47 protein-coding genes, 1 tRNA gene and 10 pseudogenes (1 of these 58 running past the window's edge) are annotated in these 57,671 nt (G+C 58.1%); 35 read left to right on the top strand and 23 right to left on the bottom strand.

From position 1 onward, the window contains the following. The 5 genes and pseudogenes from ACZ1HK_RS06265 to ACZ1HK_RS06285 all read right to left on the bottom strand — a co-directional run. A pseudogene (locus ACZ1HK_RS06265) lies at window positions 1-184 on the bottom strand (IS6 family transposase); the annotation flags it as partial. 98 nt (window positions 185-282) lie between these two features. After that, window positions 283-738, bottom strand: a complete 456-nt coding sequence (locus ACZ1HK_RS06270) for a beta-barrel domain-containing protein (protein ID WP_472627978.1) — start codon at window positions 736-738, stop codon at window positions 283-285. Between the two features lie 78 nt (window positions 739-816). Next, window positions 817-1,284 (bottom strand): hypothetical protein, encoded by a 468-nt coding sequence (locus ACZ1HK_RS06275; protein WP_472627979.1) that lies wholly within the window; start codon window positions 1,282-1,284, stop codon window positions 817-819. After that, the gene (locus tag ACZ1HK_RS06280; RefSeq protein ID WP_472627980.1) at window positions 1,260-1,556 is read right to left on the bottom strand and encodes a hypothetical protein; all 297 of its coding nucleotides are present in this window, start codon (window positions 1,554-1,556) and stop codon (window positions 1,260-1,262) included. Before ACZ1HK_RS06280 ends, ACZ1HK_RS06275 begins: the two co-directional genes overlap by 25 nt. A gap of 31 nt (window positions 1,557-1,587) precedes the next feature. Continuing rightward, window positions 1,588-3,333 (bottom strand): type I secretion system permease/ATPase, encoded by a 1,746-nt coding sequence (locus ACZ1HK_RS06285; protein ID WP_472627981.1) that lies wholly within the window; start codon window positions 3,331-3,333, stop codon window positions 1,588-1,590. A gap of 1,168 nt (window positions 3,334-4,501) precedes the next feature. On the opposite strand from ACZ1HK_RS06285, the gene ACZ1HK_RS06290 reads away from it, so the two are divergent. Next, window positions 4,502-5,542, top strand: coding sequence for a calcium-binding protein (locus ACZ1HK_RS06290; protein WP_472627982.1), 1,041 nt, complete (start codon window positions 4,502-4,504; stop codon window positions 5,540-5,542). 766 nt (window positions 5,543-6,308) lie between these two features. Here the strand turns inward: ACZ1HK_RS06290 and ACZ1HK_RS06295 are convergent. Continuing rightward, window positions 6,309-7,085: a calcium-binding protein gene (locus ACZ1HK_RS06295; RefSeq protein WP_472627983.1), complete on the bottom strand. Its 777-nt coding sequence runs from the start codon at window positions 7,083-7,085 to the stop codon at window positions 6,309-6,311. 2,086 nt (window positions 7,086-9,171) lie between these two features. On the opposite strand from ACZ1HK_RS06295, the gene ACZ1HK_RS06300 reads away from it, so the two are divergent. Then, window positions 9,172-9,363, top strand: a complete 192-nt coding sequence (locus ACZ1HK_RS06300) for a hypothetical protein (protein ID WP_472627984.1) — start codon at window positions 9,172-9,174, stop codon at window positions 9,361-9,363. A 124-nt stretch (window positions 9,364-9,487) separates the two neighbouring features. Here the strand turns inward: ACZ1HK_RS06300 and ACZ1HK_RS06305 are convergent, their stop codons facing one another. The 3 genes from ACZ1HK_RS06305 to ACZ1HK_RS06315 all read right to left on the bottom strand — a co-directional run bounded on the left by ACZ1HK_RS06305 (window position 9,488) and on the right by ACZ1HK_RS06315 (window position 12,886). After that, a complete protein-coding gene (locus ACZ1HK_RS06305) occupies window positions 9,488-10,525 on the bottom strand; it encodes a calcium-binding protein (protein WP_472627985.1) in 1,038 nt (345 codons plus the stop codon). Between the two features lie 189 nt (window positions 10,526-10,714). Continuing rightward, on the bottom strand, window positions 10,715-11,848 hold the full coding sequence (locus ACZ1HK_RS06310; protein ID WP_472627986.1) for a hypothetical protein: 1,134 nt from the start codon (window positions 11,846-11,848) through the stop codon (window positions 10,715-10,717). A 711-nt stretch (window positions 11,849-12,559) separates the two neighbouring features. After that, window positions 12,560-12,886, bottom strand: coding sequence for a hypothetical protein (locus tag ACZ1HK_RS06315; RefSeq protein ID WP_472627987.1), 327 nt, complete (start codon window positions 12,884-12,886; stop codon window positions 12,560-12,562). Between the two features lie 998 nt (window positions 12,887-13,884). Here ACZ1HK_RS06315 and ACZ1HK_RS06320 point away from each other — a divergent pair. Next, window positions 13,885-14,277 (top strand): thermonuclease family protein, encoded by a 393-nt coding sequence (locus ACZ1HK_RS06320; RefSeq protein WP_472627988.1) that lies wholly within the window; start codon window positions 13,885-13,887, stop codon window positions 14,275-14,277. A 426-nt stretch (window positions 14,278-14,703) separates the two neighbouring features. Here ACZ1HK_RS06320 and ACZ1HK_RS06325 read toward each other — a convergent pair whose 3' ends face one another. Continuing rightward, window positions 14,704-14,919: a hypothetical protein gene (locus tag ACZ1HK_RS06325; RefSeq protein WP_472627989.1), complete on the bottom strand. Its 216-nt coding sequence runs from the start codon at window positions 14,917-14,919 to the stop codon at window positions 14,704-14,706. A 415-nt stretch (window positions 14,920-15,334) separates the two neighbouring features. Here ACZ1HK_RS06325 and ACZ1HK_RS06330 point away from each other — a divergent pair, with 415 nt between their 5' ends. The 3 genes from ACZ1HK_RS06330 (at window position 15,335) to ACZ1HK_RS06340 (ending at window position 19,270) form a co-directional block, all read left to right on the top strand. Continuing rightward, window positions 15,335-17,377 carry an MFS transporter gene (locus ACZ1HK_RS06330; RefSeq protein ID WP_472627990.1) on the top strand — a complete coding sequence of 681 codons (2,043 nt, stop codon included), beginning with the start codon at window positions 15,335-15,337 and terminating at the stop codon, window positions 17,375-17,377. 130 nt (window positions 17,378-17,507) lie between these two features. After that, window positions 17,508-17,774, top strand: coding sequence for a PAS domain-containing protein (locus tag ACZ1HK_RS06335; RefSeq protein ID WP_472628105.1), 267 nt, complete (start codon window positions 17,508-17,510; stop codon window positions 17,772-17,774). After that, entirely contained in the window at window positions 17,771-19,270 is a 1,500-nt protein-coding gene (locus tag ACZ1HK_RS06340) for a putative bifunctional diguanylate cyclase/phosphodiesterase (protein WP_472627991.1), read from the top strand. The genes ACZ1HK_RS06335 and ACZ1HK_RS06340 overlap by 4 nt, the downstream gene beginning before the upstream one ends. 207 nt (window positions 19,271-19,477) lie before the next feature. On the opposite strand, the gene ACZ1HK_RS06345 is transcribed toward ACZ1HK_RS06340, so the two are convergent. The 3 genes from ACZ1HK_RS06345 to ACZ1HK_RS06355 form a co-directional block, all read right to left on the bottom strand. Next, window positions 19,478-20,182, bottom strand: coding sequence for an IS6 family transposase (locus ACZ1HK_RS06345; RefSeq protein ID WP_472627992.1), 705 nt, complete (start codon window positions 20,180-20,182; stop codon window positions 19,478-19,480). Between the two features lie 189 nt (window positions 20,183-20,371). Further along, on the bottom strand, window positions 20,372-21,217 hold the full coding sequence (locus ACZ1HK_RS06350; RefSeq protein WP_472627993.1) for a DUF5681 domain-containing protein: 846 nt from the start codon (window positions 21,215-21,217) through the stop codon (window positions 20,372-20,374). After that, window positions 21,214-22,284 (bottom strand): DNA-methyltransferase, encoded by a 1,071-nt coding sequence (locus tag ACZ1HK_RS06355; protein ID WP_472627994.1) that lies wholly within the window; start codon window positions 22,282-22,284, stop codon window positions 21,214-21,216. Before ACZ1HK_RS06355 ends, ACZ1HK_RS06350 begins: the two co-directional genes overlap by 4 nt. Window positions 22,285-22,658: 374 nt before the next feature. Here ACZ1HK_RS06355 and ACZ1HK_RS06360 point away from each other — a divergent pair, with 374 nt between their 5' ends. The 5 genes and pseudogenes from ACZ1HK_RS06360 (at window position 22,659) to ACZ1HK_RS06380 (ending at window position 26,065) form a co-directional block, all read left to right on the top strand. Next, on the top strand, window positions 22,659-23,882 hold the full coding sequence (locus tag ACZ1HK_RS06360) for a helix-turn-helix domain-containing protein (RefSeq protein WP_472627995.1): 1,224 nt from the start codon (window positions 22,659-22,661) through the stop codon (window positions 23,880-23,882). A gap of 120 nt (window positions 23,883-24,002) precedes the next feature. After that, window positions 24,003-24,158: a hypothetical protein gene (locus ACZ1HK_RS06365; protein WP_472628118.1), complete on the top strand. Its 156-nt coding sequence runs from the start codon at window positions 24,003-24,005 to the stop codon at window positions 24,156-24,158. A 20-nt stretch (window positions 24,159-24,178) separates the two neighbouring features. Continuing rightward, a complete protein-coding gene (locus ACZ1HK_RS06370; RefSeq protein ID WP_472628106.1) occupies window positions 24,179-24,406 on the top strand; it encodes a DUF2924 domain-containing protein in 228 nt (75 codons plus the stop codon). Continuing rightward, a pseudogene (locus ACZ1HK_RS06375) lies at window positions 24,403-24,816 on the top strand (recombinase family protein); the annotation flags it as partial. The gene ACZ1HK_RS06370 and the pseudogene ACZ1HK_RS06375, both read left to right, overlap by 4 nt. 190 nt (window positions 24,817-25,006) lie before the next feature. After that, entirely contained in the window at window positions 25,007-26,065 is a 1,059-nt protein-coding gene (locus ACZ1HK_RS06380) for a recombinase family protein (protein ID WP_472627996.1), read from the top strand. 352 nt (window positions 26,066-26,417) lie between these two features. On the opposite strand, the gene ACZ1HK_RS06385 is transcribed toward ACZ1HK_RS06380, so the two are convergent. Continuing rightward, window positions 26,418-26,507: transfer RNA gene (locus tag ACZ1HK_RS06385), tRNA-Ser, on the bottom strand. Window positions 26,508-26,716: 209 nt separating this feature from the next. Between ACZ1HK_RS06385 and ACZ1HK_RS06390 the strand changes: the two genes are divergently transcribed. The 7 genes and pseudogenes from ACZ1HK_RS06390 to ACZ1HK_RS06420 all read left to right on the top strand — a co-directional run bounded on the left by ACZ1HK_RS06390 (window position 26,717) and on the right by ACZ1HK_RS06420 (window position 33,603). Then, window positions 26,717-27,598: an SPOR domain-containing protein gene (locus tag ACZ1HK_RS06390; protein ID WP_472627951.1), complete on the top strand. Its 882-nt coding sequence runs from the start codon at window positions 26,717-26,719 to the stop codon at window positions 27,596-27,598. 6 nt (window positions 27,599-27,604) lie between these two features. Then, a complete protein-coding gene (locus ACZ1HK_RS06395; protein ID WP_472627997.1) occupies window positions 27,605-28,813 on the top strand; it encodes a D-alanyl-D-alanine carboxypeptidase family protein in 1,209 nt (402 codons plus the stop codon). A 287-nt stretch (window positions 28,814-29,100) separates the two neighbouring features. Continuing rightward, window positions 29,101-29,730, top strand: a complete 630-nt coding sequence (tmk, locus tag ACZ1HK_RS06400; protein ID WP_472627998.1) for a dTMP kinase — start codon at window positions 29,101-29,103, stop codon at window positions 29,728-29,730. 51 nt (window positions 29,731-29,781) lie between these two features. Beyond that, window positions 29,782-30,905 (top strand): annotated as a pseudogene (locus tag ACZ1HK_RS06405) (DNA polymerase III subunit delta'). Window positions 30,906-30,913: 8 nt separating this feature from the next. Beyond that, window positions 30,914-31,717 carry a TatD family hydrolase gene (locus ACZ1HK_RS06410; protein WP_472627999.1) on the top strand — a complete coding sequence of 268 codons (804 nt, stop codon included), beginning with the start codon at window positions 30,914-30,916 and terminating at the stop codon, window positions 31,715-31,717. Continuing rightward, window positions 31,718-32,515, top strand: coding sequence for an MBL fold metallo-hydrolase (locus tag ACZ1HK_RS06415; protein WP_472628000.1), 798 nt, complete (start codon window positions 31,718-31,720; stop codon window positions 32,513-32,515). A gap of 161 nt (window positions 32,516-32,676) precedes the next feature. Beyond that, window positions 32,677-33,603 carry an AEC family transporter gene (locus ACZ1HK_RS06420; RefSeq protein ID WP_472628001.1) on the top strand — a complete coding sequence of 309 codons (927 nt, stop codon included), beginning with the start codon at window positions 32,677-32,679 and terminating at the stop codon, window positions 33,601-33,603. 91 nt (window positions 33,604-33,694) lie between these two features. Here the strand turns inward: ACZ1HK_RS06420 and ACZ1HK_RS06425 are convergent. The 6 genes and pseudogenes from ACZ1HK_RS06425 to ACZ1HK_RS06450 all read right to left on the bottom strand — a co-directional run. Next, window positions 33,695-34,308: pseudogene (locus tag ACZ1HK_RS06425) on the bottom strand (ABC transporter permease); the annotation flags it as partial. A gap of 183 nt (window positions 34,309-34,491) precedes the next feature. Continuing rightward, window positions 34,492-34,665 (bottom strand): annotated as a pseudogene (locus tag ACZ1HK_RS06430) (ABC transporter permease); the annotation flags it as partial. A gap of 47 nt (window positions 34,666-34,712) precedes the next feature. Continuing rightward, window positions 34,713-36,346, bottom strand: a pseudogene (locus tag ACZ1HK_RS06435) (ABC transporter permease). Next, window positions 36,343-36,633: a DUF1330 domain-containing protein gene (locus tag ACZ1HK_RS06440; RefSeq protein WP_472627958.1), complete on the bottom strand. Its 291-nt coding sequence runs from the start codon at window positions 36,631-36,633 to the stop codon at window positions 36,343-36,345. The pseudogene ACZ1HK_RS06435 and the gene ACZ1HK_RS06440 overlap by 4 nt, the downstream one beginning before the upstream one ends. A 63-nt stretch (window positions 36,634-36,696) precedes the next feature. Next, window positions 36,697-37,812, bottom strand: coding sequence for an extracellular solute-binding protein (locus ACZ1HK_RS06445; protein ID WP_472627959.1), 1,116 nt, complete (start codon window positions 37,810-37,812; stop codon window positions 36,697-36,699). A gap of 62 nt (window positions 37,813-37,874) precedes the next feature. Continuing rightward, window positions 37,875-38,974, bottom strand: a pseudogene (locus ACZ1HK_RS06450) (ABC transporter ATP-binding protein). Window positions 38,975-39,345: 371 nt separating this feature from the next. On the opposite strand from ACZ1HK_RS06450, the gene ACZ1HK_RS06455 reads away from it, so the two are divergent. Beyond that, window positions 39,346-41,037 (top strand): ABC transporter ATP-binding protein, encoded by a 1,692-nt coding sequence (locus ACZ1HK_RS06455; protein ID WP_472628002.1) that lies wholly within the window; start codon window positions 39,346-39,348, stop codon window positions 41,035-41,037. Here ACZ1HK_RS06455 and ACZ1HK_RS06460 read toward each other — a convergent pair. Further along, a complete protein-coding gene (locus ACZ1HK_RS06460; RefSeq protein WP_472628003.1) occupies window positions 41,034-41,696 on the bottom strand; it encodes a hypothetical protein in 663 nt (220 codons plus the stop codon). The two genes, ACZ1HK_RS06455 and ACZ1HK_RS06460, sit on opposite strands and share 4 nt — an antisense overlap. Before the next feature lie 9 nt (window positions 41,697-41,705). After that, window positions 41,706-43,103 carry a selenium-binding protein SBP56-related protein gene (locus ACZ1HK_RS06465; protein ID WP_472627963.1) on the bottom strand — a complete coding sequence of 466 codons (1,398 nt, stop codon included), beginning with the start codon at window positions 43,101-43,103 and terminating at the stop codon, window positions 41,706-41,708. 825 nt (window positions 43,104-43,928) lie between these two features. Between ACZ1HK_RS06465 and ACZ1HK_RS06470 the strand changes: the two genes are divergently transcribed. The 6 genes and pseudogenes from ACZ1HK_RS06470 (at window position 43,929) to ACZ1HK_RS06495 (ending at window position 48,314) form a co-directional block, all read left to right on the top strand. Next, the gene (locus tag ACZ1HK_RS06470; RefSeq protein WP_472628107.1) at window positions 43,929-44,924 is read left to right on the top strand and encodes a DUF4153 domain-containing protein; all 996 of its coding nucleotides are present in this window, start codon (window positions 43,929-43,931) and stop codon (window positions 44,922-44,924) included. A gap of 13 nt (window positions 44,925-44,937) precedes the next feature. Beyond that, window positions 44,938-45,218: pseudogene (locus tag ACZ1HK_RS06475) on the top strand (response regulator); the annotation flags it as partial. Then, window positions 45,210-45,626: a winged helix-turn-helix domain-containing protein gene (locus tag ACZ1HK_RS06480; RefSeq protein WP_472628108.1), complete on the top strand. Its 417-nt coding sequence runs from the start codon at window positions 45,210-45,212 to the stop codon at window positions 45,624-45,626. The pseudogene ACZ1HK_RS06475 and the gene ACZ1HK_RS06480, both read left to right, overlap by 9 nt. Then, a complete protein-coding gene (locus tag ACZ1HK_RS06485) occupies window positions 45,611-47,146 on the top strand; it encodes a sensor histidine kinase (protein ID WP_472628004.1) in 1,536 nt (511 codons plus the stop codon). Before ACZ1HK_RS06480 ends, ACZ1HK_RS06485 begins: the two co-directional genes overlap by 16 nt. An 18-nt stretch (window positions 47,147-47,164) precedes the next feature. After that, window positions 47,165-47,968 carry an alcohol dehydrogenase catalytic domain-containing protein gene (locus ACZ1HK_RS06490; protein WP_472628005.1) on the top strand — a complete coding sequence of 268 codons (804 nt, stop codon included), beginning with the start codon at window positions 47,165-47,167 and terminating at the stop codon, window positions 47,966-47,968. Further along, on the top strand, window positions 47,877-48,314 hold the full coding sequence (locus tag ACZ1HK_RS06495; RefSeq protein ID WP_472628006.1) for a zinc-binding dehydrogenase: 438 nt from the start codon (window positions 47,877-47,879) through the stop codon (window positions 48,312-48,314). Before ACZ1HK_RS06490 ends, ACZ1HK_RS06495 begins: the two co-directional genes overlap by 92 nt. 85 nt (window positions 48,315-48,399) lie before the next feature. Here ACZ1HK_RS06495 and ACZ1HK_RS06500 read toward each other — a convergent pair whose 3' ends face one another. Continuing rightward, a complete protein-coding gene (locus tag ACZ1HK_RS06500; RefSeq protein ID WP_472628007.1) occupies window positions 48,400-49,254 on the bottom strand; it encodes a LysR family transcriptional regulator in 855 nt (284 codons plus the stop codon). A gap of 90 nt (window positions 49,255-49,344) precedes the next feature. Here ACZ1HK_RS06500 and ACZ1HK_RS06505 point away from each other — a divergent pair, with 90 nt between their 5' ends. From ACZ1HK_RS06505 to ACZ1HK_RS06550, 10 genes and pseudogenes are all read left to right on the top strand, one after another. Then, window positions 49,345-49,944: an amino acid synthesis family protein gene (locus ACZ1HK_RS06505; RefSeq protein ID WP_472628008.1), complete on the top strand. Its 600-nt coding sequence runs from the start codon at window positions 49,345-49,347 to the stop codon at window positions 49,942-49,944. Beyond that, the gene (locus ACZ1HK_RS06510) at window positions 49,916-50,677 is read left to right on the top strand and encodes an alpha/beta fold hydrolase (RefSeq protein WP_472628009.1); all 762 of its coding nucleotides are present in this window, start codon (window positions 49,916-49,918) and stop codon (window positions 50,675-50,677) included. The genes ACZ1HK_RS06505 and ACZ1HK_RS06510 overlap by 29 nt, the downstream gene beginning before the upstream one ends. 3 nt (window positions 50,678-50,680) lie before the next feature. After that, a pseudogene (locus ACZ1HK_RS06515) lies at window positions 50,681-51,714 on the top strand (LLM class flavin-dependent oxidoreductase). A 10-nt stretch (window positions 51,715-51,724) separates the two neighbouring features. Further along, a pseudogene (locus tag ACZ1HK_RS06520) lies at window positions 51,725-53,203 on the top strand (aldehyde dehydrogenase). Window positions 53,204-53,565: 362 nt separating this feature from the next. Next, complete coding sequence (locus ACZ1HK_RS06525) at window positions 53,566-53,967, top strand: plasmid mobilization protein (RefSeq protein WP_472628010.1); 402 nt, start codon at window positions 53,566-53,568, stop codon at window positions 53,965-53,967. Between the two features lie 51 nt (window positions 53,968-54,018). Further along, window positions 54,019-54,837: a relaxase/mobilization nuclease domain-containing protein gene (locus ACZ1HK_RS06530; RefSeq protein ID WP_472628011.1), complete on the top strand. Its 819-nt coding sequence runs from the start codon at window positions 54,019-54,021 to the stop codon at window positions 54,835-54,837. A gap of 86 nt (window positions 54,838-54,923) precedes the next feature. Beyond that, window positions 54,924-55,691 carry an AAA family ATPase gene (locus ACZ1HK_RS06535; RefSeq protein WP_472628012.1) on the top strand — a complete coding sequence of 256 codons (768 nt, stop codon included), beginning with the start codon at window positions 54,924-54,926 and terminating at the stop codon, window positions 55,689-55,691. Between the two features lies 1 nt (window position 55,692). Continuing rightward, on the top strand, window positions 55,693-55,977 hold the full coding sequence (locus ACZ1HK_RS06540) for an AAA family ATPase (RefSeq protein ID WP_472628013.1): 285 nt from the start codon (window positions 55,693-55,695) through the stop codon (window positions 55,975-55,977). A gap of 97 nt (window positions 55,978-56,074) precedes the next feature. Continuing rightward, a complete protein-coding gene (locus ACZ1HK_RS06545; protein ID WP_472628014.1) occupies window positions 56,075-56,629 on the top strand; it encodes a hypothetical protein in 555 nt (184 codons plus the stop codon). Window positions 56,630-56,965: 336 nt separating this feature from the next. Further along, window positions 56,966-57,671, top strand: the 5' end (the start) of a protein-coding gene (locus ACZ1HK_RS06550; RefSeq protein ID WP_472628015.1) for a hypothetical protein. It continues 887 nt past the right edge of the window; the window shows 706 of its 1,593 coding nt (coding positions 1-706); the start codon lies at window positions 56,966-56,968; the stop codon falls past the right edge of the window.

Raw genomic sequence — 57,671 nt, forward strand, 5'->3', positions numbered from 1 at the left:
CAAACATCGGACCGAACCTCTGCCACCAGTATCGGATGGTCTCATAGCTGACATCGATGCCACGCTCATGGAGCAAGCCCTCCACGTTTCTGAGCGAAAGTGGGAAACGGACGTAGTACATCACCGCTAGGCGGATGATCTCAGGGCTCGTCTTGAAGTATTTGAACGGGGATCGTTTGGTCACGAACCAAGCCTACAAAGGCAGCCTGCCTATCTCAACAAAGCTTCGTCTGAAAATACCACCGGGTTGTCAGGTTGACTACAGATGTAAGGACTTCGCCGTCAGGCTTCCCGCAGCGCCCGTCCAAAATACGCCGTGAACGGTTCAATCAGGTAAGTCATTGGTGTGCGTTCTTCAGTTTGGATGAATGCATCTACGGGCATGCCGGGCACAAGTACGCGATCCCCGAGACGTGCTGCCTGATCTTCTGGCAGAATAATTTCAGCGCGGTAAAAGTTGTTGCCACTGACTTCATCGACAAACGCGTCCGCTGACGTCTGACTTACTAGACCAGTAACTTCTGGCAGTTCGTTTTGGTTGAATGCTGGAAAAACCAGAGTGACCTCTTGGCCCGCGAACACCTGATCGATGTCGATCGCGGGGACACGGGCCGAAATCACCAAAGGTCGTCCTTCGGGGACCAGATAGGCAAACGGATCAGCCGGACGCAGAACCGACCCTCCGCCAAAGATCGTCAGACCATGAATTCGTCCAGCAACCGGGGCGCGAAGTTCCATACGTGAGATGCGTGTGGCCAGGTTATTGGCCCGTTCCGTTAGCTCCTGTTCGGTGACACGGATTTCGCGGAGCCTCAGTTATCGCCTGTTCGCGTCGCTCTGTTTGCAGGCCTGCAGGATGGCCAGTTCGTTTTCAATGATCCGTTCCGCAGCCTCAGCCTGTCCCGCAGCAACTTCTCCTGCCGACCCCTGGAGTTGAACAAGTTCCTGTTGCAAGCGGACCACTGGTTCACGCGTGCCGCCCCCGCTGTCCAGCAAGGCTTGCCGCCGCTCCGCCTCCTCTTCTACAAGCGCGACTTGGCCTGCAAGCGCATCTTGCTGTGCTTCCAGGGCACGGACCTGGGCATTGATTTGGGTGACACGCCCACGCAGTTGTTCCATCTCACGCGCCGTTGTCTCCGCACGCGCCTCGAAGAGGTTTTCTTGTCCGGCCAGAAGATCTGCAATTTCCGGATCGGCTTCGGCAAATATCAGGAGGTTTTGCGCAAAGGTGACCGTTTCGCTGCCATCTCGCTCGGCCTCTAGCCGCGCCCTGCGCGCCTGCACTTCGGCAAGATTGGCTCGACGATTATAAGCTCCGTCTGCAATTCTGACGGGTCGAGCCGGACCAAGACCTGCCTTGCCTCCACGCGGTCCCCTTCATCCACCAGTAGCTCCGCTACCAACCCGCCGTCAGGGTGCTGGATTGCCTGTCGATTGAGATCGACTTCAATCTGGCCAGAGGCCACGACCGCCCCGGACAGAGTTGTTGTCACAGCCCAGGTTCCAAAACCGCCCACGAGTACGAAGAGCGATAGAATGCCAAGACGCATCGGCACGGCAACGGACCGAGCCTGGTCTCATTCTCGCTCACGTCAGGCCTCCCTTGCCCGGATTGTCAGACACCAACCGCACGTCCGCCGTGTTCTTCAAAACGCGCGCCAATACTTCGTCGCGAGGACCAAAGGCCTGCGCGATCCCATCACGTAGAACCAAGAGCTTGTCGCATTGCTGAATGGCATTCGGACGATGCGCCATGATGATGACGGCGAGACCCCGCTCCTTCATGCCCTGCACTGCTTTGTTGAGGGCTTCCGAGCCCGCGCTGTCTAAGGCGGAGTTCGGCTCATCCAGAACTAGGAGGACCGGATCGCCATAGAGTGCACGGGCGAGGCCGACGCGTTGGACCTGCCCACCCGACAGCATGGGCCCGATCCCAGAGACTTGCGTCTCATACCCATCCGGAAGGGCGCGGATCATGGTATCTGCATCCGCAGCCACGGCTGCCGTCGAAATGGCCTCTGCATTAGGAGCGGCCTCAAGCCTCGCAATGTTCTGCGCAATCGTCCCGTCAAAAAGCGAGACGCTTTGTGGGAGATATCCGATCAGCTTTCCAAGCCGATCTGGTTCGTATTGGTCGAGGGTCGCCCGGTCGAGGCGGATAGACCCGCCTGACGGTTGCCAAAGACCCGTGATCGCACGGGCTAAGCTGGACTTGCCCGAGCCAGACGGACCAATCACGCCGACCGCTTCTCCAGGCTCTAACCGAAACGAAATGCCCCGCAGCGTCGGCACGCTTGCTCCGGGCGGTACGACCGATAGGCTTGCCACTTCGAGCGCTGCTTTCGGTCGCGGCAGGTCCAGCTTTGGGGACGGCACAGGCTCGTCCGCCAGAAGTCCGTTCAGTCGCCCCCACCCACGTGCGGCCTCTGAGATCATCGACCATTGGCCGATGGCAAGATCAATCGGGGCAAGTGCCCGTCCCATCAGGATGGAGCCGGCAATCATGGCCCCTGCCCTCAACTCGCCACGCAAAACCAACAGAGCTGCCAGGCCCAGGATAGCGGATTGCAGGAACAACCGAAGCGTCTTGGACAAGGTGGAGAACCCGCCCACCTTATCCGCCGCGCGCATGGAGACGTTCAGCGCACGCTTCCGCTGGCCATGCCAACGGGAGAAGGCCGCATCCTGCATGCCGAGGGAACGAATGACCTCAGCCTGCGACTGCATCTCTCCAGCCATTCGGTCCGCCATGCGACCCGTTTCAGCAGCCTCGCCAAGCGGTTTTGCCGTTGTCTGACGGTTCAGAATAGTGACGATCACCAAGAGTGCCGCACCGCCGAGCGCCAACCAACCCAGCCATGGGTGAAAGATAAAGATGACAGCGATGAAAAGCGGGGTGAACGGCAGGTCGAACACGGCCATGAAAACGGGCGATGAGGTCAGGCGCTGGACGGAGGCCAAATCCGATAGAGCAGTTTGCGCCTGCCCAGTCCGCTGTGCCCGTGACAGCGCCGCGCGGAATACCCGTGCATCGAATGACTGTTGCAACTTCGCCCCATAACGCGCAGCCACGCGAGCGCGAGCGAAGTCCAACAAACCCATCATGAAGAACAGGAAGCCGACCAAGATCGTTAGCGCGAGTAGAGTTTCCTCACTGCCAGATCCCAATACACGTTCGTACACCTGAAGCATGTACAGCGGACCGGTGAGCATCAGCACGTTTACGAATAGACTGAAAAGAAGCACTGACCACAGAAGCCACGCATTGCGTCGCCGAAGGTATTGAGTTCGTCTGTGTGGTTCGACTTTCCGGTAGTCAATATCTGAACCCATTCACACCAAGACATATGCGGCAACAGGCATCCATTAGCTCCAGGATTGCGCGTGAAAGCCACTAACGAGTCATACATAACGCGAACTTGTTTAGAGAAGGTGAAATCATCACAATCGAGTCTGCTTTGGCGGCTTTGAGACTGTGAACATGCGTGCACCACCGCTAGACTTCGCGGCCTTCGCGTAGCGCGATCCCTGTGAAATCCGCCAAGAAATCGGCCCGTTTTGTCCACGGAGATAAGTTTTTTCATCGATGGCGCAGATGTCCGTTAGCGCGAAACTCAATGAGCAAACTTGTTTGATCGCTTGGGACTCTGACCTGGTTTCTTCGAGCAGTTTTCGAACCAAAACGGCGGAGTGGCATTTCGCCTCAGCCGCAAGGGACCTAGACTGTGCATCTCAATAGAGAGACATCCCACGGAGACGAAGACGAGCCTTGCGTCACATTATTCTTGGCTAGGAGGCTCGTTAGCTCCCGCTACACTAGACCCCCACAGAGGTGGGGGCATAAGAGGCCCAAAACGAGGCGCGTTAGAGAGCAATTACCGCCGTCAACAACTTGCAAAAGACCATTCAAGACCGCCCGGCAACTTACAAACCGCCAGAAAAGCCAGACCGGTTTGATTGATCCACCCCAACGCTCCCTGATTCACAACGAGAGCTTAGTAGTTACTTAATTCTGTTTGGGTATCATTTCTCGTCCTGCACTATGGAGTTCAGTATGCAAGGTAAACAAGAAGACTTGGCAGAGAAGAGGCGCAAACTGATGGCGCTTTGGAGGATGGAGCCCCATGAAAGCGGCAACCGGTTGAACATCTGTTTCCTTGATAGCCAAGGGACCAGTGTGGATGCGGGAAAAGACTATGACCTTTCCCTTCGCTGCCAACACTCATGCTGTCATCCGCCGCTTGTTCATTTGACGAACGTTTCGACGCTTCAGATGAATTTAGGTTTGCTTGGTTGTAGTCACAACTATGCTGTAGACCTCTCCTTCTCCCCGGTTGGCGCGCGCTGTTAATGATCCAGTCATTGAATGGCAGTACAAAATGATACGACGACTTCAAAAATTCCGTAGAAAGATTGTCAAAACAGACCTTGCGCGACTTTAAATTGCGTGTCTTTGAACTCAGCATTGGCCTGCGATGCAAGCATTAGGAGCGGCGTTCCATTGCTAACTGTTTTCTCATTGCTGCTTCTCAGCTTTACGGTTTCGCTTATTTTTGTCGGAGACAATAATGATGAAACTGATGCATTGGACGCAACATACGGGGACGACGATGATAACATCATCATTAACGACGAGTTCGCATCAAATATTCTCACGTCCGCTGGTGACGACACGATCGCCATTCAATCTGAAGTGGGGTTCAATGTGTTCGCAGGAGACGGGGACGATTTAGTAACCTCTGGCCCTGGGGCGGACTATGTTTCAGGTGAGGCCGGAAACGACACAATCGGCGGATCATCTGGCAACGACACGCTATCCGGAGGCCCAGGAAACGATATTTTGTTGGGTGGACGAGGTATCGACTTTATGTCCGGTGGAACTGGACAAGACACATTAATCGGAGGTCAGTTTAATGATCGGATGTCTGGAGGCGCTGCAAGCGACCTTATTCGAGGGTTACGTGGTGCAGACCAAATGTACGGTGGAGGTGGAAATGACACGCTGCTCGGCGGCTCTGGTAACGACTTTCTAACCGGTAACAGTGGGAGCGACACCTTAGAGGGGGGCGAAAACACCGACAGAATTCTGGGTGGCAGCGGACATGATCTGATCAGTGGAGACGCCGGCGATGACACACTGCTTGGCGGAACTGGCTCTGATACCATACGCGGCGGAAGCGGCGATGACGAAATCAGGGGCGGGTACGGAAAAGACGTTGTCTACGGTGGAAATGGCAACGACACGCTATACTTACGTGACTATGATGTAGCAGTGGGTGGGGCAGGAAACGACAACTTCAGCGTCACCGTGTCGGAACTCAAAGGGTCGCAAGTTGCTGTTGTTACCGATTTTGACGTTACGAGCGACAAACTTACACTCAATTTGTTTAACCCGTCAGACGAAGATTTCGCAAGAGTTGCTTCGTTTCGTGACGCTGTTGATGGTTCGGGTATGGAAGTTTTCTTCGGAGTGGAAAAATACGCCAAGCTGCTGAATGTATCGGCGGCTGACCATCCTATTGTAGAGATTATGTTGCATTGAGCCATGCTAATTGGTCGGCGCTGGCATTTGGGGAATGCAGCTATCTCTATTCTTTTGGAAAGAATTTATCGTGTCAAATGCTGCCATTTGCTCCTAATTGATCGGGCTGTATGGCGTCTTATTTGCCCAGCACATCACCGCGGACAGGCTACGGCAAGGGGCACCGTGGAGAGGTATGTGATCGTAAGGCACTATTCAATTGATGAAGCCAGCGCGAGTTTCTAATTCGGACTCTCGGTTGTGCAAAGAGTCCTTTTTCAGTGACCAGCAGAGCGCTTCACGAAATCGTTGTCCAAACAGCGTTATCTACCATCCTTTGAGATCGTCAAGCGGGATCGCTGTAATTGATCTGTCCAGGCAAAAGACTTCACTGGCTGTCCTGATCGGTATGCATGATCTCGGCATGGCGCGTTGGCCCCAATCATCAAACCCCATATTCAAGCCACGAAAGGCTAATCCCGTAGGAGCATTTTCGGCGCTCAAAAAATGGACCAAACCGCGAAATGCGCTCACTGAAACATGCCTACTAGAAATGGGGCAGGTCAGTCGAAGTGTTCACGCGTGGCCACTTTTTCATACTTAAGGTGGGTTTCTCGAGCTACATGGCTGCCCAAGAGCAGGAGACACTGGAAGAACCTTGGTCATTCAAGAAAAAGATCTTGAGTTTTAAGCTACGCTTGCCACTCTGATATCCAACTCAACGGTTTGAGAAACTCCCTCCAAAAAGACAACTGGCACTCCGTTCACGACTACTTCAACGCCGTGCTCAGGCTGGCCGAACATCGAGATGAAGCTCGCCTCCAGTTTGGTCATCCCTCATTTCTATCAGCAGAGACTCGGCTGAAGCGTCAAAATCCGCAATTCTTGCAGTCGTGGGAGTGGCTGCATCATCAGAAAAAACATAGAAAAAGTCAGTTCCATGCCCCCCAACCAAGAGGTCGTCGTTCTCGCCAATGAGCGTGTCATCTCCATCGCCACCGTATAGCTCAGAGGCAAGAGCTTCATCTCCAAGATATGGGTTTGAGACCGCAACAATCAGATCGTTACCGTCTCCTCCAAAAATAGTATCGGATCCTTCCCCACCGTATAGGTAGTCATCGCCAGAACAGCCAACGATTGCATCAGAAACGCCCCCTCCTACAAGCAGGTCGCTTCCACTTGTACCAATGATCTCATTGTCGGTGTCTTGAGCGAACTCGACCGACTCAAACGCGTCAAGATCGAAGTCATTTTCGTAAGGTGCATTCGATGTGCCGATTCGGTTGTTATCTGCTTCGCTTTCGTCTGCAACGACAGCGTCTGCCGCCCCTTGCCCCGAGGTGAAATCAACGCATGTATCGTCAATCTCTACATCACCGGAACCTGACGGCAGAAGATCTAGTAAGTCCGTCTGATCAGGCAACAAAGCGCTTTCGTCTGTTTCTACAGAAGGCTCATCCGAGGTGGCATCACCTCCCAAATCGGAACTTCCGTCCTCAGAGCCGTCCGGCAACATTAGAGAAATTCCCACACCCAGTAGCAAGAATCCAAGAATACCAATCATGATAAGAGTCTCGCAAGTTGAACCTCATGAGATACTTAGCACACTACACCGCTTGAATTCGTAATTCTTTGGATGTTGGTTAACGGGCCACTGATTTGCGCCGCCAAATCGAAAACTCAAATTAAAAACGGCGGGTGTTTGATACACGACAGAGGGTCAGACGAGTGTTGTGTCAATTGCACTGACCGCAAGAATAAGTATAGTTACACTAAAGTGCTTCACTCAAACGTAGTTCCGCGTTTATGCCCACTTGGTTCTCAGGCATGTCGAACTACCGTACCACACGCAATGTCACTGAAGCTGACGACACCGTTGCAGTTGTCTAAGTGCCATCATGTGGCATGCAAAAACGACATCATCCAACACCGGCAAGTTCTTAGTGCTTCTCCCGATTAGAAGCGATCGATGATCAGCCCCTTTTAGTAACGGCAGAGGCGTTGCTTCTCGCATGCGAAAACAAAAAAGTACGATGGAAATTGCAGTTGAAACAACTTGTGTTGCGCACTTGTCTCAGGCCAACGGTGAGTCCTTCGAGCTTTTGGCCGTGCCCGAAGTTACGGCACAAGACCACATTCTGCGATCCCTTTCCGCCAGAATATCGGTTCATCGCACCAGTTCTGAAACACTCGAGACAAAGAGACAAAGTTGATGTCCAGCATTTGCTTCCAGAAGGCGACGCCATCGACTCGGTTTACAAATCAACTTCGACCGACAACTCTTGGATCAACCCTCCAAAAGCGAGCTACAAAGCGTATCTGTTGGCTTGCCGAAAGATATTGAGTCTCGGGGTTAACCTTGGAGAACGCGACAAGCTGGGAAGGGACGTTAAGCTAACCGCCCTACCGCAGCGAGGGTTGCAGTCACGGCATTGCACTCCGCAATTTGGTGATCGTCTCGCGAGTTGCCTTCAAACGACACGGAAGCAAACGGCGAGTGGGGGCAAAACGGAACCCTTGGAAGTTCGGGCATCTAACGAACACATGACCGCTATACACTCGCTTCTTCCATGCGGGTTTTTTCTATGCAGTTAAGGTCGACACCGTCCCTTGTTGCCCTTGGAAAATCGTCCGCAAGCCGCCGAGACATAGTGGCGATGACGCATTTTTCATCCGTTTCCTGCACCCTAACACTATCCGTAGACTGCTCGCGCCTGACGGGTGGTAGGCGCACCGTTGCGGATTACACCATATTCCACCCTCCATCTAGCTTCGTACGCCAACCATACTTTCTCCGTTGGATTGACGGAAAGATAGCGCAACGCAGTGCTACTGGCCTCCGTGTCGCTACAAAACCGAATTTATCCGAAACGTTTGTTCTTTTTTAATGTTTTGACTCCATCAAGAGTAGAGCAGTCACTAAACCTATCAACTCACCGAAACCGAAACTGTAGCAAAGACTTGCCAGGTGAGCCTTTGGCTCACTGGCGATCTTGCGTACTTTTGCAAGCAATACGTTCTTCAATGTAACGGGTCTTGTGGCACTGGCGACTTCACAACCCTGCCAAGCTTCGCCGCGTACACCCATCAAACTTCGCTAGGCCTCCATAGTTCCAGGCGATCGCGTTAACCCTATCTTTACTATGCCTGAACTTATCTTAGAAAAAACGGGTGAAAGACATGACCAACCGGGACGACAGACCACTGAGAACGGCGAACGTTTTATGGTCTCCAGCTGCAAACAGCTCACGAAAAGAGCTTATCAACGAGCCTGATCAACGAGCACGCTGGGATGCGACTTAGGTATGTGGAGGAAACCAAAAAAGTAACGGACGCGTACGCATGCATCGCCGAGCATCATCAGAGAGTTGGCCGAGCCGCTACAAGCGACGATAGCAGCTACAGGGTTTCGGTAGATGATACGGTGACGCCCAACGATGACAGCCAGGCCATCTCTTTGCCGCAAAATATGTCCCTGCCTCAGCAAATCGAAACAGGTAAATATTCGGTTGGTTCGTCTGCAAGCATATTTCGAAAAACCGAAACTAACCGCCCCTCAGTCGCACCTGTAGGCATCAGTGAATACCAATTTGAGCAACTTGAGTTGTCCGAGTCTGCGTATTCACAGTTACCTTCACCAACTAGAGGAGTTGGAGACTGAGATTGCGGGCATCAACCCCAACACCCCAAAAGGAATAGTAGAAAAGCTTCGTTTCTTTTCAAAGTTAGCATCTGAAGGCTCTGAATTTGCATCGGAGGTATTGCCATTTGTTTTGAATGTATCCTTGGATCGCCTCGAAGACGTGCTCTCCCTCAAGGCAACAGGAAGCGATAAAAATTGACACTACAGCTTTTTGCAGAGATCAAGAAACCTACGTCCATAGTAACATACCAGTAACTGGCAAAGGGTTTTCATAAAGCAGCGCCGCACAAAAACGCCGCGACGCCAGAGCTCTACAATCAAATTCAGAAGACCAATAGATCACTTGCACTAATACTGTTATGATCGACACTGTCTAATACAATACCGCCAAGAGATTTATCAACTATGTCATTGGAATCAAGGAACCGTACGACAGTGGACTCGCCACCGTCATATGCGATAAACTGCACCCCTTTGAACTTTCCTCCAAACCCCCCTGTATTGAACACGAGAAGGTCTTCACCAACTTGGAAATCTGTCACTCGGTCAAGGCGGTCGTCAAAATTGTCGAAATAAAATAGGTCCTCTCCAAGTCCACCGGTCAAAACGTCAGCACCTGACCCGCCGTTGAGGGTGTCGTTTCCGGCACCACCATCCAACGTGTCAAACCCCCAATCACCGATAAGTTCGTCGGCTCCATCTCCACCACTTAGAGAGTCGCTATTTCCGCCACCAATCAACAAATCTTGACCGGCATCTCCTTGGAGAAAGTCGAACCCATTGTCGCCGAAAATAGTGTCGTTACCGACTCCTCCCAGGAGAGAATCGTTGTCCTCTTGGCCGTGTATCCGGTCGTCGCCATTTCCACCTAGAATCGTGTCCTCACCAACCCCTCCGACTAGAAAATCTTGGCCCGCGCCACCTTCCAATTCATCTCGGCCGCCGTAACCAAGTATGGTGTCAGAACCGTCACCACCTATCGCTGTATCGTTGCCCTCGCCTCCGTCGAGCACATCTGCTCCATGTTCACCACGAATGTGATCGTCGCCCAAACTGCCAAGGATAGTATCATCACCGTCGCCACCCTGAATAAAATCGTTGCCACCTTCACCAATCAAAACATCATCTCCATTTTCGCCAGAGATGGAGTCCGCTCCTTCCAGGCCAAGGAGAAAGTCATCGGCCGCAGTACCAAAGATTTCGTTGACTGTTTCCACGGGGGAAGTACGAGGCTCAACAGACGTAATGTGCAGCACCTCGTAAGGGTTCAAAAAGACTTCGAGAGTGCCGTCTATCCAAGCTGAACCAAGATCAACCGTGCGCAGGCTCGGCGTTACGGTGATTGCCTCCGGTTTGCGCATACCCGACGATATATGCAAACAGCCTCCGCATCTTCATCTACAACCGAAGAAAGATCTACCGAGAAGGCGCCGGCTTCTGAAGTTCTAGAGTCGATAAAGATCTCGCTTCTCTGCGGCATCTCCTCAGGCTGCAATAAGCTGCTGAAAACAGTAACCTCAAGATCCTCTGTGCCCTCGGTCGCGGTCCAATCAGTATTCAAGAGACTCCAGGCCAACGGTTACCTCACCAAGAATGTCGAACATTGCCGCGCGCGTGCTGTTAACGACGACGTCGTAGCCATTCACAGTCTCGATAATTATTTCCTCATGGCGGTTGAGGTACGCATTTTGGGTACTATGGATGATCGGCCAAGCGAACGAGAAATCTACTTCTGCCTCCACCAGGTTGGTGTAGTGCTCCAAAATAAAGGATGCTCCATGAATACCGATATCAACTTCATCACCTCTTAGGGCCATGTTGCGATTAATGTTGAATTCGCCAACAACTCGCAAAAGATCGGTTCCCACCCAATTTTCCCAATTTGCCCCTTCGCCTCCATCGAAATTTTCATAAAGCCCACGATCTTCGGCAAAGATCCCACTATCATCCTGAAAGCCACCTTGGTCGGGATCCCGCCAGTAAAAGTTTCTAACGACGCCTTCGATCAGACCATGCGGATCAGCAACTTGCTCAAAAGCGTTTTGAATTGCTGCATTTGCTGTGCCGATATCATTGCCATAGCTTCCCCCAAGGTTTCCACAGGCTTGAATTAGGATAGCTGCACTGTCGCCAGAAGCTTCCATACCGGACTTGAGCGCGACTGCAGCCTGCGCGGCTCCAGCACCATAGTCTACTTCACGCGTTTCGTCGCCCGGCTCTCTCTTGATCCAGTATTCATTGCCGAGTTCATATGACGCCACAGTGCCGGGATACTGTTCACCGATCAGTTGCGACATCGTTGCCAGTTGGTCGTAAAGTTCTTCTGCGCCAACGCCTCCGTATGGCACCAGTGTTTCAACTGGAACGACCAGGCTTACCTTGATGCCATGCTCATGAGCATACGAAAGGTATTCATCTAGAAAATCACTTAACTGCCCGTTAATTACGATACCGTATTTAGAGAACGCTTCTTTTTCTTGACCAGCCGGAAACCTGGTGTATTCGACTCTGAACTCAGAAAGAGCATTGATAGTTTCCTGTGTTGGTGCGCCGAGCGGATTACCATCGTTCCCACCCCAAGGTGTCTCACCTGTATTTGCACCAGGCAAAATATTCACGTTGAAATGGCCGTCAGTAGAATAAACACCGGTCGACTCAATTGCGTTGATCTCATAAACAGTCATTATCACACCCTCAGTTTCGCTGATCGAGGGCTAGACCTTCGGTAGGTTGTACCGGATGTTCAAAATTGGGCAAAGCGATGGAGTATTGAAACCTGTTGAAGGGGTTTCTGAAGGCTTTTGTAAACCATTTCCTCTCATCTGGACACAAAACCTAGCGAGCGGACGAGTTATCGTTGTGGGCACTATCAGTGTCACTGGGCGAAAAGGTAGGTTAGAGCTCGATGCGTGAATGCCTCATTGGCAAACTCTACACTCACAGCCCGCATTGGTGTATCGTAGCACTCGGTCTATCAGAGCATCTTTTGATAACTGAATGCGACCGCCCAAGGTCATTCCCTCTCTGGGGAGTCGCCTCGTTGAAGAGGTCATCGAAGTAGCGCATCGTGTTTACAGCGGTGTTAACTAGCTCTGTACATTCGCCCTGGGTGCTACTTTTGAGTATATCGGGGTGGGGATGCGTACCGCCTTCGTTGTGATGGGCATTGCGCCAAACGCGAGCCTCCTTTGTCCAGACTGCTGTGACCACTTGGTGCGATGATGCAGAAGCCGTCGCTCGATTTCGTTACCGCAGTCTCACTAGATTTCGCGTCCCAGAAGGAGCCGTACGTTTTTGCCACAAGAGCAAAAAACTGGCTTGGGACTGGCTTTCTCAGGCTTGCCTATTTCTAAGGAAAATAGCGGGTTTGGACGCTCCAGGGAGAAGCGCATGCATCATTTGGCGGGCGCAACAAAAAACTCATCGTCGCTTGCGCTCCAGTACTCAGCCAACTGCCATGCCAATACGTGACTCTGTTGTGAGGTCTGAAGAAAGCAAACATCAGCGGCTATGGTGGTTGCTGTCCGATAGATGGCAAGCGGCAATGGCAATCCAAGTTTGGGGTGATTGATGACTGGCGCTTCGAGGTTCGCTGCGACCGTACAAAGTGCAAAGCAGATCTCCAAAGCTGACGCGTCTGGAAAGCGACTAGCTACTACTGCTGCTGTGGCGTGTGCCGTTTTGCCATTCTCAAGAAGCTCATGGGCCGCTAGAGCCTCCATTTCCCTAATTTTCCTCAAAAAGAACTACTCTTACCTTGCCTTCCAAGTGGAAATAGTAACTACAAGCCTTGACTCTTTGAAAGCTATCTTAATGGACAGGAAAGAAGTTGAACAAATTCTACATGATTTTTGCCCGTCTGAAGCTATCCAGGCGAACACCAATGCCGCTCCCTTCAGCAACCCGCTCATATTTTTCTTAATTTGGACGGAGCAATCCTAAATCCTTGTGGGCGCACTACGCTCGCAGCCCAAGCATGCCTTGCGGCTGGCGCAAGTTTCAACTCAATAAAGAGCTTCTCAATCCAAACCATATGAATCGATTTTGATCGCTGCTTACCAAATCACCCCATCGAATAAAATCGTCAACGTCAGCGTTCCTGGGTGACAAAATCCAAAGTGCACGGCGTCGCGAAGACACCAACTAAAGCCACTTCCTCTGCTGTCCGGATCACCATAAAACACTTGTTCGGCGTATCCATTCAAGACCGGTTGCAGACCGGTTGGCCTACCGCAACACGGATCAGAGCGCATTGTGGACCAGTCGAGATAACACCGTGCCAAACCCCAGCCATTTTACAGGCGACTCTCGCATCAAGGGGACGAGGGCTATAACCTTGCGACAATCAAGTGGATTCTGAGCCGAATTCTATAGACGACCGCGGATCAGACGTATTCTTTCAGAGTGGCAATGGTTGAAGGGTACCTTTAGCTTCGTGAGTGTTTCGCTGTTTGCGTTTCGATTCCTGCGGAAAAGAACACAGCGTAAGTACTTGAGAATGAGGCCCAGTGTTTACTTACGGATTTTGCGTTCGTGTGGTGGCAGGAGCGACCTCCGAAGCACAGAGCACGGTTCCAAGATTTTTTGCGTCTCTAGTCTTAGACAAACGTAGCATTCAATTGCGACCCTGCGATCTTGGTATGAAGCGCAAGGTGTTACAATTCTTTAGACCGGTGAGCGCGCGACTGGTTCGGGAGTATCGTTTTGCCTTAAGGATTGGATGCTTCCGTTGCCTCGGCCATTCCCGTTTCATTATACGCTCTTGGAGCAACGACGATCCAGTATTGTAACGGAACCGACCGCCATACTTGCGTTTGACGGTGAGACGCATCAGCCAAGCGACCTAGACCCATGCCTTGCTGGGTTCGACACACCGGAAGAGCACACAAACGCCTGTGTCGGCCACACCTGGGTTGATTGGATCCGAGCGGCTTCCAGGCGCTTGGTTGCTTTGCCTAACAAGAGCGACTGGCAGATCCAATCGTTGGGAGAAGCCGACCGTTACGGCAGAATGCTGGCAAACCTATATGTGAACGACGAAGATTTTGGCGACATCCTCGTTCGTGAGGGCCTTGCAAGGTATTGGCCAGACGGACCTGAATTTTGGTGCTAGTAGCTGGTGGAGGGCGCAACAGCGAGCGTTCCCATGAGCGAGTAGAACACGGCTCCTGGAACCGCCCGCACTGGCAGGTCAAGCAAGGCCACTTTGCCTCCTCGAAGGTCTAGTGGACGTTCCGCAAGAAATCGTGCGCTGTTTGGCCAGCACTCGACCCGATTTCGGGAGCGGACTGCAAGCAACGACGCATGGTAAATGCAGCGCCACTATCTGCCGTCGCAGCCGCGAGCGAAGCAAATGAAGATCCACTCCAAAGTCTTCGCTCAAACCCTTCAATACGGGTTCCAGTCTTCTCAGTGAATTGTCCATTCCGTGTTCGCTTGAACATTCGAGCGCGAGTTCAGCGATTGCACGGAACACGTCGTCTGTGTTTCTAGTCATATCTCTTCCCCATACAATAGCGAAGAGGATGCCGAAGCGTGGTTAACAATCCCCTAACGCACGTTTGGAAGCCGCGCGGCGCGGATTTGTGGTTTGGTTGGGGGGCACAGCGTAGAAGCCTGCGCCGCGAACCAAAAGGCTCCGGCGTTCAATCTCAATCATCTCGGTAAGCGCCTTCTTGGTGTTCTCGAAGCCACGCCGCTCTGCTGCAGTTTCCGCGACAAGCAGCTTTTCTAGAATGGAAGTATCTGGGGTCATGGTCATTCTCCCTTTTGGCTAAAGAGACCGTTGGCAATTAGTGTTAATGAAGTCTTAAGTTAACCTTTGCGTAAGCGGTTTCTCGCCCAAATCTCGTATCTGGGGTTGCTCAGCACGCTATTGGTGGACAGGTATACAGGGATGTATCCGTTGTGGCGGCGCGCCACGTGCTATGCACGAAAGTGCAATGGAACATCTTTTTGAGCGGTCATTTCTCGCGCACAGAGTTGCCGTGAAACCTCGCCGCCGATGCGACCTAAGCACATTCAGCGCGATTTCCCTTTAAACCTCAAAACCAACTCATGACTAACGGTATGTTAACCATATTGCCCTCAAAAACGCCTGGTAACCTGGGACTGAGGAGGCTTGCTCAAGGATGACGTCGCCAAGTAGACTTTTTGAACTAACAACCCAATTGTCCCGTATTGCCAGAGACCTGGAAAAAAACGGCATTCGTATCGAGATTGGCGACGACTTCGCCAAATACCGGGCCTACCGAAGCAAGTTGTCTGATCGTGGGCCAATCTATCCGATGTTCGACGTAGCGGCTTCATACATTGACCAAACGAACGGCTTTTGGATTTGCGGGTTCAACGAAAACGGCGATTTGATCCACACTCAAGCCGTACGGCTTCTTGATCTGTCGGGCACCTCGCTGAACACGCACTTGGTCTGTCATCGCCACAAATACATCACGCCTGACTCGACGCCTGACCCGGATCAGACCTTTTACTCGGGACCCAACGCGCTTGATTTCATCACTGGACAGGTCTGCTATCAGGGCGAATTCTGGCTGCGCGCCCAAGGCCTTGGTGGCGCGCGCAGTCAAGGCGTGACCACCCTGCTCTCGCGTCTGATGCTAGAGGTTGCAGTGGCGGCTTGGAACCCCTCGTACGTCTTCGCGCTTGTGCCGCAGCGTGTCGCTGCCAAAGGTGCGCATCTGCGCTATTGCTTCAACCATTGCGAGCCTGGACGTTGGATCGGGCCGGACCAACAGGTGACCGAGGAAGACTATCTGATCTGGATGGAAGCCAGCGAATTGGCGCGTACGCTGTCCAAAACGCGACCCGCCGTCCAAGGCGCGGCGGGGAAACAAAAACAAAGATTCCTGCGTCACTCGCGCGGGCCGCCCTTGGGGTTGGAGTTCCTGCCAATGGCTAAGGAAACACTTTGGAAGTTGACGCCGAGATCCGCAAAAATTCGCAAGAAGGGCGGAGGACTCACCTTGCCCAGTGCCTTAATTCTCGGACCGATTTCGGCCTACGTCGCCTTCGTGATGGATCTTACGCTTGTGCCCCTCTTGTTGCCCGCCATACAGGCGCATTTTGCTTTGTCGGTTGGGGATCTTGCCTGGGTGTTCAATATCTACGGCGCCGCGGTCGCCCTTGGTGTGCTGTTTTGCGGATGCTTCGGCGACGCACTCAACATCCGGAAGGTTTTTGTCGCGGGAGTAGCGTTTTTCGCGGCGGGCGCTTTGGTCGCTGCCACAGCGCAGACCTCTCAAACCCTCTTTTTCGGGCGCCTTGTGCAAGGGCTCGGGAGCGGCATTTTTTCCCCGCTGGTTCCGATTTACCTCACTCGTGCCTCCCCTGACATGCCAGGACGTGCGTTGATCTTGTGGGGGAGTCTCACCGGCTACATCGCAGCCTTCGCCCCGCTTCTTTATGGGCACTTCTTTGGGGGGCACAGCTGGAGACTGGCTTTCGCCTTCATCGCAATTTTGGCTGCCATCGCTTGGGTCTTGCTAACGAAATCTACTGAGTCGCAAGATACCGCACCCTCCACGGCACCCACACCAAACTACTGGGAAATCCTGCGCAGTCGGGACCTTCTATTGACACTCGCTTACGTCTTCTTAACCTATGGAAGCGTCACCTATTGTTTATTCCGCCTGCCGGTTCGGTTGTCCGACAATGACATCAGCGCCTCCGGCATCGGTCTCGTCTTGTCGTTGGCGTGGCTCACTTTTGCGTGTATCAGCACAGTGCTGAGGAACTTGGTCGATCGCGATCACGTCCAAGGGATCATGCTGGCTGCGCCGCTCTTTCTGGCGGTCGCCGTGCTGCTGTTGTTCAATCATCAAAGCGTCTTGCTCGTCGCACTATCGTCCGTTCTGGTCGGCGCCGGACTGGCGTGTAGCAATGCACCCTCGACGCAGCTAATCCTACAAATTTGCGCCAGAAGGCTTAACGACCTTCTCGGCAAGCTTAGACATCACCGTTGCCCGGATCGGCGGTATTGCGACAGTCTCTGTCCTGGCATGGATGGATATAGGGTACGCGAGCCTCGCGATATGTGCGTTGTGTCTCTTGGCATTGCTCTGCGCATTTGGCGCAAGCCAGCACCCTGCAGAAGCAGGCCCGTCGCCCGCGAGCGGCCGCTGAATGCTCTGTCGGACGCCGCCAAACAAACGGGGCGTCGACTTCAGAAGCGCCGGGCTCCGTTAACCACTCGTTAACTCATGAGCGATACCTATCAGGTACTTAGTGAATGGTTTCATGATATCGCCCGGACTCCTCGAACAAGTGCCCTCCAAGTGCAACGAAGGCTTGGGTCTGGCACTCGCAAGCGACGACGACGGTGCAGTGATGGTGTTCCATTGGTGTAATAAGTCGCTAGCTCGAATAATGGGATCTGACCAAGCCGACGTTATCGGCCAGCGGGCAACCATCTTTGTCAGCCCGGACATGGACCAAAGCGCCCACCTCTTTACCATCGATAAGCTGATGCGTTGGGAGCACTTCTCCGTCAGAGTGCGGCTCTACAAGAAGAACAGTGACCCTGTCTGGGTTACGATGACGTGGACACCCTCACTGACCCAGAGGACGGCAGTCGCTGGTGGCTCTGCTCCTTGATCGAGCTTCAATCCCACTCAACGCCGTTGAAGAACGTTACAGAGCTCGCAGACGACGCCTCCACCTACGATCTAGTTGCGAAATACACGGAACAGGTCGCTTTCTTGGAAAGCGAGAACAGACGCCTGCGCTCCATCGCCACATCCGTCACACGCGACTCCAACGAGGATCCGTTAACCGGCCTGTCTAACCGGCGGCACTTTGAGGCGAGCCTAAGCATCTGGATTTCCTCCCTAAGAAATGGCGGCACCGCCTTCGCAATCCTTTACATCGATCTGGATCGCTTTAAGTCCATCAATGACACACTTGGCCATGAAGCGGGCGACAGTTTACTTGTCGCCGTTGCCTCAATGTTGAAGCGGATCACTTCCGACTCAGACCTTGTCGCGCGCTTGGGGGGAGACGAGTTTGTGATTTTGAGGCCTCTCGGAGAAAGCGCTCTCGAAATCAGCGGCCTCGCAGACATCATCATAAAGGAGATGTCCAAGCCATTTGAATACGACGGAAAATTGGTATCCTGTGGGGCCAGTGTCGGCCTAGCGATCGCGGACGATAAAACCAAGAACCCCGAAGAAATCGTCGGAGATGCAGACATGGCGCTCTATCACGCAAAGTCGGCGGGCCGTGGGCGTTGGTCCTTCTTTACGGCAGAAATGCATACCAAATCCTTGGCGACCAGGCATCTAGCGGCAGAGCTACTAGTTGCGTGCGAGCGGGAAGAGTTCGTTCCTTATTTCCAGCCTTTGGTGAATGCTTCGACAGGTCAAATTACGGGTGTTGAAGTTCTCGTACGATGGTGCCATCCGACAAGGGGTCTTATGCCGCCAGCGGATTTCTTAGAGGTCGCGGCACAAATGGGGATCTTAGCAAAGATTGATGCGATCTTGTTCAGCCGCCTTGCCGAAGCGGTGACATATCTTGATAAAGCACATACCAAGGTCTCTAGGTTTGCGATCAACGTTTCTGCTGGTCGCCTCGCCGACACGGCGCTCTTACACGAAATAAGAGTCTCAGGGATCGACCCAAAACGTTTGACCGTTGAGTTGGTTGAATCAGTTTACTTGGAGCAGATCCATAGCACCACCGGATGGACATTAGAGGAATTGCGTGAAATCGGCGTAGAGATTGCTGTAGACGATTTCGGAACCGGTCATGCTTCAGTCAAAGGGCTGCTTCAGATAAACCCAGACATTCTCAAGATTGATCGTCAATTCATTCAGCCTGCTGCAGAAAGCCAACGTTCCCGAGCATTGATCGAGTCGCTAATTGGCATTGGGAAGAGCCTAGGGCTGAAAGTGGTCGCGGAAGGGGTGGAAACTGAAGTCCAGGCGCAACTCGCTCGCGAATTGGGTTGCGACACTTTGCAGGGGTTCTACTTCGGCAAGCCGATGGCCGAATCCGACCTGTTCAAAATGATGGATCAGACTAGCGGGTGCCTTTGGCGTTCAACTTCAAAGCTCCCAATAGTGGAGCTATCGATAGACAAACTGCCCTAGTGCCACTTGTCGCCGAGATCAACTGGCATTGCGGCGCATGGATCGGAATTTGCTTCTTTGGCATCTAACATCAATCCCGGCCTAGGTGACGAAGTCAGATGGCTGCTCAAAGCTGGCTTTGTGCCTGATTAAGTGACGCTGTAGCTGTGGGCTGGGTGCTGTCAGACAAATTCGAACCAGTCTCTGCCCGGACAGAGACACTGCCGTTTATTCAGCGCAAAGACCGCGCCACTCGGTCAGAGCGGCGGTTCTGCGCAGCTTGAAGTGTTTTCGACTTACGAGACTGCGGTCCTGGTTGAAGTGGTTTGAGACAGATGCGTGGACGGAGGCAAACTCCTGCAAACTTCGCATCCGCCGGAAGCGCTGCATTGCCCTCTCCCTTCGTCGGAACGGAAGGTGCGAATTCTCCGCTCGATTGTTTGTCCAGCGACCCGTCTCTTGCCGATCTGCGCCGCCTAATTCCTTAAGAGCAGCGCCATAGGAACGCAGCTTGTCGGTCACCAACACTTCAGGTTGACCGTGCTTGCGCATTGCTTTTCTTAGGAGTTTCAACGCTGCCTTCTTGTCGCGACGTTTGGCTACATAGCTTTCTAGCACCTCGCCCTCGTGATCTACGGCTCGCCAGAGATAGTGCGTCCTACCCGCGATCTTCACGAAAACCTCGTCCAGATGCCAACGCCAGCGACTGGACTTCATCCCTTCGACCCGCCGCTTCTTAATCTCAGACGCAAACATCGGACCGAACCTCTGCCACCAGTATCGGATGGTCTCATAGCTGACATCGATGCCACGCTCATGGAGCAAGCCCTCCACGTTTCTGAGCGAAAGTGGGAAACGGACGTAGTACATCACCGCTAGGCGGATGATCTCAGGGCTCGTCTTGAAGTATTTGAACGGGGATCGTTTGGTCATCCCGCGACGCTACGAAACCGCCCTGCCCCGCTCAAGCGATGTTCCTCTGACAAGGCCCGACGGCAGGTTTGGGCCTTTCTCAAAGCTGCGAACGTCGGCTATGTGCGCATCAAAACCATTCCGGCGGAGTGCAGCATTAGGGCTGCATGGGGCTCGGAGCAGACCTTCGCGGCGGTTTTGATCGCCTTCTCAATGTCGAGTGCACACCAAACGTCCGGTTTGAGAGATTTCAACGGATGATCGCGGCGTTGCAGCGAACTTCCGCTTCCCGCCCTCACCTGCCAAACACCGCCCACCGCCGTAACGCCGCTTCAGGCTCTCGCTTGGCAATATCGAGTTTGCCTTGTCGACAATTCTCTGGTTCGTATCGATGATCCGATCCAGGCCAGCCGCCAACTCCTGGTCTGCCTCGTCGTTCCGCAACTCAGTTAGGCGGTCGATTTCCTCAAGGCTATCGTCGCGGATCTCTCGGACCCTCTCGAAGTCGGCGGCCTGCTCCTTCGTCAACGGACCGTCAATCCGAACCAGGCCCGTTCGGCAGTCGATGATGATGTCATCGGGATGCGGCATAGGGTCTTCCAGATCGACGATGCCCAACCGCTTACGCCGCTTTAGTTCATCGCTCCAGGTCTCTTTGTAATCCAGCGCAGTCTCCAGATAGCTATCGTAGAGCATTTTGCGGGAGCTTTCCGTGTCAGCCAACAACTGCGCGAACAACCGCTGCGAGCGCGTATTGCCCTTCGCGGCATTGACTGCGATGGCCCGCATCACCGCCTGCGCAACCGGGATATCAACCGTGCGATTGCCCTCGCGTATCGGGATCGTCCGATAGGCTTCATCGATGATGATGTCCTTCAACCGCTCGTCGTTCAGCGCAGGCCGTTTGTTTTTTGCGCCTTTCGGGCGGCCCTTGGGGTTGCCGGAGCGCCCCTTCTGGAACCGACTATGCTCCGGTGGCTTGCCGTAGCCGACCTCGTAAGGAACCGCCTGTGCGGATGGCTTGCCCTTAAACGCGGGGCGCTCATCGTCCGTCATTCCGCAGCCTCCATCTGAGGCGGGCGGGACGGTGACCAACCGCAAACCACCTGCTCGGCTTGGTCATGCGCTAGCGTTTCCCACCGCGCGAGGATGCGATCACAGTAAATCGGGTCCAACTCGCAAAGGTATCCTTTCCGTCCAGTCTTCTCAGCGGCAACCAACGTCGAGCCGGACCCGCCGAAGACATCGAGCACCACATCGCCCCGGCCCGACACGTCCCGGATCGCATCCGCAATCATCTGCACAGGCTTCACAGTCGGATGCAGGCGGAGCTCCTCCATCCGCCCCTTCCGCATCGTGTTCACACCACGGTACTGCCAGACGTTCGTGCGATACCGCCCGCCCTGCCCCAACTCGAACGTGTTGATGTGCGGCGCTGTCCCCACCTTGAACGCGAAGATCAATTCGTGCCGAGAGCGATAGAACGTCCCCATCCCGCCGTTTTCCTTCACCCAGGTGATCAGGTTCTTGAGCTCCGAGTAAACCGCTTCACCCGCATCCAGCATTTCCCGCATATGGCGCCAATCCATGCACAGGAAGTGGATCGCCCCATGCTCACTGACCTCTGCCATGTTGCCGAACGCCGTCTGCAGGAACGCGGTGAACTGCTCGGCATCCATCTCGCCTGACGCCATGGCAAATTCTCGGTGTTGGGTTTTGCCCGAGTTCCCGACATGGCCCTCGATCGGCACATTATACGGCGGATCGCTGAACACCATCTGCGCCTTTGCGCCATCCATCAGTTCCGCCACAACTCGCTTGTCGAGACTGTCACCGCAGATCAGGCGATGCCGCCCCAACTGCCACACGTCTCCCAAGGCGCACCGTTCCGGCGCATCGTCTACCACGACGTCGTCCACCGGATCATCCGGCTCCTCTGGGGTCAAACCATCCACCAGCGTGTCGATCTCGGCAATCGAGAAGCCCGTGATCTCAAGGGCAAAGTCCAGATCCAACCCCTGCAGCGCGTCCGCCTCCTGCGCCAACAGATCCTCATCCCAGCCCGCATTCAGCGCCAGCTTGTTGTCCGCAAGAACGTAAGCTCGCTTTTCCTCTGCCGTCATATGCTCAAGCCGAAGACACGGGACCGTCTCCAGGCCTGCAGCAACTTCGCCGCCTCAACCCGGCCATGCCCCGCCAGGATGCGACACTCCCGGTCAATCAGCACAGGGTTCGTGAAGCCAAACGTCTCAATGCTGTCGGCAATCTGGCGAACCTGCGCCTTCGAATGGGTCCGCGCATTGCGCTCCCACGGGCGCAGGCTCTTGCGTGGCTATTTGCTCAATATTCTGGGTCATTCTGACCTCCACTTGTTGCTGCGCGAACTGATGAAGGAATCAATTCATCGGCCTACATCGTAAGATATATCATACGCCTAGACTCTTGGCAAACCACAGGCGTATATGGTCGTCTGACCAATCGAACACGGGAGAGTTTGATGGATATCGGTGAGCGACTTCACGCCTTGCGCCTGGCCAGCAATCAATCACTGCAGGCCGTGGCCGATCAGGTGCAAATCTCAAAGGCCCATGTCTGGGAACTCGAGAAGGGGCACTCCAAGAACCCCTCCTTCGAACTCGTGCAAAAACTCGCGACACATTTCGGGGTGACGATCGACGAGTTGACCGGCGCTGCAGACAAACCGGACGACAAGGACATTCACATCCAACGGCTACACCGCGACATGTCGGAGGCTCAGCGATGGAGACCGTCGGGTCGTCGAGGATATGATCAAGTCGCTCAAAACCCGGGCGCAGGGCGGCCTGTGATCCTTAGCCGTATCGATCTGGCAGACATTCAAGGATCCGTTCGCATGGCCAACGCAGTGCATCAGCAATTGTCCCAAACCGACGGCGCCGTACCGGTGACCCGCGTCGCAGAGGCTCTGGGCATTTTCGACATCACCGTCCAAGCGTTCGACGGCTTCGAGGGTATGTTGCTGAAGGACGCACGGCGCAGCGTCGGGTCAATCCTAGCCAATAACGCAAAAGGTGACCGGCGGGCACGCTTCACCATTGCCCATGAGTTAGGGCACTTCCTTCTCGAACGGCACGTGCTTAACGGCGATGAGGGCTTCCAGTGCCGATCTGTGGATCTGCGCGCATCCGATACAAGGTCGGACAATCGACACAAACGGCAGGAAGCCGAAGCCAATCTATTCGCGGCCCATCTCCTCGCTCCGCGGCATCTCTTCGACAGGCACATGGAGCCGGACCCGTCTCTCAAAGATGCGGTTCGCAGCGCCAAGACCCTCGACATCAGCCTCGAAGTCGCCGTGCGCCGCATGATTGACCTGCGCGATGAGCCGCTTGCCGCCGTCTGGTCTCACAAAGGGACCATTCGGTACAGTATCAAACACAAAGACTTCCCGTTTCTCCTGCCACGCCGCAAAGACCAGCTTCCAAAGGATACCTGGGCCACGAAGCAGGTTGCGGGCAATCGGGTCGGCATTTCGGAGATGCTCGATGCTCCGCCCTACCGGTGGGTCGATAGAGACAACTACGAGGCTCTTCGAGCAGACCCGGCTTGGACGCACAGGCCATGCCTTAACCTTGCTTTGGGCCAAGCGGCACCCAAACGCAGGCGAGGAAGAAGAGGACGGCACCGGCGGTCCGGACGCATTGTCCATGCCGGCGTTTCGGTAACGCGCAACACTTCGTAAGTTCGGCGACCTCGGACTGGACATTGCGGACCACCTGAGCGGTACTGCACGTAAGCCCGCTGTCACGGGCTTCTCTCAGTGCACCGGCCTGGACGCCCTAGGCGCTGATGAGAGAACAAGATGACCCTGGACGAGATCCCAACTGCCGACCGCCCCACGCTTCTAAAGGAATGGTCCGACCTCTTCGAAACCCCCTGCCCCGAAGGGCCTCAGCCAAACCATGCTGCGGCGCTTCCTCGCCTTCGAGCCCGCAAGCCAAGCGGCACGGTGGACTAAGCAAATCGGTTCGCACACAACTGCAGCGTTCGTCCGACTGCCAAGTCAAACCATCCGCAACCAGGCTAAAGCCCGGCGGACGCCTGATCCGCGAGTGGAATGGCAAGACCCACGTGGTCGAGGTCACCGATGATGGGTTCATGTGGCGCGGGCAGCGATGGCGCTCCCTGTCGGTCATTGCCCGGGAGATCACAGGCGCACACTGGTCAGGGCCGCGCTTCTTTGGATTGGCCAAGACGCGCTCATGACCAAAATTCGCTGTGCCATCTACACCCGCAAATCTTCAGATGACCGGCTGGATCAGGAGTTCAACTCCCTCGACGCCCAACACGAGGCCTGCGCCGCCTACATCGCAAGCCAGAAGCACGAAGGCTGGACGCAAAGCGCCACCCGCTACGACGATGGCGGCATCTCGGGCGGCACGCTCGATCGCCCCGGTCTTCAAGCGCTTCTCGGCGACATTGATGCTGGCCGCGTCGACATGGTCGTGGTCTACAAAATCGACCGCCTGACACGCTCCCTCGCGGACTTCGCAAAGCTTGTTGAGCGCATGGAAGCGGCTGAGTGCTCCTTCGTCTCCGTCACGCAGGCTTTCAATACCTCGTCGTCTATGGGCCGCCTCACACTCAACATGCTGCTTTCATTTGCACAATTCGAACGTGAACTCACAGCCGAGCGCATTCGCGACAAGATCGCCGCGTCAAAGAGGAAAGGCCTGTGGATGGGGGGATTGCCGCCCCTCGGATACGATCCGCATCCCGACAAAACGCGTCGGGAACTGGTGGTCAATGCCGATGAAGCCAAGACAATCCGGCGGCTCTTCGAGTCTCTATCTGGAAGCCGGGTGTTTGAGCAAGGCGGCGATACACGCACAGGCCGAAGGCCTAAGGTCCAAGCGGCGCGTTTTTGCGTCGGGTCGTATTCAGGGCGGTGGCCAACTGAGCCGCGGCCAGATCCATGCCATTCTCACCAGTCCGATCTATCGCGGACAGATCCGGCACAAGGATGAGACCTTCGAGGGCCTGCACGAGCCGATCATCGACCAGGTGCAATGGGACGCGGTGCAATCGGCCCTTCAAGACGCAAGTGCACGCCGACGCGGCGTCGCAAGTCTCAAAGCTCCCGCGGACGCGGCACCGCTGATCGGTAAGTTCCGCGACGAGACCGGAGATCGCCTCACGCCCACACACGCGCAAAAGTTCGGGCGGCGGATCCGGTATTACGTCTCCAACAGGTTGATCTCAGGCCGGGCCAAAGACGGATGGCGACTGCCCGCTCCGGCGTTCGAGCGCGCCGTGGCCGACATTATTTTCGCGCACTTGTCTGGCTTTGCCGCACGTTGTGCCGTTCTCGCCCGAGGTACAGCCAACAGAATGGAGGCCGCCAGCGCAGCAACAAAGGCTCTCGCGGATCGAGATCACTGTGCACGGAGCAAGAGAGGTCGCGTCAATCATCGAGCAAGGGACATTGGGTGCGAGCCCATCCGGATCGAACTAAACCGCGGTGCGCTGGCGACCCACCTTGGTGTCGATGAAGACCTGCTGGATGCGGATATCACGCACATCAAAAGCCCTTTCACGCACCGCAAACGCGGACAGGAAGTCAAAATCATCGCTGGAGAACGCGCGCCCCAACCCGATGACACTCTGATTGCGGCTCTGCGCAAAGCGCATCTTTGGGCCGGTGAGATCAAGACTGGCACATCGATTAAAGACATTGCCCGCGATGCCTCATGCGCCGGCAGCTACATACGCCGGATTATACCTCTCGCAACGCCTTCGCCGAGGATTCAGACGGCCATCCTAGATGGCTCGACCCCGCCCGACCTGACGCTCGAACGCCTGATCCGAAAGCCGCTTCCGCTTGACTGGTTTGCTCAAGAGACACAGTTCGGGTTTGCCGCCTAGGCCTTCCCTGTTTCCACCAGATAGCTTCCCTGTTTCCCATGCACTCTACCCTGTTGCGGCTGGAGAAGTTCCCTGTTCCAGTGCGCAGGGAAATCGCCCGTAACCTGCTGTAAAATTGTACCTTTACAGGATCTCGGATCGCGAAACCGCAAGCAAAAAACCCAACTTCCCTGTTCATTCCCTGTAACCGCAAAACCCGCACCGCGTTATATCGCCAATTGAGACGGACGGGCTTGAGGTCGCAACCATGGAACGCGCGGTGCGTCTCAGTCGATGAACGGTCGAGTAATGGCTTTGATCTCACGGGATAGTCGCGGCCCAAACGCACATCGCAAAGTGAGACGCGGGTCGGTGGCGGAGGAGGTGGGATTCGAACCCACGGTACGCTTTCACGCACGCCGGTTTTCAAGACCGGTGCATTCGACCACTCTGCCACTCCTCCGGCGGGGTCTGGGCCACGCGATACTGTGACATGTGTGATTCTGAAACCCGCCCTGTGAAGGCAACTTTCACAAGCCACCTTTTCAGAACCGAATCAGTCAGCTATCTTGCTCGCAATACAGGTGTGCCCGCCAAAAGGGCACAGGTCCGGCAACGACCGGGAAACCAATAAAACACCGTGCGCTCGACGCGCGGGAAATGAGTGCAGAGATGAGCAGTATGACACAACACCGCCCCACGCCCCGAATCCGCCTGGCGCTTGCGCTTGTGCCACTGATGGCCCTGTCCGCCTGTATGGGTGAGGACGGCGAATTCTTCGGCTCCCGCAACGCTGATGCCGATGGCCCGGCGCCAATTGGCGCCACACGCCTCGTCGAACGCGACGTCGAGGCGCCTGAAATCTTTGAAGAAACCACCGAAGGCTTGTGGGATGGACGCCCCTCGCTTGGTGGCGTCTGGGTCGCGCACCCCGATGTTGGCGATCCTGAACGCGTGATCATCCGCAACGATGAAAACGGCCGCTTCGTGATCGGCGCGCTCTTCCGACGCGAACGCGATCACCCCGGCCCGACGCTTCAGATCTCCTCTGACGCAGCCGCCGCCCTGGGCGTTTTGGCCGGCGATCCAACCGTGCTGAACGTCACCGCCCTGCGTCGTGAAGAAGTGGCCGAGACCGCTGAAGGCGCGCCCGACGCACTGGCACCGGGCGAAGAAATCGCAGCCTCCGCCGCTGCGGCCGAGATCACCGCAACCCCGCTCGACGGTGCAGAAGACATCGCAAGCGCCGCCGCAGCGGCCATTGAGGCCGCGGATCCCGCACCGCAACCGGCCGCCGCGCGCACGCCTGCGGCCAGCGATCTTGAGAACCCCTATGTTCAGATCGGCATCTTCTCTGTGCAAGAAAACGCCACCAATACCGGGCAGGCCTTGCGCAGCGTTGGACTAGAGCCCACAATCTATGACCAGTCGAGCAACGGTCGCCAATTCTGGCGCGTCGTGGTGGGCCCCGCGAATACGTCGGAAACCCGCGATGCGATCCTTGAAAGCGTGCAGGGGCTTGGCTTTGACGATGCCTTTTTCGTAAGTCGATAGGACGCCATGCACAGCGCAATTCTGATCAGACCCGCCGCGACACTCCTCGCGGCGGTTTTGTTTTTGCTCACTGCCCTGACCGCCGCAATGGGCCAGGGCTACGACACTCAGGCCCGCGCGGCCTATGTCTATGACCATGCCTCGGGCCAGGTCCTGTTGAGCCTGAACGCGGATGAGGCTTTGCCGCCCGCCTCTATGTCCAAGCTGATGACGCTTCTGATGACGTTCGAGGCGCTTCGCGATGGCCGCCTGACGCTGGAGACGCGCGTGCCTGTCTCAGAGCATGCAATGAGCTTCGGCGGCTCTACCATGTTCCTCAACACACAAGACCGTCCGACCATAGAAGAGTTGATCCGTGGCGTCGTGATCGTATCCGGCAATGACGCGTCGGTGGCCTTGGGCGAGGCGCTCAGCCCCGATGGGACAGAGGCTGGATTTGCCGAAATGATGACAGCGCGCGCGCGCCAGTTGGGAATGATGAATTCGACCTTCCGAAATGCCTCGGGCTGGCCCGCGGAAGGGCACCGCATGTCGATGCGTGACCTTGGCATTCTGTCGGTTCGCCTGATCGAGGAGTTTCCCGAATACTACCACTACTTCCAGGAAACGGAATTCGACTATGAGGATCGCTCTCCCGCCAACCGGTTCAACCGCAATCCCCTTTTGGGGCTGGGGATCGGTGCGGACGGCCTGAAAACCGGCCACACGTCCGAGGCTGGCTATGGACTTGCAGGCTCGGCCATGCAGGGCGATCGCCGCGTGACCTTTGTGATCACTGGCCTGTCTTCGTCTGAGGCGCGCGCGGCGGAATCCGAGCGCATTGTGACCTGGGCCTTCCGCCAATTCGTGATGCAGGAGGTCGTGGAACCCGGCATTGAAATCGCCCGTGCGCCTGTCTTCCTTGGCGCGGAAGAAAGCGTAGGCCTTGCCCCGGCGGAAGGCGTCGAAATGCTCGTGCCTGCCCTGCTGGACCCGGAGATCGAGGCAAACGTCACCTTCACAAGCCCCCTGCCCGCGCCCGTCGCAGCCGGAGACGTGGTCGGCGAATTGCATATCATGCAAGGTGTCCTGGGCTTTGAGGCCCGCGTTCCAGTTGTCGCTATGGCAGATGTCCAACGCGGCGGTCCGATGGTGCGTCTTCGGACGGCATGGGGCGATGTGATGGGCATGGTCGGCGGCGGCGAAGACGCCGCACCGGAAGCTGTCGCCAACTGACACCGCCCCACCCGGCACGATCCCAATGCGCTCCCGCCCTTGACACGAAAGCAGAGCTTTCGGTCAATGGTTGGGCGTGGCACGCCGGGCGGGCCAGATGGCCCGTGTCGGCGCGGACGGCGCTTCATCTGATAGCTTTCGATGTAGGGTGCGCGCTGTGCCATTTTTTGCATTTTCATGGAACAAAAGATGGGCAGTGCATCCAAAGGAGCGCACCAGCTTGCTCTGCGGCACGGACCGTGTAATGGCTGGCGCCTCAACGGATGGGACAAGGACCAACACGCGATATGGCTGAGACGAAAGGCCTCTTCATCAGCTTTGAGGGCATTGATGGCTCTGGCAAGTCCACACAGGCGCGCAGGCTCGCGGATTGGTTGCTGGATCAGGGGCGCGATCCGGTTCTGACGCGCGAGCCGGGCGGCGCGCCAGGGGCCGAGGAAATCCGTCGGCTGCTGGTTGAGGGGGAGCCGGAACGCTGGAGCCCCGAGACGGAAATCCTGCTCTTCACTGCCGCGCGCCGCGACCATCTGGAGCGCACAATCCGCCCCGCGCTTGAGGCAGGCCGGGACGTTGTGACGGATCGTTTCGCCGATTCCACACGAGTCTACCAAGGGGCCACACGTGGCGATCTTCGGGGGTTGGTGGACCAGATCCACGACAGCGCAATCGATGTTGAGCCTGATCTGACCCTCATCCTCGACATGGATCCTGCCATTGCGTTGCAACGCGGCTTGGCGCGTCAGAGCGGCGAGGACCGGTTTGAGGAGTTTGGCCTTCCGTTCCAGAAAAAGCTGCGGTCGGGCTTTCTCGACCTCGCCTCGGATCAGCCCGACAGGTGCGTTGTGATTGACGCCGACACAGATGCAGATGCGATTGCCTCTGCGATCCGCGATGTGGTGGCGGGCAAGCTGGGTTGAAGCGCCCGCTTTTCGCCTGCCCCTGCCCCGCGCCCGTGCTACGTTACCTGCATGTCTGACGACGTCCCACTCGAATCCGATCGCCTCGACGGCGCACCGCATCCGCGCGAAACGCTGCGGCTGTTTGGCCATGCCGGGCCGGAGGCGGAGTTCCTGTCTGCCGCCTCTTCGGGCCGCCTGCCTCACGGTTGGCTCCTGACCGGCCCGCGCGGAATAGGCAAAGCCACCTTCGCATGGCGCGCCGCGCGTTTTCTGTTGGCGACGCCCCCGATGGCAGATGACGACATGTTCGGTGCACCGCCGCCGCCCGAGAGCCTCGACATCGACCCCGAGCATCCCATTGCCCGGCGGATGCTGGCCCTGTCTGAGCCGGGTCTGTTTCTGCTGCGGCGCCCGGTGGACGATAAGGACCCGAAGAAGCTGAAGACGGTCATCACCGTTGACGAGGTCCGGGGTCTCAAGGGCTTTTTCCAGATGTCCGCAGGCGATGGCCGCCGTGTCGTGATCGTGGACAGCGCGGATGAGATGAACCCGTCGGCCGCGAACGCCCTTCTCAAGGAATTGGAAGAACCCCGGAAGGTGCCGTTCTTTTCCTCATCTCGCACCGCCCCTCGGGCCTTTTGCCAACGATCCGCTCCCGGTGCAGGACCTTGCGCTTCAACGCGCTCAAAGATGCAGACCTCGCCGCAGCGCTGGCGCAAGCCGGGGCGGAACCACCCGAAGGTGTTGCATTGGCCACCCTCGCCCAAGGGTCGGTCGGTGCGGCCATCACCTTGGCCGAACAAGGCGGACCCGCACTTTACGCTGATGTCATGCGCCTGCTGGAAACCTTGCCCAACATGGACCGCGCGCTGGCCCTCAAACTCGCCGAAAGCACGGCGGGCAAAGCCAATGAAGCGCGCTTTGATCTGACCCTGAGCCTGTTGGAAACCGCGCTCTCCCGAGCGGCCCGCCTTGGCGCGACCGGACAAGCCACCGCTGACATCGTCCCAAACGAGGCGGCAATTCTCGCCCGCCTCGCCCCGGACCCGCAGAGAGCCCGAGACTGGGCCATGCTTGCACAATCGCTGACCGCGCGCGCCCGCCGCGGCAAGGCGGTCAACCTTGACCCCGCCGCGCTCATCTTCGATATCTTCCTCGATCTGGACCGCACTGCGGCCCGCCTTGCCGCGTGAGCGTCCCCATGACCCAACCTCAAATCGTCGACAGCCACTGCCACCTCGATTTCGACAGCCTCGCCTCAGAGCCGCCCGAAGTGGTCTCGCGCGCTTTGGATGCTGGCGTCACGCGTATGGTCACGATCTGCACGCGCCTCAGGAACGCCCCGCAGGTACAGGCCATCGCCGAGGCGCACGCACCCGTTTTCTGGGCCGGCGGCACCCACCCCATGTCCGCAGCGGAGGAGCCTCTGGCAACTATTGAAGACCTGACGGCACTCGCCGCGCATCCCAAATTCGTCGGTATCGGTGAGACCGGTCTGGATTATCACTACACGGCCGATAGCAAAGCCGTGCAGCAGGAAAGCCTTCGCATCCATATCGAGGCCGCGCGGCAGACAAACCTGCCCCTCATCATCCATTCCCGCGATGCGGATGACGACATGGTTCGTATCCTGACCGAGGAACACCGCGCCGCCCCCTTCACCTGCGTGATGCACTGCTTCTCCAGCAGCGCGGAACTGGCTAAGGCCGCCGTCGATTTGGGCTTCTACCTGTCCATGTCGGGCATCGCCGCATTCCCGAAATCCCAAGCCTTGCGCGATATCTTCGCAAGCGCCCCGGTCGACCGCATCCTTGTCGAAACCGACAGCCCCTACCTCGCACCCCCACCCCACCGCGGCAAACGGAACGAGCCTGCCTTCACCGCCCACACCGCGCGTGTGGGTGCAGAGCTTTTCGACCTTTCCTACGACGCCTTCGCTGTCCAGACCTCGGCCAACTTTGACCGGCTGTTCTGGAAAGCGGCCCTTGCGACAAAGGCCGCCTGAATGGCCACGCTGCGCTTCACCATCCTTGGCTGCGGCTCGTCCGGTGGCGTCCCGCGCCTTGGCGGCCATTGGGGCGCCTGCGACCCCACCCACCCGAAAAACACTCGCCGCCGCTGTTCCCTTCTGGTGGAACGCATCACCCCAGGCGGCACCACTGCTGTCCTTATCGATACCTCCCCCGACCTGCGGGCGCAGCTTCTGGACACGGGCATTGGTCGGCTTGATGCCGTCCTCTACACCCATGCCCATGCCGATCATGTCCACGGACTCGATGACCTGCGGATGATCGTCTTCAACATGCGTGCGCGCTTGCCGGTCTACGCAGATGGCCCCACCACAAACGACCTGCTCAACCGCTTTGGCTATGCCTTTGTGCAGCCGCCAGGCTCGGCCTATCCGCCAATCCTCGACATCTTCGGGATCGATGGCGATACCACCATCGACGGCCCCGGCGGCCCGATCACGTTCGCCCCGTTTGAGGTCACGCACGGCAATATCGATGCACTCGGCTTCCGCGTAAACGACGTGGCCTACCTGCCCGACGTGTCCGACATCCCCGATGCTGCTTGGCCTGCCCTGAAAAACCTCGACATCTGGATCCTCGACGCCCTGCGCCGGGACCCACATCCATCCCACAGCCACCTCGCGAATTCACTGGAATGGATCGCGCGCGCTGCACCCAAACGCGCCGTGCTCACCAACATGCACATCGATCTGGACTATGAGACGGTTCTGGCCGAGACGCCCGCACATGTCGAACCCGCCTTCGACGGGATGCAGATCGAGGTCGCGGACTAAGCCCAAAAGGCACCGCCCCGCCCATCTTTGTTCCATGAAAATGCATTTGCGCCGCCTGCCCCAAGCGCGTCGCCACAAGTAAAGCGCCAACAAACTGACTGCCCGGAGGGCCGAGGAGGCTTCAATTTCCCTTCCCGCTCCAAACCCGCTAACCCTGCAACATGCTTGATCTTCTGGCCATCGTTCTGCCGGTTTTCCTTGTCGTCGGCGCGGGCTACTCCGCCGTCTGGCGCGGCCTTTTCAAGGATAGTGCAGTTGATGGGCTCATGGTGTTCACCCAGAAATTCGCCATTCCCTGTCTGCTCTTCTCCGCCATTGCCACGCTCGATCTCGGGGCCGAGCTTAACCTTCGCCTCCTGATATCCTTCTACGCGGGCTCAACCTTCTGCTTCTTCGCAGGCCTTTTCGGCGCGCGCCTTGTCTTCAAGCGCCCCTGGACGGACAGCGTCGCCATCGGTTTTTCCGCACTCTTTGCCAATACCGTCCTTCTGGGCTTGCCGATATCCGAGCGCGCTTATGGCGCGGAGGCTCTCGGGCCGAACTACACCATCATCGCCTTCCACGCGGCCTACTGCTACCTGCTCGGCATAACGACGATGGAGATCATCCGCGCTGAAACACGCGGCCTGCGCCTTGGCGGCACCGTGGCCAAGGCGATGTTCCAGAATTCCCTGATGATCGGCATCGGCCTGGGCTTCATCGTGAACCTCTCCGGCCTGCCGATCCCCGGCGTCCTGCGAGAGGCACTGGATCTGATGATCCGCGCGGCCCTGCCCGCGGCCCTCTTTGGCCTTGGCGGCGTGCTCTACCGTTACAAACCCGAAGGCGATGTAGGCGTCATCGCCATGATCTGCGGCTTGTCCCTGCTGGTGCATCCGGTCATTGCGTACACGCTCGGCAACGGCCTCGGCCTCAGCCAGGCCCAACTGCAATCTTCTGTCCTCACAGCCGCCATGGCCCCTGGCGTGAACACCTATATTTTCGCAGATATGTACGGCTGCGCCCGCCGCGTGGCAGCCACGTCGGTACTCGTCGGTACGGCGCTTACCGTTGTTACAGCTGCGGTGTGGATCGCGGTGTTGGGATAGCCGCTGAAAACCTTAACATCAAGTTAAGAAAAAGCGCAGAACCGTTTCAATTCAACATCTTAACCCATGGTTGCGCGCGTGCAACCGCCCCTCAATGCGGCGCAATTCCACGCAGTCGCTCAGACCGCCGCCTGAGCATCTCCACCGTCGCCAGAAGAACGATCGAAATCGCCACAAGGATCGTGGCCGCCGCCAGAATGACCGGGCTGATCTGCTCGCGCAGGCCCGTGAACATCTGCCACGGCAAGGTCTGCTGCCCGGCTGAGCCCACGAAGATCACCACCACGACTTCATCGAACGAGGTGATGAAGGCGAACAACCCGCCCGAGATCACGCCTGGCAGGATCAAAGGCATCTGGATGCGGAAGAAGGTTGTGACCGGATTGGCCCCCAGATTGGCCGCCGCCCGCGTCAGTGACCGGTCAAAGCCCACAAGCGTGGCCGTCACGGTGATGATGACAAACGGGATACCAAGCGCCGCATGGGCCAACACAACACCCCAATAGGTGCCTTGCAACCCGATGCGGGAGTAGAAGAAATACATCCCCGCCGCCGAGATGATCAGCGGCACGATCATGGGCGAGATCAGGATCGCCATGATCGCCCCTTTGAACGGCACGTGCGTCTGGCTCAAACCAATCGCTGCAAGCGTTCCGAAGCCAACCGACAAAGGGTCGCCACCGGCGCAATCATCAGCGAGTTGCGCAGCGGCGTCATCCATTCCTCGCCCTCAAGGCCTGTGAGCTTGCCGATCACCAGACCGAAAATGGCCCCGATCAGGATCGGAAACAGGTTCAGGTTCCCCTTCCACACCTTCAGGATCACCGTCAAAGCTGCCCCGATCCCAAGCCCGACCAACAGGCCGATCCATGGGTAGCCGTCCTCGCCGAAGAAATCCTGATAGTGGTGCAGGCTGTAGGCGTCGCGCTCAAAGGCGAGCATCCCAGGCGTGAAGGTAAAAAAGTCTTCCGCATTGAAGCTCAGCGGAATGATGATGATAATCGGCGCGATCAGGAAGAAGAAGATCAGCCCACAGATCACCCTGAACCCGTAGAACCAGATGCGCTGTCCGAAGGTGGCATATGGGGAAGTTTTGTATCCATGGTCGCTTACCCCAGCTTCACGTTGTCGATGCCCACGATCCGGTCGTAGAGCCAATAAAGAACCAAAACCACCGCCAGCAGGATCGAGCCAAGCGCGGCCGCCAGGCCCCAGTTGAGGCTGGAGGAGATGTGGAATGCGATCCGGTTCGAAATGAACGTCCCCGTCCGCCCACCGACAAGTTCAGGGGTGATGTAGTAGCCGATGGCTAGAATGAAGACGAGGATACAGCCCGCCCCGATTCCCGGAATGCTCTGCGGGAAGTAAACCCGTCGGAACGCGGTGAAATTCGTCGCCCCCAGCGATTTCGCCGCCCGGACATAGCTCGGCGGGATCGTCTTCATCACCGAGAACATTGGCAAGATCATGAACGGCAACAGGATGTGCGTCATCGCGATGATCGTGCCGGTCTGGTTGTTGATCAGCGCCAATCGGCTGTCATCGGCCACCAACCCAATCCACACCAGGATGTCATTGATCACCCCTTGCTGTTGTAGCAGCACCTTCCAGGCGGAGGTCCGCACCAAAAGCGAGGTCCAGAACGGCAGCAGCACCAGGATCAGCAGCAAGTTCGATGTGCGCGTGGGCAGGTTCGAAAGCAGATATGCGATGGGATAGCCAAGCAGGATACAGCTGATCGTTATGACGCCCGACATGAACAGCGTCCGCCAGAACAACAGCAGATACAGGCGCTGATCTTCAGGCTGTGCCTCAATACCCTGCGGCGTCAGTTGCAGATCGACGGACGACAGGAAGTAGCCGGCGGTGAACGGGTCCGAGAAAGCCTCGATCGTGCCCCAGACCTCAAGGTCGAGCCAATCTTCGTCGATATCCTCGAACGCGTCGCGGTAGCTTTGGGTCTCGAAACCCGGAACGGCCTCCAAGGCCGCCACGAATACAGGGCCATCAAAGCGCCCAAGGCCCGCAGCCCCCTCGCCACTTTCGTGGATCGCCATCAGGTCATGGTAAAGCCCCGCATAGACAAGGTGCCATGGCTCTTCTTCGGCCGGATCATCGCCATCGGTTTCCTGAATGGTTCTCGCGAAAACCTCATAGGCTTCCGCCGCGCGGGGAAGCTGGCCTCAAACTCCGCGTCGATCCGGAACAGCGACAACGGGCGATCCTCGCCCTCAGCCGGGCGGCTGGCCAACCAGCCGGTGTCTGACACCAGTGGCAACCAGAACAGCGGGTCTTCCCACTGTTCGTTCAGATCCACGAACTGGTCCGTGTAAATCTCGCCAATATCGTCTACACCGCGCCCGGTTTTGCGGAACAGGGACGACATACCCGTCGTCTCGTAGTTCAGGCGACTGCCCAGGCGCGTATGCTGGCGGCGTTCCGTTGCGGCGTAGAAATCCAGCGCCAGCGCCGCGTAGGCATCGTCTTCAGGCAGATCTGACGGATCCCATTCATCCAGCGCCACAACGGTGCGCGGCAGGGTCTCGGACACGATCTGGTTCTCGACCGAGCGGAACAGCATATCCACGATCGGGGCGATGAAGGTCACAAGGATAAAGATCAGCAGCGGCGCGATCAGCATCAGCGCGCGCAATTTCTGGGCGCGCAATGCACGGGACAGCGACCGCTTCAGCGGGCGGCCATCGGCGGCCAGGACGGGGCCATCTTGAGTTGCGTCGCTCATTCCACGCCCTCGACTACAAGGATCACACTGTCGGCGGTGCGACGGCGGATCTCGGCAACTTCTTGATATGCGGGGTCGTTGTAGGCGGCCATTGCGGCCTCGTACGACTCGAATTCAAACACGACATGGCGCTGGAAGGTCTCACCTTCCATAATCTCGGACTTGCCGCCGCGCACGATGGGCTTGGCCCCGTGGCTCAGCAGGATCGGCGTGTCCCGTTCGATGTACTCTTGGTACGCCTCGGGATCGTTCACCGTGATGTGGCCGATGATATAGCCTTTGGGCATTGGACCGCCTTGTCGCCTCATGAGGGTGTCAGGGCGACCGAGGCCGCCCTGACAAAGGTAGATTTACTGGGCCAGCCACGCCTGGAAGCGTGCGTCCATGTCATCGCGGTAGTCCGCCCACCACTCGTAGTTGAACAGGAACGTGTTCTGAGCGTTTGCCGGATCGGTCGGCATGTGGGGCGCCATCGGGATGCCGAGGTCGGCATGGTCACCCACCAGCGGCGCGGACGACGCACGGGTCGGGCCATACGAGATGTAGAGCGCCTGATCGGCCAGGCGCTGCGTGTCCGTGGCGAAGCGCACGAAGTCGAGCGTACGGGCGAGACGATCTTCCGGCAGGCCAGCAGGAATGATCCAGCCGTCCAGGTCGAACATCTGCCAATCCCAGAGCATGTTGACCGGCTGGCCCTGCTCTTCGATCAGGCTGAACAGACGACCATTGTAGGTCGAACCGATTGCAACCTCGCCATCGGCCAGAAGCTGTGGCGTGTCAGCACCGGCGGACCACCAAACAGTCTGGTCCTTGATGGTGTCGAGCATCGCGAACGCGCGCTCAAGACCTTCTTCGGTCTCCAGCGTGTCGTAGACGTCTTCGATCGCCACACCGTCACAGATCAGCGCCCATTCCAGGTTCGCAATCGGGCGACGCTCCAGCGAACGCTGGCCGGGGAAGTTTTCGGTGTCGAAGATCGCGCAGACACTGTCAGGCTCGGCGCCGTTCCACTCTGCGATATCGTTGCGGTAGCCGAAAGTGGTCGAATACACGATCTGCGGGATGAAGCAGTCGGACACGATGAACTCGCCGAAGTCTTCCGAGGCAGGCGTGCCATCGGGGGCCGGTGCCAGCACTTCGTCATGGTCGATTTCCATCGCCAGACCTTCGTCGCACAGACGCATGGCATCAGCGGCCACAACGTCGACGAGGTCCCAGGTGATGTTGCCGGCCTCATTCATGGCACGCAGGCGCGCCACGGCTTCGGCCGAGCTTTCGTCCCAGATCACTTCCAGGCCCTCATGCATCGCAGCATAAGGGTCGGAATAGGCGCGCGTCTGGCTGGTCTGGTAGGCACCGCCCCACGACACAAGCGTCATGGAACCGGCCATGTGACCATCGGCCATTGCACCCGTCGCAGCAAAGGCCGCGCCGGTAGTCAGGAGCATAAGGCTCTTGAGTTTCATGGTTAGTCTCTCCTTGGTTGGACTTTGGTTTTTCCCGTGGTTTTTCGGCCCTTTACGGGCCGTTATGCATCCAGTGCCCGGCAATCCTGCGGACGCCAGCCGATCTCGATGCTCTCCCCCGGTTTCAGCCTGCGCTGATCGGGGGCATTTCGTGTCTTGATGATGAAGTCTTCGGTTCCCGCAACGCTCAGGCGCGTGCGGTAGATGTCGCCCATATAGACGAATTCTTTGACCTCAGCCTTCAGCGTATGGGCGTCATCCGCCAGACGCGAGCGATCCATTTCGACCCGCTCGGGCCGGATCGACACTTGGGTTTTCTCGCCGACCGCGCTGACATTGACCGGAACCGCGTCAATGACGGAGCCATCTTCCAACGTCACTTCGCACATGTCGCCTGCCATCTTGCTGACCATGCCCTGCAACGTGTTGTTCTCGCCAATGAATTGGGCGACGAAGCTGTTCTGCGGCTCCTCATAAAGTGTGTCCGGCGCCGCAAGCTGCTGGATGCGGCCATCGTCGAAGACGGCCACGCGATCCGACATGGTCAACGCCTCGGTCTGGTCGTGGGTCACGTAAACGGTCGTGATCCCCAACTCATGGGCGAGGTTGGTGATCTCGAACTGCAAGGTTTCGCGCAGCTGTTTGTCGAGCGCACCAAGCGGTTCGTCCATCAGAACCAGGCTTCAGGCTCGAACACCAGCGCGCGCGCCAACGCGATCCGCTGCTGCTGGCCACCAGAAAGCTGCGCCGGGCGGCGATTGATGAAATCACCCATCTGGACCATGTCGAGCGCGCGCTTGATCTTGCCCTCCCGGTCCGACTTGCCCATCCCGCGCACTTCCAGCGGGAAAGACAGATTCTCGCCCACTGTCATATGCGGGAAAAGCGCATAATTCTGGAACACCATGCCGATGCCGCGCTTGTGCGGCGGAATGTTGTTGATCGGTTTGCCGTCGAGGGTGATTTCGCCGTGCGTGGCGGTCTCGAACCCGGCCAGCATCATCAGGCAGGTGGTCTTGCCCGAGCCCGAGGGCCCAAGCATCGTCAGGAACTCGCCCCGCCCGATGTGAAGATTGAGGTCTTTAACGACGAGCACTTCGCCGTCATAGCTTTTTTGCACGCGGTCGAAGGCGACGAACGCTTCCGTCTGGTCTGAGGTCAAACCCCACTCCCCTGTTGTCTTGCTGCAGTGTCTCCGGGTTTACCCCGTGCCTGCGCTTATCAGGGCGAAGACTAAGCGCGGATGACCCGCAGTTTCAACCAAAGCCTTCGCCAACCCTATCTTCAAACCTGAATTTCCTTCTGACAAACGGGAAATGCGGCCATTCACAATCAAAAAGCGGCGCAATCGGGCGATCTGCCCGTGTCTTGTGCGGGTCGGGCAAAGGGCGTAACCCTTGCGCAAGGCATGTTATGACCCGCGAGGATGGCCTTTTTGCCGCTTTTCCCCAACATCTTGGACATCGCGTGACGACCGCTTCCCACAGCAATCCTTCGGGCGCCGCACTTTGGCGTCGCTTGTGGACAGAGCATGTGCGCCGCTACTGGCCCGTGCTCTTGCTGGCCGTCATACTCATGAGCCTTGAAGGCGCAGCCATCGGGGCCTTTGCCTGGCTTGTCCAACCGCTCTTCGACACGCTTTTCACCTCTGGGTCGATGGAGGGTGTGACATGGGTCGCTTTGATGGTCGGCGCCCTGTTTCTGTTGCGCGCAACGGCTGGCTTTTTCCAACGAATACTCGTGGTAGGCGTCGGGCTGCGCGTTGTGGCAGGCCTTCAACGCCGCATTTTGGACCATCTCCTGACCCTGGACATGGCCTTCTTTCAGACGAACCCGCCGGGTGCCCTGATCGAACGCACCCGCGGCGACACGAGCGCGCTTCAATCGGTATCATCGGCTGCCCTCATGTCCTTGGGGCGCGACGCGATCACGCTCGTCTCTCTGCTGACAGTCATGCTCTACACCGATTGGCGTTGGACGCTGTTCGCCTTGTTGGGTGTCCCTGCTCTCATCCTTCCACTGTTGGCTGTTCAGGCATTTATCAAGCGCACAGCAATCGCGGCGCGTGCGGCTGCGGCGGGCCTCTCAACCCGCCTGGATGAGATCTTTCACGGCATTCAAACCATCAAGCTGAACCGGCTTGAGCAGCATGAACGCGCCCGTTTCAAGGACGAGATCGCGGCCTATCTGCGCCCGTCGATCCGCGCCCAGATCGGCGTGGCCTCCAACCCTGCGATGATCGACATCATCGCAGCACTTGGCTTTGTTGTGGTGCTTTATGTCGGCGGACAGGACATCATCGACGGCGAAAAAACCCTCGGCCAGTTCATGTCCTTTTTCACTGCCTTGGGGCTGCTGTTCGAGCCGCTGCGCCGCTTGTCCAGTATTGCAGGCCAGGTTCAGACAGCCGGCGCCTCGCTGGAGCGGATCTATGATGTGCTTGAGACGAAGCCGACCATCACGGATGGTAAGAACGCGAAACCATTGTCGGCAGGCGATGTGACCTTCGATAATGTCCACTTCGCGTATGGCGATGCGCCGGTCTTGCGCGGCCTGACCTTCACCGCGAAGGCCGGGCAAACGACGGCGCTTGTGGGCGCGTCCGGCGCGGGCAAGACCACCGTGTTTGCGGCCCTGACACGGTTGCTGGATGCCTCTGAAGGCACGATTGCCATCGGCGGCACGCCAATCATCCAAGCCGAAACCGCCAGCCTACGCGACACGATCGCTGTCGTAGGCCAGGAAACGGCCCTGTTCGATGAAAGCATCGCCGCCAACATCCGCATGGGCGCACTGGACGCAACAGAAGCGGAGGTTGAGCAGGCCGCGCAAGCCGCCGAGGTTATGGAGTTTGCCCAGAACTTGCCCAATGGCCTCAATACGCTGGTTGGTCCCCGTGGCTCTGGTCTGTCCGGCGGACAGCGTCAGCGCGTCGCCATTGCGCGCGCGATGCTCAAAAGCGCCCCTATCCTGCTGCTGGATGAGCCGACATCCGCCCTTGATGCCAAGTCGGAAAAGCTGGTCGGCGCAGCATTGGATCGCTTGGCAGAGGGCCGCACCACCTTGGTGATCGCGCACCGCCTATCCACCATCCGCAATGCCGACAAGATCATCGTCATGGATCAAGGGCGCGTTGTCGAAGAAGGCACACATGACGAACTGCTCAGCCAAAATGGCGCCTATGCTCGCCTGCACGCGATGCAGATCACCGGCACTGATGATTAATGCGTGACGGCTGACCAAATCCCGAAGGCGCCGACTATCACAAGGCTCAGCGCCCACAAAAGATCAAGGTTGAACCAAGTCTTCGACAGGAACTTCAGCCCCAGCCACAGGTAAATGAAAACCGCGATAACCGCGCCAGCAAATGTCATCGCCAGCGTGTGCAAGCCTGCCACGGCAACCGCGATCCCCAGATCGCTGCGCATCAACGCCTCTGCCGCAAGATGCCCGGTGTCATCGGCCGCAATCGCGCAAATCCCTAGATAAATCGGCACCAACATCAGCCCCGCCCCATGGGCCAAGGCCGCCAGAAACGACCATAAGGCCAGCCGGGCCGGATGCACGCGCGCCAGCATACGCGGATGACGGCGGTTGATCAGCAGGTACACCCCCATTGCGATCACGATGACGCCTGCGCCGATCCGGATCTGGGTCTCGTATTCGACCAGCACGATCATCAACGAAAAGGGCAGCAGGATCGCTAGCATCGACAGGAAATGCCCAAACGCCAACAGCCCCAGCGCCTTCGGAAGGGCTGAGGCTTTCCGCTCCATCAACGCGGCTGAAACCGCCAGGGGCCATCCCATCCCGGGGTTCAACCCGTGATATAGGCCCGAGGCGACGACGGCCCACCAAAGGGCCGCCACTGAAAGGTCTTCCATAAGGCCCGCTTAGACGTTCGGGTAGCAGAAGCTGTCAGTCGAACAATCCCCGCCCTCAAGGCGGATCTGATGCGACCGGTAGCCGTCGGGGAAGTCGATGTAGAAGTCCTCCGCCAGGCGGAAACCATTCTCATCATTGTGCGCCATGACCATCTGGCCGCCCTCGTCGTCCGGGTAGAACTGATCATCCCATGTCGAATAGAGCGAGTTGGTCCAGTAGACCCGCTTCCCGTCGCGAGAAACCTCGACCATCTGGGGACCATAGACAAACGGCTTGCCGTTGGGGTGCGCGGTGCCACGCGCGATGCCACCCACCTCAACCTTGCCCACAAGAACCGGGTTCATCGGGTCCGACACATCGTACTGATGCATCTCGCCCAAGCCCCAGCAGGCCACATAGAGGTATTTGTCATCCAGGCTCAGGTCGATATCCGTCACCAACGGCGGTACAGCCTCGAACCCCTGCAAAAGCGGTGGCAGGTTCTCTGCCGCCTCTGGGCGCGGGTCGATGGTGATGGTCTTCTTCGCCTGCCATTTGCCATCCTCGCCGCGCCACCAGGTGAAGATCGAACCTTGCAGGTTGGTTGTGTCCACCACCACCCCACAGAACCCGTAGCTTTTGGTCGGATCATGCGCAGGCCGGATTTCCAGTGCCATCTGATGGTTTTCGCCCAGATCAATCGTCTGCACATTCTTGCGCGCACGAAGGTCCCAGAAATGGATCTTGTGGCCGTATTTGTTGGACAAAAGGTCCTCTGCCACGATCCCGCCCTCGAATTGCGGCGGCAGACCCCATTCGGAGGACACCATGTAATCCTGCGGCAGGTTCCACCAGAAATCGTAGTGCTTGTCCTGCTCGCCCCGGTCCATCTCATAGCGGCCGATCACATCGAACGTCTCGCAATCCATGATGAAGATGCCGGGCGGTCCATCGGTGCCATCTTCGCCACCGCCACCAAGGGTGGAGACGTAAATGCCCTCGGGCCCGCAATGGATCGTGTGGGGGCGCGAATAGCCGGTCTTGGCGAAAATCTCTTCCGGTTCGATGATCTTGTGGATCTTGGCCTCAAGCGGCTCCTTCACGTCAATCACATAGATCCGGCTCGACCGGATGCCGGGCACGATCAGATAGCGACGCTCAAGAAAGGCATGACCCGTCAGCGGCGAAAGCGATGACGAACACGCGTTCCAGCCAAAATGGTGAAACTCGTCACCCTTGTTGGGCACAATCACCTGATGGACGATCTGGCCATAGGTTTCAGATTTTGGGTCAAGGTCCACTACGGCGATCCCATCGGGCTGGCTGCCATCGGGGCTCAGCATCACGGTGAAGCCGTAGGTCTCAACCGGCGCTTCCATCGCCAGCTTCGCAGATGCGTGGAATGTCGGGTCTGGTCTCAGGTTCATATTCGTCCTCCCATTTCAGTAAGGTGCAGTCCTCTTGGGTGGGACTTTTCGCGTCGCTCAGGCACAGCACCTCCTATGCGGTCCCGGGGCAATCCGGGCCACGCGCCATACCGTCCGTCAAATGTCTGACAATTGATACGCTGCCTCAGAATCACTGATCCGCAAAGCGTTTTTCGACCCGGGGTGGAAAGCCGCCTGCACAATTCCTGCACTGAATGCCCCCGGCCCCTGCACGGACCCCACGCACCCTGCGCAATCCCCTCTGCCAGAACGTCTGCATTGAGACGCGAAACAGCGGAGAAAACCAATGAGCGGACAGTTCACAATCCGGGAGCCTTCCCGATCGCTTGAAACACGATGCCTGGTGGCTGATTGATGCGCCATCCAACACCAATGCCCGGCCGCAGCCCGGACTCGGCGCGCGCATCTCCGATGGCAAGGCTGCCTTACTGGCTCTGCTGATCCTGATCGTTCTGGCGGATGTCAGTTTCTGGGGTCAGGCACCGGGCCTTTCCATGGCCCTTTTCTGCATCGCCCTGTCCGCCGCAATGGTCGCATTCAAACCGGTCAAGGCCACGCGCCGCGAATGGGCCATGGCCATGGCGTTCGCCGTCATATGCAATTTGCCTGTTATCGAACACAGCCAGCCACTGGCCTACGCCTTCAGTGTGGGTGGTATTGCTGTGCTGCTCGCATGGGTGGTCCTTGGTGCGCAAATCCGCTGGTCCGAGGCGCTGACACCCTTTATCCGCGCCTCCTCCGACGGCTTGATCCTGCTGCCGGCTCGTGTGATCGGCTCTGCGCGCAATCGCAAGGCCGACACAAATTGGGCAGGCTCTCACCCGCGCCTACCTGCTTCCTGTCACCATAGCGTTGGTCTTTGTGACCCTATTCGCCGTCGCAAATCCACTGTTCGAACGGACGCTGGCCAACGCGGCCAATTTCGGCCCGATCAACGGCGACACCATCGTGCGTATCATCTTCTGGGCCGCTGCGGCGTGCCTGATATGGCCCTACCTCAACACGTCCGCACTGCGCCGAGACGCGGCCTTCGACCTGAAATTCCCGGCGGGCGACCTCTCTGCCGGCTATCTGAATTCTGCGTCCCTGCGCCTGTCCCTGATCCTGTTCAATGCGATCTTCGCGATCCAATCCCTGTCCGACCTGACGATCCTGACGGGCGGCGTCGCCCTGCCGGATGGCATGAGCTATGCCGAATATGCACATCGAGGCGCTTACCCTCTGCTGGTGACGGCGCTGCTTGCGGGCCTGTTCGCGGCCCTGACCCACAAAATGGTGGCCGAGGATAAGCGGATGCGCTGGCTGGTCTACGCCTGGCTCGGCCAAACCCTGTTGCTGGTCTGCACTGCCGCGTTCCGACTGGCACTGTATGTGCAGGCCTACAGCCTGACGCATCTGCGCATCGCGGCCTTCATCTGGATGGCGCTGATCGGCGTGGGCCTGGTGCTGGTCCTGATCCAGATCGCCCAGACCCGCCCTTTGGGCTGGCTGATCCGCTGGAACGCGGGCACGGCGCTCGCCACGCTCTACATCTGCTGTTTCGTTAACTTCACCCACATCATCGCTGACCATAACCTGTCGGCAGACATTCCCATCAGCCGCCTCGACCTGCACTACCTCTGCGGTCTTGGCGAGCAGGTCATCCCGGCCATGTGGGAACACGGGCCCATCTATGACGATGTGATTTGTGGCGTCCATGGCCGCCCAACCATTGCCTTTGACGACATCGACAGCTGGCAGGAATGGGGCTTTCGCCGCTGGCGGCTTGAAGCGTATCTTACCGCTCACCACGATTTGTGAGACGACATAGCCCATGCCCGCACACCTTTTGATTGTCGATGACGATCCCAATATCCGCGATGTCATCGGCTTTGCTGTTGAGGCCGCGGGCTTCAAGGCCGACTTTGCCGCCGATGGGGCGGCGGGTCTGGCCAAGGCGCAGACGGGTGCGGCGGACTTGCTGATCCTGGATGTGGGCCTGCCCGAGATGGACGGCTTCGACGTCTGCAAGGGCTGCGCAAAACCTCGGACGTGCCGATCCTGTTCCTGACTGCCCGCGATGATGAGATTGACCGCATCCTGGGCATGGAAATCGGCGGGGACGATTACGTCACCAAACCCTTCTCGCCCCGCGAGCTTGTGGCCCGTATCAAGGCAATTCTGAAACGCTCGGGCGGGCGAGCCGCCCCGTCAGAAACGTTCAGTCACGGCGCGCTAACCCTCGACCCCGCCCGCCACCAATGCACCTTCGCAGGCGCTGAGGTGGCGCTGACGCAATCGGAGTTCAACCTGCTTGAAGCTCTGCTCGCCAACCCCGACAAGGTCATAAAGCGCAACGCGCTGGTGGATGCGGTCTACGGCCACAACATCCACGTCTCCGACCGCACCATCGACAGCCATATCCGCAACATCCGTCGCAAACTGGCCGAGGCTGGCTGCGCAGACAGCATCGAAACGGTGCATGGGGTGGGCCTTCGGATGGGCCCATGCCTGCCCGCGTGAGCGCGCGCAGAAAATGGCGCCCGGGATTGGGCGGGGTGATCCTGGCCATGCTGGCGCTGGTCCTGTTCCTGCCATTTGCGGGCCTGAACCTGTTTCGCTTCTACGCCAATCAACTTGTCCAACAAACCGAGGAAAGCCTGCTGATGCAGGCCGCCGTCCTGACGGCCACCTACGAAGAACTCTACCGCACCGCCGCGGATCTGCCGCCCGAGCCTTTGCCCGCGGACGGTCGCCGTCCGTTCCGCCCGCTCTTTCCCTCCGTCACCGTCAATCCGCAGACGATCCTCGGACCCCGCCCGGATGGACTGCCCGCCACGGAAACGGTCGCAGAGCCATACCGCCGGATCTCGCCCTACCTGTCTGAGATCGCTCTCGGCGCGCAGGAGCAGACCTTGGCAGGTTATCGCTTCCTCGACCGCTTCGGCACCGTGATCGCGGGCTCCGCGGAAACCGGCGTTTATCTGGGCCATGTGCAAGAGGTCGCGCTTGCGTTGAATGGCGATACGGTCTCCGTGCCCCGTGTGCGCACCCGCCCAACGGCAGAGCCGCTGATCTACCGCTTCAGCCAAGGCACCCGTGTCCGCATCTTCGTGGCGATGCCAGTCACTATCGGCGATGACATCATCGGTGTCGTTTACCTCAACCGCACGCCCAACCATATCTTCCGCTTCCTCTACACCGAACGCCTCAACCTCTTCGGCGCCGCGATGTTCGTGCTGCTATCCACCGGCCTGATCGGCTATCTCTTCTGGCGCTTCGTCTCCCGCCCGATCCGCTCACTGGCCGCCCGGACCGAGACGTTCGGCGCGTCCGAGGCGCGATGGGAGCCCCTCGATCACTACGGAACGCGAGAGATTGAGACCTTGGCGCAAAGCTTCGGCACGATGGCCAACAGGTTGCAGGATCAACAGACCACTCTGAAAACCTACACCGCCCATGTCAGCCACGAGATGAAATCACCGCTCACCGCGATCAAGGGCGCGGTGGAATTGATGCAAGACACCGAGATGCCCCCAGAACGGCAGGTGAAATTCCTTGAAAATATCGCGCGTGATACGGAGCGGATGGGGCAACTCCTCGCCCGGATGCGGGAATATTCTGCCGTCGGTCAACTCGCCTCGGACGGGTCCAGCGATCTGGCGGACGCATTGGACGGCATGATCAGCCGCTTCCCACGCCTCAACGTGCGTCTGATCGGTCCAACGCGGCAGGTTCCGCTCTCACGTGAGGCGCTCGAGATCATCTTCCGCCACCTCATTGAGAACGCAGAAAGCCATGGCGCCACCGAGGTGCGGGTGACGGCAAAAGAAGAGGGGTTCACCTTGTCCGACAACGGCTCGGGCATCAGTCCCGGCAATCGCGATCGCATTTTTGAGCCGTTCTTTACCTCGCGCCGAACCGATGGCGGCACAGGGATGGGCCTGTCGATTGTCCGCTCCGTGCTCGCGCAGGCCGGAGGCGACATCACACTGGATGACGCTGGTGACGGCACGACGTTCCGCATCCATTTTCAGGTCTGACGATGCAAGGGTTGCGGGATGGCCCGTTCCCCTGCACATCTTGGCGGCCTGATTGTGGAGCTTCCAATGACAGACATTCCCAAAACAATGCGCGCTGTTGTCCTTAAGCGACATGGCGGCCTTGATGCGTTGGAATTTGAGGCCGAGTGGCCTGTCCCCACCCCCGGCCCGGACCAAGTGCTGATCAAAGTGCTTGCCTGCGGCATGAACAACACCGACGTGAACACGCGCGCGGGCTGGTATTCGAAATCAGTGACCGAGGCCACAACCGGCGGCGCCTACGAGACGCTGGATGGTGACGCCGACAACACATGGGGCGGCGCGGGCATCGCGTTTCCGCGTATTCAGGGGGCAGATGTCTGCGGTTTGGTCGTAGCCGCAGGCGCGAACGCCGATCAAAGCCTGATCGGCAAGCGTGTCATCACTGACAACTGGCTGCGCGACTGGGACGATCCCCTGAACATGCACAAAACGGGCTACTATGGGTCCGAGGCCGATGGCGGCTATGCCGAATACACCGTAATCGACCACCGCAACGTCGCCGCCGCGAACAGCCCGCTGTCAGATGCCGAACTCGCCACCTTTTCGTGCTCTTACGCCACCGCAGAGGGAATGTTGGATAAATCCAGCGTCGGTGCGGGCGATGTGGTCCTCGTTACCGGCGCGTCCGGCGGGGTCGGCGGCGCCCTGATCCAGGCTGGCCAAGCATCGCGGAGCAACGGTCGTCGCTTTGGCCTCACCCGCCAAGCACGAAGACGTCGCCAAATGCGGCCCCGATGCGATCCTGCCCCGCGCACCCGAAGATCTGAAGGTCGCCCTTAAGGACGCTATCGGTCGCGACAACGTCACGGTGGTCGCGGACATCGTTGCAGGCGATTACTTTCCAACGCTGATCGACGCGCTCGATCGTGGCGGGCGCTACGTGACCTCCGGTGCCATTGCCGGGCCCATCGTCAGCCTCGATGTGCGCACGCTCTATCTGATGGATCTCAGCTTTTTCGGCTCCACCGTGAACCCGCCGCAGACCTTCAAGAATCTGGTAAGTTACATCGAAGCTGGCGCGCTCAAACCCATGCTCGCGGCAACCTACCCGCTGGAGGATTTCCAAGCGGGACAGCAAGCCTTCATCGACAAGGCCCATACGGGAAATATCGTTGTGGTGCCGTGAACACTCCACAACCACCCTTGGCTTATTTTCTTCCTTGAAGGCCGGATAGACCTGAAATTCGGTCCAAACTTACTTTTTTACAATATCACTCCACAAGCGCCGCAATCCACTCGGCGAACGCAACAGCAGTCGCTTTTTCCGACGAGATCGACAGGAAATAGGCTTCCTGGCCCACTATTGCACCATCGGATGCGCGGACCAATTGCCCTGTTTGCAGCGCCTGACCCGCCAACATCTCGCTGACCAAAGCAACCCCGTGGCCTTGCGCGGCCAATTGCAGGGCCATGCCGTAGGTATCGGTGAACAGGACGGGTTTGCGCACTTGTCCAACTTGCTCCTGCCAGGCTTGCCAACCTGCTGAGGTTCCAACCGCCTCAATCAACGCCGACTCGGCCAAGGGGGCCTCAAATCCGGGCGCTTGTAACGGGACCAATCGATTCGATCCCAACGCCACAGCACCCTCTCCTGCCTGCTTCGCCGACCCGAAGCGGATTTCGACATCCGCCCGCGCGGTCTGGAAATCATCGGCCCAGATCGCGCTCAACAAGCGCAAGCGAACCGCAGGGAACAGCGCTTGGAACGCCCCCAGATGCGGTGCGATCACCCATTGCGCCACGCTGACCGACGTCGCCACCGTTAAAAGATCCTCACCCGGATCGCCCGCAACCAGATCCGCCGCCGCCGCCAGTCCATCCAGCGACGCGCTGACCTGCGGCAAGAGCCGCCTGCCATCATCCGTCAGCGCCAATCCACGCGGCAACCGTGTGAACAACGGCACGCGAAGGCGCGTTTCCAACGCTTTCACCTGTTGGCTCACCGCCGATTGCGTCAGCCCCACTTCCTCTGCCGCTGCGGTAAAACTCAAGTGCCGTGCAGCGGCCTCGAACGACCGAAACCACGTCAAAGGGGAAGGGATTTCGCCAAGGGTCAACTCCGGCATTAGCTTTACTTATACCAAAGGCCATAATTCCCTCGTTTGTCAAAGAAACAACGGCTTCCTACGCTCTGCCAACCAAGCCCGGAGCACCCAATGACCCCCGAAATTCGAAAGATCGTGACCTATGACGAAGAGGTTCTGATCGAAGGCTTTCGCCAGGCTGACAAACCCTGGCGGCTATTTGCCGTTGCCGCCGTTGTGACGAACCCTTGGGCCGGTCGCTATGTCGATGATCTCAAACCGGAAATCCAAGCCTACGGTCCCATCCTGGGTGAGATGCTGACTGATCGAATGATCGCGCTGGCGGGCGGCGGCGACAAGATCGAAGCCTACGGCAAAGCCGCCGTCGTTGGCCACAACGGCGAAATCGAGCATGCCTCCGGCCTCATCCACACGCTCCGCTTCGGCAATTTCTACCGCGAAGCTGTCGGTGCGAAATCCTACCTCGCCTTCACCAACACGCGCGGGCCTGCAAATGCGCCGATCATGGTGCCGCTGATGGACAAGAACGACGCGGGCCGCCGCTCCCACTACCTGACCATCCAATTCGCCATCCCCGACGCCCCTCGCGACGACGAAATCGTCGTCTGCCTTGGCGCCGCCCTCTCTGGCCGCCCGCACCACCGCATCGGCGACCGCTACCAAGACCTCAAGGATCTGGGCCATGACGTGGACAACCCGGCCGCGGTCTGACCTCTCCGGCCTCGCCTGCATCCGCGCGGGCGACGGGCCACAGGTCGTGCTTTTGCACGGCGTCGGCCTGCGGTCCGAGGCGTGGAATGCGCAGATCGACGCCCTAAGCGCGACCCACAACGTCATCGCCATCGACATGCCCGGCCATGGCGAAACACCCTTCGCGGACTTCACTATCGAGACCCACGCCGCCCACATCCTGCGCGCCATCGACGGCCCCATTACCGCCATCGGCCATTCCATGGGCGCGATAATCGCACTCGAACTCGCCCGTCAGGCGCCGACCCGCATCCAAGCCGTCGCCGCGCTGAACGCCATCTTCGAACGCACAGCCGAGGCCGCGCAAGCCGTCCAATCCCGTGCCGCAGCCCTCAACGGTCCCACCGACCCCGCACCAACACTCACCCGCTGGTTCAGCGACACCCCCTCCCCCGAACGCACCGCCTGCGAAAGCTGGCTCACCAAGATCGAGCCGCAGGCCTACAAACACGCCTACACCCTCTTCGCGCACTCAAACGGCCCGTCCCGCAACTCGCTGCGAACGCTGCACCACCCCACCCTCTTCCTGACCGGCGAACGCGAGCCCAACTCGACCCCGAAGATGTCCCACACAATGGCCGCCCTCGCCCCGCAGGGCCGCGCGCAGATCATCCGCAACGCTGCCCACATGATGCCCATGACCCACGCGCACGACACCACCAACGCCCTGAAATCCCTCATGGAAAGGACCTGACCCATGGAGTTCTCCCTCTTCGCCCATATGGAACGGATCAGCCCCGACCAACCGCAGGACCTGCTTCGCGAGGAATTCCTGACGCTCTGCAAGATGGCCGACGACGGCGGGATGCGCGCGATCTGGACGGGCGAACATCACGGGATGGATTTCACCATCGCGCCCAATCCGTTCCTGACGCTGGTGGACCTCGCCCACCACACCAAGAACGTCCGCCTCGGAACCGGCACCATCGTCGCCCCCTTCTGGCACCCGATCAAACTGGCCGGAGAGGCCGCATCGGCAGACATGCTCACCGGGGGCCGCATCGAATTGGGCATCGCACGCGGCGCATATTCCTATGAATACGAACGCCTTATGCCCGGCATGGATGCGATGGAGGCGGGCTTGCGGATGCGCGAAGTCACCCCCTTCTCCCGCAACTCTGGCAAGGCGACTGCGCCCATGAGGGCAACTATTTCAGCTTCCCCGCCACGACCTCCGCCCCCAAACCCGCACAGGAAAACGGCCCGCCCATCTGGATCGCAGCCCGCGATCCCAACAGCCATGAATTCGGCGTCCACAACGGGTTCAACATCCAGGTCACGCCGCTCTGGCAGGGCATGGAGGAGATCGAGACGCTGATGTCCCGCTTCAACGATGCTTGCGACAGTTACAGCGGAAAACGCCCTAAGATCATGCTCTTGCACCACACTTACGTGGGATCAGACGCCGACGACGTCGGCCTCGCAGCAAACGAGCTCTCCCGTTTCTACTGCTACTTCGGTGCGTGGTTTCAGAACAAGCGCCCGGTCACCCAAGGCCTGATCGAGACGCTTTCCGACGACGAACTCAAAGCCAACAAGATGATGGCCCCCGAAAACATGGCCCGCGACCTGACCATCGGCACGGCGCAGGAGGTCATCGACCAGATCAAACGCTACGAAGACCTCGGCTACGACGAATATTCGTTTTGGATCGACAGCGGCATGTCCTCTGAGCGAAAACAGGCCTCGCTGCGTCGTTTCATCGACGACGTCATGCCCGCCTTTGCCTGAGGGATCGCAAATGAGCCAGCCGCATTACCAGACTTCTTCATCGACGGCCAATGGACGGAAGGCGCGCGCGGTCAGACCATGGCTTCCGAAAACCCAGCGACGGGTGAGCCTTGGGCCACTTTCGCCTGCGCCGCGCCAGAGGATGTCGACCGTTCCATCGCGAGCGCTCGCCGCGCATTGAACGCGCCGGAATGGCGCGAAATGACCCAAACCGCGCGGGGCAAGCTACTCTACAAACTAGCCGATCTTATAGAGGAACACGCGCAGGACATCGGGCGGATCGAGACAACGGACTCCGGCAAACTGCTGGCTGAAACCGCCTCCCAATCCGCTTACGTCGGCGATTACTACCGCTACTATGCGGGCCTCGCCGACAAGATCGAAGGCGCGGTCCTTCCTATCGACAAACCCGACATGCATGTCTTCACCACCCGCCAGCCCATCGGTGTGGTCGCGGCCATCGTGCCTTGGAACGCGCAGATGTTCCTGACTGCCACGAAACTCGGCCCTGCGCTGGCCGCCGGTTGCACCGTCGTCCTGAAGGCGTCTGAGATCGCGCCCGCCCCGATGCTGGAATTCGCCAAGCTCATCGAGGCCGCAGGCTTCCCAGCCGGCGTCGTCTCCGTCATCACAGGTGACGCCGAAAACTGCGCCATCCCGCTCACACGCCACCCCGACGTGGACCGCATCGCCTTCACCGGCGGCCCGGAAACCGCCCGCCATGTCGTGCGAAACTCAGCCGAAAACTTCGCCGTCACCACGCTGGAGGCTCGGTGGCAAATCCCCAATCCTCGTCTTCGACGACGCCGACCTCGACGGCGCGGCCAATGGCCTGATCGCAGGCAATTTTGGTGCCTCCGGCCAAAGCTGCGTCGCCGGATCGCGTGGCCTGATCCACCGCCCGATCCTCGACGCGCTCGCGGAAAAGATCGAAGAGAAAATGGCAAACGTCAATGTCGGCGATCCGCTGGAAGCCACAACCCATATCGGCCCCCTCTGCACCAACGCGCAGGTTGAAACGATCACGGCCACCCTCGCCAAATCGCAAGCCCAAGGCGCAACCATCCGCTTCGGCGGCGCACCACTGGACCGCCCCGGTAACTACATGGCCCCGACCCTCTTGGAATGCGCAGGCCCTGACACCGAAACGCTGAAAGTCGAGATGTTTGGCCCTGTCATGTCGCTTCTTCCCTTCGACACCGAGGACGAGGCCATCGCCATCGCCAATGCGACACCCTTCGGTCTCGGCTCGGGCGTCTTCACTCAAAACGTCGCCCGCGCGCACCGCGTGTCGTCGCGCCTCAAAGCAGGCATCTGCTGGGTCAACACTTACCGCGCAGTCTCCCCCATCGCGCCGTTCGGCGGGTTCAACCAGTCCGGCTACGGACGCGAAGCCGGGCTGGAGGCGATCCTCGACTACACGCGCACCAAGACGACGTGGATCAACACGTCTGATGCACCGATGGCGAATCCATTTGTGATGCGGTGATGAACGTTCAGGGCAAAGGCCCTTCGTAAGGGCTCAGGGCAATCAAACCCTTTCAAACGTCCACCGACGTTCGAATTCTGCTTTGCAAATCCAGGAATGATTGGTGCACCGGAGAGGACAAACCTAGAACCCTCTGAGTGCGGATTGATCCTGTCAGAATTAGGGGAATGGACAAGCATTCTTCGGGCTGAACCAGAAGTTATCCACAGGCTTGCTGTGCTGGCGGATCAGGGTGATGAGGCGTCTGAGACGCGTGACGGGTTGGATGGAGGCGGCCCGTCAGCAGTGGCGCCTCCGGGATTGGAGCCGTCGCCATGAGTGGGGTGTCGAAAGAGTTCCAGAGTGTCTCGACACAGGCAAGGATGGCGGAACACAAGCGGCCTGCCCCGCGCACGGCGATCTCGCCTTTGACGCTCCGGCTAACGAAGGAAGAGCGGGCGCGGCTGGAAGAACTTGCAGCGGGCATGACGCTCAGCGCTTATATCCGGGCCTGCGTGTTTGCCGGAGATGCGAAGCTGCGCAAACACCGGCCCTTGGACGCACAGGCAGATAAGAAGGCGGCTGCTGAGGCTCTGGCCCTGCTTGGTCAGTCGCGCGTGGCCAGCAATCTGAACCAACTCGCGCACCATGCCAATCTCGGGATCTTGGGAATCGGCGAGGCCGAACGGGCCCAGATTGAAGAAGCCTACGAGCATGTTCTCGCGATTCGCAGCCTGCTGATGGAGGCGCTTGGCAAACGACCAAAGTCCATAGGCACCAGATGATCCTTAAAGGCAACGAACGAGCTTACGGCGCGGAGCCTGGCACATCATCTGATGAACCCGCGCGACAATGACCATGTGCGTTTGCATGGCATCGACGGCTTTGTCGCGGATGATCTGTTCGGTGCCTTTGCGGAAGCCGAGGCCATCTCGGGCGCTACCAAATGCAACAAATATCTGTTCTCGCTGTCGCTCAACCCGCCGCCATCTGACAGCGTGTCGGTCGATCAATTCGAGGCAGCCATTGCGCAGGTCGAAAAACGTCTCGGTCTCGAAGGTCAGCCCCGAGCCGTTGTGTTCCACGAAAAGGACGGTCGCCGCCATGCCCATGCCGTCTGGTCGAAGATCGACGCGGGGCAGATGAAGGCGATCAACCTCTCGCATTACAAACGCAAACTCACGGGGCTGAGTCGGGAGATCTTCCTGGAGCACGGTTGGGATTTGCCGGACGGCTTCCGCAACCATGAAGATCGAAACCCACTGAACACCAACCGGGGCGAAAGCCAGCAAGCCAAGCGGTTGAAGCGGGATCGTGCCACCACAAAGGCGATGTTCCGAGCTTGCTGGGAGAACTCGGACAGCGGTGCGGCCTTTGCTGTCGCCCTCAAAGAGCAAGGCTTTGCGCTCGCCCGTGGGGATCGTCGCGGCTTTGTGGCTGTCGATGCGGATGGCAAGGTCTGGTCGCTCTCGCGCTGGTGCGGGGTAAAGGCGCGGGAGATGCGGCGGCGGTTGGGCCCGGAAGCAGAGCCTGCCATCGGTCGAAGAGGTTCGGGCGTGCGCCCAAGACTTGCGGCGACCAGAAAAGCTGCAGCCCAACCCGCAGCATGCGTTGAAGCGCGAAGAGATGGTCGCGCGCCAGCGGTTCGCGCGTGAAGACTTGCTGAGAGTTCAAGACGCGCGGCGGGCGCTGGAACGACAAGCTCAGATGCCGAAGGGCATGCGAGCCTGCATTCCTGCGCGTGACAGGACAATGGCGCACGACCGTTGCCGCAGTAGAATTGGCCGCAAAGATCGCAGAACAACGCGACCGGCAAGAACAACAGACGCTAATCGACGCGCATCTGACGGAGCGTAGAGCGCTGGATCGGGCCATCGGCCCGCAATTCCGGAAGCCCAAATCGCTTTTGATCGAAGAGCCAGAACAGGCACCCCTCTCAAAGCGCCAAATTGAACAACGCCCCGATCTCATTCTTGCTGAAATATCCAAAACCAAAGCCACCTTCAAACGCACTGACGTGCTGCGAGAACTGGCTAAGCACTTTGATGATCCCAAAGACCTGACTGGTCTGGCGGATCGTGCGCTCACATCTGCCGAAGCCGTACGTCTCTCCAGTGACCGTGTTCCCCACTATACGACGCGCGACTTCCAGAAAGCTGAGCAATCGCTCGCCAGATCATCAGCGCAGATGGCGTCTTCTCGAGACCATGGCGTTGCGTCAGAGCATGTGAGCGCTGCAGTGAAGGCCACGAACGCCAAGATGAAACGCGCGTTTGGCGGGACACTGAGTGATGAACAGCAAACGGCGATCCGACATGTTCTGAGTGACCGACGATTGGCGTCTGTCGTTGGGCTGGCGGGTGCGGGCAAAAGCACGATGCTGGAGGCGGCCGCTGATGCATGGCAACGGCAGGGCATCAAGGTCCATGGTGCAGCCCTAGCTGGGAAAGCGGCAGACGGGTTGCAGAGGCTCGTCCGGCATTCAAAGCCGAACCTTAGCCTCGCTTGAGATGTCTTGGGAGAACGGCAATGCGCCCATCAACAAAGATGATGTGCTGATCATCGACGAGGCCGGTATGATCGGCACGCGGCAGATGGCGCGGGTCACGGAAAAGATGAATGAGATTGGCGCAAAGCTTGTACTGGTGGGAGACCCCGATCAACTGCAGCCGATCGAGGCCGGAACGCCGTTCCGCGATGTGGTCGCAACCCATGGCGCTGCAGCGCTCAAAGAGATCTACCGGCAAACGCAGGATTGGCAGAGGGCCGCATCGAAGGAGCCTGGCGGCAGGTGATATCCATGAGGCCGTCGAGCGATACGACCAGCATGGCTGCGTAACGCGCACGCAAGCCCGAGACGATGCCATCGACGCGCTGGTTGAAAGCTATGTGATGGATGCTTCCGCGAAACCTGAGCAATCCCGACTGGCCTTTGCGCATCGCCGCAAGGACGTGCACGCACTCAACCAATCAATCCTCAGCGCGTTACGCGGCCCCGACGCGTCTCCAGAAACTATGCTTCAAACCGCAACTGGCCCGCGCAACTTTGCGGCGGGCGACCGCATGGTCTTCGGCCAGAATAACAAAGACCTCAGGGTCAAAAACGGCATGCTGGGTTCGGTGCTCTCTGCGTCTAAGAACGAAGTCACTATCGCTCTCGACGGCGACGAGAAACGGCACGTCACATTCGACCCCACAAAATACACCAAATTCGACCATGGCTATGCCGTCACCATCCACAAATCCCAGGGCGCCACAGTCGACCAGGCCCTTGTCTTGGGCTCCCGGTCGATGGACCGTCACCTTGCCTATGTTGCCATGACGCGCCACCGAGACAATCTACGCTTATTCCTAAGCCGACAAGACCAGCCGCGATGGGGACATAGTCAGCACCACACGCGCGAACAGACCAGAAGACCTGACCACAGCGGGCCGTCGATGGGGTGATGGAGCACGGAAGCGGCCACAAACGCAAAGCGCGGCGAATGCCGGGAATGAGTCCAAATTGCACATTAACCAGCGTGCTGTGAATGCCTGGTTTTTCTGTTCAGTCCAAACTCGATGACCGTAATCTTAGCAGGAAGCCGTGTTGTAAGCGACGGTTCCGAGAGCATTACCTCCTAAGCTCCATCTTCTTGCCAGGTGAGCGTGGAAAGCTCCTACAAACCACCGAAATTGAGAGGGATACCTCGCCCGCACTAGTGCCATCAATTGCAGAAACAAAAATTGGTGACAGATGTGGTCATGCGACTTATACAGCCTAGGGGGAGTACTTGCGAACAAATGATTGAAAAGACAAAGAGGGACCTTGAAGAGCTTGTATTGCGTACTTCGAGAGTACCCGGGCTGAGAAGCACGTATACTATAGGCCCATTTGGGTACAGATCTGGTTTCCTGTTTCAACAAACTCGCGCACTTAACCTCGCACAGTCGCTATTGCGGCGGGTAAACAGAACTGAACTACAAAGGAAGCGTATCGTCATATTAGGCGGTGGCGTGGCAGGGTGCACACTCCTCAACTCACTATGGCAACATGAGATACGTGCTGAATTATACGAAAAGTCAGGCGAACTATTAAACTTCCAAAGAAATGCCTCTCACAGGCTCGTTCACCCAAATTATAATCGCTGGCCTCTTCTTGATGGGATGAGAAACTTCACAAACCTCCCGTTGATGAACTGGTATGCCGACGAAGCCCCAAACGTACTGTCTCAATTACGGGATGAGTTTGAGGGCTATAAAATCGATCCAACGCTATTGCACAAAAATCACGAATGCACTTCGGTATCTGAAAAAGATGGAATAGTTAGGTTAGCATTTGAAGGGCGGCCTGACGTCGAATGCGATCTTTGCTTCATGACTACAGGCTTCGGAAGGGAGATATTCACCGGAGATGGTTTCTCGGGATACTGGGATGATGATATTTCTGAAGTCCACATGTCGATCTTAAGTAAGGAAATTCTCCTCTACGGCACCGGTGACGGTGCTC

The sequence above is a fragment of the Gymnodinialimonas sp. JB5-7 genome, from assembly GCF_055693405.1.

What these genes read in the sequence shown, in the direction of transcription:
- ACZ1HK_RS06270 (WP_472627978.1), bottom strand. Translation starts at nt 738, where the DNA reads ATGGAACTTCGCGCCCCGGTTGCTGGACGAATTCATGGTCTGACGATC.
- ACZ1HK_RS06285 (WP_472627981.1), bottom strand. Translation starts at nt 3,333, where the DNA reads ATGGGTTCAGATATTGACTACCGGAAAGTCGAACCACACAGACGAACT.
- ACZ1HK_RS06295 (WP_472627983.1), bottom strand. Translation starts at nt 7,085, where the DNA reads ATGATTGGTATTCTTGGATTCTTGCTACTGGGTGTGGGAATTTCTCTA.
- ACZ1HK_RS06305 (WP_472627985.1), bottom strand. Translation starts at nt 10,525, where the DNA reads ATGCGCAAACCGGAGGCAATCACCGTAACGCCGAGCCTGCGCACGGTT.
- ACZ1HK_RS06310 (WP_472627986.1), bottom strand. Translation starts at nt 11,848, where the DNA reads ATGACTGTTTATGAGATCAACGCAATTGAGTCGACCGGTGTTTATTCT.
- ACZ1HK_RS06315 (WP_472627987.1), bottom strand. Translation starts at nt 12,886, where the DNA reads ATGGAGGCTCTAGCGGCCCATGAGCTTCTTGAGAATGGCAAAACGGCA.
- ACZ1HK_RS06320 (WP_472627988.1), top strand. Translation starts at nt 13,885, where the DNA reads ATGCTTCCGTTGCCTCGGCCATTCCCGTTTCATTATACGCTCTTGGAG.
- ACZ1HK_RS06325 (WP_472627989.1), bottom strand. Translation starts at nt 14,919, where the DNA reads ATGACCCCAGATACTTCCATTCTAGAAAAGCTGCTTGTCGCGGAAACT.
- ACZ1HK_RS06335 (WP_472628105.1), top strand. Translation starts at nt 17,508, where the DNA reads ATGGTGTTCCATTGGTGTAATAAGTCGCTAGCTCGAATAATGGGATCT.
- ACZ1HK_RS06345 (WP_472627992.1), bottom strand. Translation starts at nt 20,182, where the DNA reads ATGACCAAACGATCCCCGTTCAAATACTTCAAGACGAGCCCTGAGATC.
- ACZ1HK_RS06350 (WP_472627993.1), bottom strand. Translation starts at nt 21,217, where the DNA reads ATGACGGACGATGAGCGCCCCGCGTTTAAGGGCAAGCCATCCGCACAG.
- ACZ1HK_RS06355 (WP_472627994.1), bottom strand. Translation starts at nt 22,284, where the DNA reads ATGACGGCAGAGGAAAAGCGAGCTTACGTTCTTGCGGACAACAAGCTG.
- ACZ1HK_RS06360 (WP_472627995.1), top strand. Translation starts at nt 22,659, where the DNA reads ATGGATATCGGTGAGCGACTTCACGCCTTGCGCCTGGCCAGCAATCAA.
- ACZ1HK_RS06365 (WP_472628118.1), top strand. Translation starts at nt 24,003, where the DNA reads ATGACCCTGGACGAGATCCCAACTGCCGACCGCCCCACGCTTCTAAAG.
- ACZ1HK_RS06390 (WP_472627951.1), top strand. Translation starts at nt 26,717, where the DNA reads ATGAGCAGTATGACACAACACCGCCCCACGCCCCGAATCCGCCTGGCG.
- ACZ1HK_RS06395 (WP_472627997.1), top strand. Translation starts at nt 27,605, where the DNA reads ATGCACAGCGCAATTCTGATCAGACCCGCCGCGACACTCCTCGCGGCG.
- tmk (WP_472627998.1), top strand. Translation starts at nt 29,101, where the DNA reads ATGGCTGAGACGAAAGGCCTCTTCATCAGCTTTGAGGGCATTGATGGC.
- ACZ1HK_RS06410 (WP_472627999.1), top strand. Translation starts at nt 30,914, where the DNA reads ATGACCCAACCTCAAATCGTCGACAGCCACTGCCACCTCGATTTCGAC.
- ACZ1HK_RS06415 (WP_472628000.1), top strand. Translation starts at nt 31,718, where the DNA reads ATGGCCACGCTGCGCTTCACCATCCTTGGCTGCGGCTCGTCCGGTGGC.
- ACZ1HK_RS06420 (WP_472628001.1), top strand. Translation starts at nt 32,677, where the DNA reads ATGCTTGATCTTCTGGCCATCGTTCTGCCGGTTTTCCTTGTCGTCGGC.
- ACZ1HK_RS06440 (WP_472627958.1), bottom strand. Translation starts at nt 36,633, where the DNA reads ATGCCCAAAGGCTATATCATCGGCCACATCACGGTGAACGATCCCGAG.
- ACZ1HK_RS06445 (WP_472627959.1), bottom strand. Translation starts at nt 37,812, where the DNA reads ATGAAACTCAAGAGCCTTATGCTCCTGACTACCGGCGCGGCCTTTGCT.
- ACZ1HK_RS06460 (WP_472628003.1), bottom strand. Translation starts at nt 41,696, where the DNA reads ATGGAAGACCTTTCAGTGGCGGCCCTTTGGTGGGCCGTCGTCGCCTCG.
- ACZ1HK_RS06465 (WP_472627963.1), bottom strand. Translation starts at nt 43,103, where the DNA reads ATGAACCTGAGACCAGACCCGACATTCCACGCATCTGCGAAGCTGGCG.
- ACZ1HK_RS06480 (WP_472628108.1), top strand. Translation starts at nt 45,210, where the DNA reads ATGGAAATCGGCGGGGACGATTACGTCACCAAACCCTTCTCGCCCCGC.
- ACZ1HK_RS06485 (WP_472628004.1), top strand. Translation starts at nt 45,611, where the DNA reads ATGCCTGCCCGCGTGAGCGCGCGCAGAAAATGGCGCCCGGGATTGGGC.
- ACZ1HK_RS06490 (WP_472628005.1), top strand. Translation starts at nt 47,165, where the DNA reads ATGGCCCGTTCCCCTGCACATCTTGGCGGCCTGATTGTGGAGCTTCCA.
- ACZ1HK_RS06500 (WP_472628007.1), bottom strand. Translation starts at nt 49,254, where the DNA reads ATGCCGGAGTTGACCCTTGGCGAAATCCCTTCCCCTTTGACGTGGTTT.
- ACZ1HK_RS06505 (WP_472628008.1), top strand. Translation starts at nt 49,345, where the DNA reads ATGACCCCCGAAATTCGAAAGATCGTGACCTATGACGAAGAGGTTCTG.
- ACZ1HK_RS06510 (WP_472628009.1), top strand. Translation starts at nt 49,916, where the DNA reads ATGACGTGGACAACCCGGCCGCGGTCTGACCTCTCCGGCCTCGCCTGC.
- ACZ1HK_RS06525 (WP_472628010.1), top strand. Translation starts at nt 53,566, where the DNA reads ATGGCGGAACACAAGCGGCCTGCCCCGCGCACGGCGATCTCGCCTTTG.
- ACZ1HK_RS06530 (WP_472628011.1), top strand. Translation starts at nt 54,019, where the DNA reads ATGAACCCGCGCGACAATGACCATGTGCGTTTGCATGGCATCGACGGC.
- ACZ1HK_RS06540 (WP_472628013.1), top strand. Translation starts at nt 55,693, where the DNA reads ATGTCTTGGGAGAACGGCAATGCGCCCATCAACAAAGATGATGTGCTG.
- ACZ1HK_RS06545 (WP_472628014.1), top strand. Translation starts at nt 56,075, where the DNA reads ATGGATGCTTCCGCGAAACCTGAGCAATCCCGACTGGCCTTTGCGCAT.